This window comes from Bifidobacterium callitrichos, from assembly GCF_008698085.1.
Lineage (GTDB): Bacteria > Actinomycetota > Actinomycetes > Actinomycetales > Bifidobacteriaceae > Bifidobacterium > Bifidobacterium callitrichos.
The window spans coordinates 285372-343042 of the sequence record NZ_RZJP01000001.1 but is presented as its reverse complement, the minus strand read 5'-3'; the positions used below and the strand labels follow the sequence as shown (position 1 = coordinate 343042).

At 64.6% G+C, this 57671-nt stretch carries 55 protein-coding genes and 4 pseudogenes (1 of these 59 only partly in view); 33 read left to right on the top strand and 26 right to left on the bottom strand.

Going from position 1 to position 57671, the window contains the following annotated elements:
* Positions 1-128: 128 nt before the first annotated feature.
* Both EMB92_RS01600 and EMB92_RS01595 read left to right on the top strand, forming a co-directional pair.
* Positions 129-1481: pseudogene (locus EMB92_RS01600) on the top strand (Na+/H+ antiporter NhaA); the annotation flags it as partial.
* Between the two features lie 420 nt (positions 1482-1901).
* Positions 1902-2576 carry an LOG family protein gene (locus EMB92_RS01595; RefSeq protein WP_202961959.1) on the top strand — a complete coding sequence of 225 codons (675 nt, stop codon included), beginning with the start codon at positions 1902-1904 and terminating at the stop codon, positions 2574-2576.
* Between the two features lie 39 nt (positions 2577-2615).
* On the opposite strand, the gene EMB92_RS01590 is transcribed toward EMB92_RS01595, so the two are convergent.
* The 3 genes from EMB92_RS01590 to EMB92_RS01580 all read right to left on the bottom strand — a co-directional run bounded on the left by EMB92_RS01590 (position 2616) and on the right by EMB92_RS01580 (position 6376).
* Positions 2616-3287: an O-methyltransferase gene (locus tag EMB92_RS01590; protein ID WP_043166595.1), complete on the bottom strand. Its 672-nt coding sequence runs from the start codon at positions 3285-3287 to the stop codon at positions 2616-2618.
* Between the two features lie 99 nt (positions 3288-3386).
* Complete coding sequence (locus EMB92_RS01585; protein ID WP_043166592.1) at positions 3387-4352, bottom strand: succinate dehydrogenase/fumarate reductase iron-sulfur subunit; 966 nt, start codon at positions 4350-4352, stop codon at positions 3387-3389.
* Between the two features lie 98 nt (positions 4353-4450).
* Positions 4451-6376 carry an FAD-binding protein gene (locus EMB92_RS01580; protein ID WP_150393560.1) on the bottom strand — a complete coding sequence of 642 codons (1926 nt, stop codon included), beginning with the start codon at positions 6374-6376 and terminating at the stop codon, positions 4451-4453.
* A gap of 75 nt (positions 6377-6451) precedes the next feature.
* Here EMB92_RS01580 and EMB92_RS01575 point away from each other — a divergent pair, with 75 nt between their 5' ends.
* Entirely contained in the window at positions 6452-6835 is a 384-nt protein-coding gene (locus tag EMB92_RS01575) for an MGMT family protein (protein ID WP_052119227.1), read from the top strand.
* Between the two features lie 7 nt (positions 6836-6842).
* Here EMB92_RS01575 and EMB92_RS01570 read toward each other — a convergent pair whose 3' ends face one another.
* The 3 genes from EMB92_RS01570 to EMB92_RS01560 are packed head-to-tail and all read right to left on the bottom strand — an operon-like array spanning position 6843 to position 10047.
* Positions 6843-8075, bottom strand: a complete 1233-nt coding sequence (locus tag EMB92_RS01570) for a DNA-processing protein DprA (protein ID WP_223847507.1) — start codon at positions 8073-8075, stop codon at positions 6843-6845.
* The gene (locus EMB92_RS01565) at positions 8072-9619 is read right to left on the bottom strand and encodes a YifB family Mg chelatase-like AAA ATPase (protein WP_043166590.1); all 1548 of its coding nucleotides are present in this window, start codon (positions 9617-9619) and stop codon (positions 8072-8074) included. The genes EMB92_RS01570 and EMB92_RS01565 overlap by 4 nt, the downstream gene beginning before the upstream one ends.
* Positions 9619-10047 (bottom strand): YraN family protein, encoded by a 429-nt coding sequence (locus tag EMB92_RS01560; protein WP_395951741.1) that lies wholly within the window; start codon positions 10045-10047, stop codon positions 9619-9621. The genes EMB92_RS01565 and EMB92_RS01560 overlap by 1 nt, the downstream gene beginning before the upstream one ends.
* Positions 10048-10337: 290 nt before the next feature.
* Between EMB92_RS01560 and EMB92_RS01555 the strand changes: the two genes are divergently transcribed.
* The 3 genes from EMB92_RS01555 to EMB92_RS01545 all read left to right on the top strand — a co-directional run bounded on the left by EMB92_RS01555 (position 10338) and on the right by EMB92_RS01545 (position 13337).
* Complete coding sequence (locus EMB92_RS01555; RefSeq protein ID WP_150393559.1) at positions 10338-11087, top strand: response regulator transcription factor; 750 nt, start codon at positions 10338-10340, stop codon at positions 11085-11087.
* A complete protein-coding gene (locus EMB92_RS01550; RefSeq protein WP_150393558.1) occupies positions 11084-12484 on the top strand; it encodes a histidine kinase in 1401 nt (466 codons plus the stop codon). The genes EMB92_RS01555 and EMB92_RS01550 overlap by 4 nt, the downstream gene beginning before the upstream one ends.
* A gap of 82 nt (positions 12485-12566) precedes the next feature.
* Complete coding sequence (locus tag EMB92_RS01545) at positions 12567-13337, top strand: hypothetical protein (RefSeq protein WP_150393557.1); 771 nt, start codon at positions 12567-12569, stop codon at positions 13335-13337.
* A gap of 53 nt (positions 13338-13390) precedes the next feature.
* Here EMB92_RS01545 and EMB92_RS01540 read toward each other — a convergent pair whose 3' ends face one another.
* Complete coding sequence (locus EMB92_RS01540) at positions 13391-14263, bottom strand: PfkB family carbohydrate kinase (RefSeq protein ID WP_150393556.1); 873 nt, start codon at positions 14261-14263, stop codon at positions 13391-13393.
* A 357-nt stretch (positions 14264-14620) separates the two neighbouring features.
* Between EMB92_RS01540 and EMB92_RS01535 the strand changes: the two genes are divergently transcribed.
* From EMB92_RS01535 to EMB92_RS01525, 3 genes are all read left to right on the top strand, one after another.
* The gene (locus EMB92_RS01535; protein WP_043166599.1) at positions 14621-15937 is read left to right on the top strand and encodes an O-acetylhomoserine aminocarboxypropyltransferase/cysteine synthase family protein; all 1317 of its coding nucleotides are present in this window, start codon (positions 14621-14623) and stop codon (positions 15935-15937) included.
* 362 nt (positions 15938-16299) lie between these two features.
* Complete coding sequence (locus tag EMB92_RS01530; RefSeq protein WP_150393555.1) at positions 16300-17355, top strand: ABC transporter ATP-binding protein; 1056 nt, start codon at positions 16300-16302, stop codon at positions 17353-17355.
* A 45-nt stretch (positions 17356-17400) separates the two neighbouring features.
* The gene (locus EMB92_RS01525) at positions 17401-20136 is read left to right on the top strand and encodes an ABC transporter permease (protein ID WP_150393554.1); all 2736 of its coding nucleotides are present in this window, start codon (positions 17401-17403) and stop codon (positions 20134-20136) included.
* A gap of 89 nt (positions 20137-20225) precedes the next feature.
* Here the strand turns inward: EMB92_RS01525 and EMB92_RS01520 are convergent, their stop codons facing one another.
* Complete coding sequence (locus EMB92_RS01520; protein ID WP_043166549.1) at positions 20226-21050, bottom strand: response regulator; 825 nt, start codon at positions 21048-21050, stop codon at positions 20226-20228.
* A 117-nt stretch (positions 21051-21167) separates the two neighbouring features.
* Complete coding sequence (locus EMB92_RS01515; protein ID WP_150393553.1) at positions 21168-23645, bottom strand: DUF7134 domain-containing protein; 2478 nt, start codon at positions 23643-23645, stop codon at positions 21168-21170.
* A gap of 160 nt (positions 23646-23805) precedes the next feature.
* On the opposite strand from EMB92_RS01515, the gene EMB92_RS01510 reads away from it, so the two are divergent.
* The 21 genes from EMB92_RS01510 to EMB92_RS01410 all read left to right on the top strand — a co-directional run bounded on the left by EMB92_RS01510 (position 23806) and on the right by EMB92_RS01410 (position 43716).
* A complete protein-coding gene (locus EMB92_RS01510) occupies positions 23806-25305 on the top strand; it encodes an alpha/beta fold hydrolase (protein WP_150393552.1) in 1500 nt (499 codons plus the stop codon).
* 62 nt (positions 25306-25367) lie between these two features.
* Positions 25368-26219: a pyrroline-5-carboxylate reductase gene (proC, locus tag EMB92_RS01505; RefSeq protein ID WP_150393911.1), complete on the top strand. Its 852-nt coding sequence runs from the start codon at positions 25368-25370 to the stop codon at positions 26217-26219.
* A gap of 120 nt (positions 26220-26339) precedes the next feature.
* On the top strand, positions 26340-28427 hold the full coding sequence (locus EMB92_RS01500) for a bifunctional indole-3-glycerol phosphate synthase/tryptophan synthase subunit beta (RefSeq protein WP_150393551.1): 2088 nt from the start codon (positions 26340-26342) through the stop codon (positions 28425-28427).
* A 27-nt stretch (positions 28428-28454) separates the two neighbouring features.
* Positions 28455-29327, top strand: a complete 873-nt coding sequence (trpA, locus tag EMB92_RS01495) for a tryptophan synthase subunit alpha (RefSeq protein ID WP_150393550.1) — start codon at positions 28455-28457, stop codon at positions 29325-29327.
* Positions 29328-29372: 45 nt separating this feature from the next.
* Positions 29373-30302: a prolipoprotein diacylglyceryl transferase gene (gene lgt / locus EMB92_RS01490; protein WP_150393549.1), complete on the top strand. Its 930-nt coding sequence runs from the start codon at positions 29373-29375 to the stop codon at positions 30300-30302.
* 63 nt (positions 30303-30365) lie between these two features.
* Positions 30366-31034, top strand: coding sequence for a ribulose-phosphate 3-epimerase (gene rpe, locus EMB92_RS01485; protein ID WP_150393548.1), 669 nt, complete (start codon positions 30366-30368; stop codon positions 31032-31034).
* Positions 31035-31110: 76 nt separating this feature from the next.
* The gene (locus EMB92_RS01480; RefSeq protein ID WP_043166534.1) at positions 31111-31374 is read left to right on the top strand and encodes a phosphoribosyl-ATP diphosphatase; all 264 of its coding nucleotides are present in this window, start codon (positions 31111-31113) and stop codon (positions 31372-31374) included.
* A gap of 109 nt (positions 31375-31483) precedes the next feature.
* Positions 31484-32335 (top strand): ATP phosphoribosyltransferase, encoded by an 852-nt coding sequence (gene hisG, locus EMB92_RS01475; protein ID WP_043166533.1) that lies wholly within the window; start codon positions 31484-31486, stop codon positions 32333-32335.
* Between the two features lie 34 nt (positions 32336-32369).
* A complete protein-coding gene (locus EMB92_RS01470; RefSeq protein ID WP_150393547.1) occupies positions 32370-32990 on the top strand; it encodes a CDP-alcohol phosphatidyltransferase family protein in 621 nt (206 codons plus the stop codon).
* 28 nt (positions 32991-33018) lie between these two features.
* On the top strand, positions 33019-34002 hold the full coding sequence (locus EMB92_RS01465) for a DUF881 domain-containing protein (protein ID WP_190973516.1): 984 nt from the start codon (positions 33019-33021) through the stop codon (positions 34000-34002).
* The gene (locus EMB92_RS01460; RefSeq protein ID WP_043166530.1) at positions 34003-34335 is read left to right on the top strand and encodes a small basic family protein; all 333 of its coding nucleotides are present in this window, start codon (positions 34003-34005) and stop codon (positions 34333-34335) included.
* Positions 34336-34360: 25 nt separating this feature from the next.
* A complete protein-coding gene (locus EMB92_RS01455; protein ID WP_395951560.1) occupies positions 34361-35218 on the top strand; it encodes a DUF881 domain-containing protein in 858 nt (285 codons plus the stop codon).
* A 90-nt stretch (positions 35219-35308) separates the two neighbouring features.
* Positions 35309-35746, top strand: coding sequence for an FHA domain-containing protein (locus tag EMB92_RS01450; RefSeq protein ID WP_043166528.1), 438 nt, complete (start codon positions 35309-35311; stop codon positions 35744-35746).
* 56 nt (positions 35747-35802) lie between these two features.
* Complete coding sequence (locus tag EMB92_RS01445; protein ID WP_043166575.1) at positions 35803-36441, top strand: MerR family transcriptional regulator; 639 nt, start codon at positions 35803-35805, stop codon at positions 36439-36441.
* A gap of 41 nt (positions 36442-36482) precedes the next feature.
* The gene (locus EMB92_RS01440) at positions 36483-36872 is read left to right on the top strand and encodes a hypothetical protein (RefSeq protein ID WP_150393545.1); all 390 of its coding nucleotides are present in this window, start codon (positions 36483-36485) and stop codon (positions 36870-36872) included.
* Between the two features lie 140 nt (positions 36873-37012).
* Positions 37013-38440 (top strand): ABC transporter permease subunit, encoded by a 1428-nt coding sequence (locus EMB92_RS01435; protein WP_150393544.1) that lies wholly within the window; start codon positions 37013-37015, stop codon positions 38438-38440.
* Positions 38441-38443: 3 nt separating this feature from the next.
* A complete protein-coding gene (locus EMB92_RS01430) occupies positions 38444-39427 on the top strand; it encodes a branched-chain amino acid ABC transporter permease (RefSeq protein ID WP_150393543.1) in 984 nt (327 codons plus the stop codon).
* Positions 39420-40544, top strand: a complete 1125-nt coding sequence (locus EMB92_RS01425; RefSeq protein ID WP_395951557.1) for an ABC transporter ATP-binding protein — start codon at positions 39420-39422, stop codon at positions 40542-40544. The genes EMB92_RS01430 and EMB92_RS01425 overlap by 8 nt, the downstream gene beginning before the upstream one ends.
* A gap of 2 nt (positions 40545-40546) precedes the next feature.
* Positions 40547-41359: an ABC transporter ATP-binding protein gene (locus tag EMB92_RS01420; RefSeq protein WP_395951555.1), complete on the top strand. Its 813-nt coding sequence runs from the start codon at positions 40547-40549 to the stop codon at positions 41357-41359.
* A 298-nt stretch (positions 41360-41657) separates the two neighbouring features.
* Positions 41658-42935: an ABC transporter substrate-binding protein gene (locus EMB92_RS01415; RefSeq protein ID WP_223847505.1), complete on the top strand. Its 1278-nt coding sequence runs from the start codon at positions 41658-41660 to the stop codon at positions 42933-42935.
* Between the two features lie 211 nt (positions 42936-43146).
* The gene (locus EMB92_RS01410; RefSeq protein WP_150393542.1) at positions 43147-43716 is read left to right on the top strand and encodes a hypothetical protein; all 570 of its coding nucleotides are present in this window, start codon (positions 43147-43149) and stop codon (positions 43714-43716) included.
* 112 nt (positions 43717-43828) lie between these two features.
* On the opposite strand, the gene EMB92_RS01405 is transcribed toward EMB92_RS01410, so the two are convergent.
* Positions 43829-44029: a hypothetical protein gene (locus tag EMB92_RS01405; RefSeq protein WP_150393541.1), complete on the bottom strand. Its 201-nt coding sequence runs from the start codon at positions 44027-44029 to the stop codon at positions 43829-43831.
* Between the two features lie 355 nt (positions 44030-44384).
* On the opposite strand from EMB92_RS01405, the gene EMB92_RS01400 reads away from it, so the two are divergent.
* Positions 44385-44804, top strand: coding sequence for a DUF3592 domain-containing protein (locus tag EMB92_RS01400; protein WP_190973515.1), 420 nt, complete (start codon positions 44385-44387; stop codon positions 44802-44804).
* A gap of 51 nt (positions 44805-44855) precedes the next feature.
* A complete protein-coding gene (locus EMB92_RS01395) occupies positions 44856-45095 on the top strand; it encodes a WhiB family transcriptional regulator (RefSeq protein WP_223847503.1) in 240 nt (79 codons plus the stop codon).
* Between the two features lie 84 nt (positions 45096-45179).
* On the opposite strand, the pseudogene EMB92_RS11890 reads toward EMB92_RS01395, so the two are convergent.
* From EMB92_RS11890 to EMB92_RS01355, 8 genes and pseudogenes are all read right to left on the bottom strand, one after another.
* Positions 45180-45314, bottom strand: a pseudogene (locus EMB92_RS11890) (tyrosine-type recombinase/integrase); the annotation flags it as partial.
* 281 nt (positions 45315-45595) lie between these two features.
* The gene (locus tag EMB92_RS01385; RefSeq protein ID WP_150393539.1) at positions 45596-46933 is read right to left on the bottom strand and encodes an ABC transporter substrate-binding protein; all 1338 of its coding nucleotides are present in this window, start codon (positions 46931-46933) and stop codon (positions 45596-45598) included.
* A gap of 185 nt (positions 46934-47118) precedes the next feature.
* On the bottom strand, positions 47119-47457 hold the full coding sequence (locus tag EMB92_RS01380; protein WP_317908853.1) for a type IIL restriction-modification enzyme MmeI: 339 nt from the start codon (positions 47455-47457) through the stop codon (positions 47119-47121).
* Between the two features lie 220 nt (positions 47458-47677).
* Positions 47678-48043, bottom strand: a complete 366-nt coding sequence (locus EMB92_RS01375) for a hypothetical protein (RefSeq protein ID WP_150393537.1) — start codon at positions 48041-48043, stop codon at positions 47678-47680.
* A gap of 20 nt (positions 48044-48063) precedes the next feature.
* Positions 48064-48429, bottom strand: a complete 366-nt coding sequence (locus tag EMB92_RS01370) for a YccF domain-containing protein (RefSeq protein WP_150393536.1) — start codon at positions 48427-48429, stop codon at positions 48064-48066.
* A gap of 19 nt (positions 48430-48448) precedes the next feature.
* On the bottom strand, positions 48449-48703 hold the full coding sequence (locus EMB92_RS01365) for a hypothetical protein (RefSeq protein WP_150393535.1): 255 nt from the start codon (positions 48701-48703) through the stop codon (positions 48449-48451).
* A gap of 284 nt (positions 48704-48987) precedes the next feature.
* Positions 48988-49413 carry a DUF3592 domain-containing protein gene (locus EMB92_RS01360; RefSeq protein ID WP_150393534.1) on the bottom strand — a complete coding sequence of 142 codons (426 nt, stop codon included), beginning with the start codon at positions 49411-49413 and terminating at the stop codon, positions 48988-48990.
* Positions 49394-49810: a DUF3592 domain-containing protein gene (locus EMB92_RS01355; RefSeq protein ID WP_043166487.1), complete on the bottom strand. Its 417-nt coding sequence runs from the start codon at positions 49808-49810 to the stop codon at positions 49394-49396. Before EMB92_RS01355 ends, EMB92_RS01360 begins: the two co-directional genes overlap by 20 nt.
* Before the next feature lie 211 nt (positions 49811-50021).
* Between EMB92_RS01355 and EMB92_RS01350 the strand changes: the two genes are divergently transcribed.
* Positions 50022-50414: a hypothetical protein gene (locus EMB92_RS01350; RefSeq protein ID WP_150393533.1), complete on the top strand. Its 393-nt coding sequence runs from the start codon at positions 50022-50024 to the stop codon at positions 50412-50414.
* A gap of 100 nt (positions 50415-50514) precedes the next feature.
* On the opposite strand, the gene EMB92_RS01345 is transcribed toward EMB92_RS01350, so the two are convergent.
* The 8 genes and pseudogenes from EMB92_RS01345 to EMB92_RS01315 all read right to left on the bottom strand — a co-directional run.
* Complete coding sequence (locus tag EMB92_RS01345; protein ID WP_150393532.1) at positions 50515-50793, bottom strand: hypothetical protein; 279 nt, start codon at positions 50791-50793, stop codon at positions 50515-50517.
* Positions 50794-50950: 157 nt separating this feature from the next.
* Positions 50951-51667 (bottom strand): HAD hydrolase-like protein, encoded by a 717-nt coding sequence (locus EMB92_RS01340; protein ID WP_150393531.1) that lies wholly within the window; start codon positions 51665-51667, stop codon positions 50951-50953.
* Positions 51668-51885: 218 nt separating this feature from the next.
* Positions 51886-52230: an RNA polymerase-binding protein RbpA gene (locus tag EMB92_RS01335; protein WP_043166477.1), complete on the bottom strand. Its 345-nt coding sequence runs from the start codon at positions 52228-52230 to the stop codon at positions 51886-51888.
* Positions 52231-52310: 80 nt separating this feature from the next.
* Positions 52311-54851 carry a DEAD/DEAH box helicase gene (locus EMB92_RS01330; RefSeq protein WP_223847569.1) on the bottom strand — a complete coding sequence of 847 codons (2541 nt, stop codon included), beginning with the start codon at positions 54849-54851 and terminating at the stop codon, positions 52311-52313.
* A 57-nt stretch (positions 54852-54908) separates the two neighbouring features.
* Positions 54909-55229: a hypothetical protein gene (locus EMB92_RS01325; protein ID WP_043166473.1), complete on the bottom strand. Its 321-nt coding sequence runs from the start codon at positions 55227-55229 to the stop codon at positions 54909-54911.
* A gap of 21 nt (positions 55230-55250) precedes the next feature.
* Positions 55251-56333 (bottom strand): annotated as a pseudogene (locus EMB92_RS11885) (helix-turn-helix transcriptional regulator); the annotation flags it as partial.
* Between the two features lie 86 nt (positions 56334-56419).
* A pseudogene (locus EMB92_RS11880) lies at positions 56420-57164 on the bottom strand (helix-turn-helix transcriptional regulator); the annotation flags it as partial.
* A 307-nt stretch (positions 57165-57471) separates the two neighbouring features.
* A protein-coding gene (locus tag EMB92_RS01315; protein ID WP_140444967.1) for a hypothetical protein crosses the window boundary here: on the bottom strand, positions 57472-57671 show its 3' portion. It continues 61 nt past the right edge of the window; the window shows 200 of its 261 coding nt (coding positions 62-261); its start codon lies off the right edge, out of view; it ends in the stop codon at positions 57472-57474.

Here is a 57671-nt window from a genome sequence, read left to right as displayed (position 1 = left end):
GGGCTTTTCGTTTTCTTCATCCCTCTTCTGTCGATCCTACGATCATGTGACCAAGCCCGGGGCGAAACGCCGTTCATGACGTTCTTCCGGTACCCTTGTATGGGTATGGCCTAGGAACGGGAGGGATGATGACGACTGATCGCGATAGCGGACACACTTCGGGATTCTGGGGAACCATCCACCGTATCGCGGCATCCGATCGCGTAGCCGGTCTGGTCATGCTCGGCTTCGCGCTCGTCGGACTGGTGCTCGCGAACCTTCCCGCCACGGCGCACCTGTTCGAGACGATCGCGGAGACGCACATCGCGATCCCGTACACGAATCTCGACCTTCCCCTCGGCCACTGGGCGCAGGACGGCCTGCTGACCATCTTCTTCCTGACCGTCGGACTCGAGCTCAAGCAGGAGCTCACCACCGGATCGCTGGCCAATCCCAAGGCCGCGGCGGTGCCGATGCTGTGCGCCGTGGGCGGCATGCTGACTCCGCCGGTGCTGTTCATCGTGGTCATCGCATTGTTCTCGCAATACGGTCCGGGTCCGGTGGGTGACCTTCTGCTGATCACCACCGGCAACAACATCCCGTTCGGCGAGATGATCCGAGGATGGGCGGTGCCCACCGCCACGGACATCGCGTTCTCCCTGGCGGTCCTCGCCCTGTTCGCCAAGGCGCTGCCCGGATCCATCAGGGCGTTCCTCATGACGCTCGCCACGGTAGACGATCTGCTGGCGATCATCCTGATCGCCGTGTTCTTCTCGTCGCTCAACGCCTGGTACTGGTTCATCGGCATCGCCCTGTGCGCTGCGGCATGGGCGTTCCTCGTTCGTCTCAAGCGCGTGCCTTGGCCGCTGGTGGCCGTCGTGGGACTGCTCGCATGGACCTGCATGTTCGAAGCCGGGGTGCATCCCACGCTGGCGGGCGTGCTGGTCGGACTGCTCACCCCCTCGCGTGAGATGCACGGCGAGGCCTCGCCGCGCGCCTCACGTTACGCGGAGAAGCTCCAGCCGTTCTCCGCGCTGCTGGCGCTGCCGATCTTCGCCCTGTTCGCGACCGGCGTGCACTTCGAATCGCTGACCCCCGAACTGATGCTCTCGCCACTGGTGCTCGCATTGATCGTGGCCCTTGTGGTGGGCAAGCCCCTGGGCATCATGGCGACGGCATGGATCGCCACGCACGTCGCGGGGCTCAGCATGGCCAAGGGGCTGCGCGTGCGCGACATGCTCCCCGCGGCCTGCGCCTGCGGCATCGGCTTCACCGTGTCGTTCCTGATCGCCTCGCTGGCCTACGACAATCCCGAGCTGTCGGCCGAGGCACGATTCGGCGTGCTGGCGGGATCGTTGATCGCCGCCGCCATATCGGGCGTGCTGCTCAACCGCCAGTCTAGGCGGTACGAGCGTGCGAACGCCCGTCGCCGCATCGACGAGGAGATCGAACAGCTGGAGACCGAACACGTCACCATCCTTCCGGACGGCACGGTCAGGGTCGACATCGACGCGTTCACCCCCGAGCAGCTCGCGGAGCTCAAGGCGCGCCGCGAGGAGAGAAGACGTCGTCTGGAGGGTGTGGCGAGGATGACCGCCGACGATGGGGCGAAGCCCGTGCACAAGCGGCTGATCAGGCGTCTGCGCTGGCGGCGTCGTCATCGCTGAAGACGGACGCGAATCCGAACACGGGGCAGGCCGGATGAGGGACGCCCCCGTGGCGGGCGTGGATAAGGATGGATAGGGAGAAGGAGTCTGCCGATGAGCGGGACGAAGACAACAAACCGGACGGATCCAACGGGTGACGCGGACGCGACGGCCGTGCAGGATGGATCGCACACGTCGGGTGCGTCAGGGGCATCGGATGCGTCGGCGCCGTACGACCGGACGTATCAGCGCGGACCGGTGATCCTGCGCGGGGACATGATCCCCGCCGACAGCTCGACCGCCAACCTGCTGCGCTCCGATGAGAGCACCGACTGGCTGCACATGGATCCGTGGCGCGTGCTGCGCATCCAATCCGAATTCGTAGACGGCTTCGGCGCCCTGGCCGAGCTCGGACCCGCCGTGTCGATCTTCGGATCCGCGCGAACCCCGGCCGACTCGCCGGATTACGAGGCGGCCCGCGCCATGGGCGAGCGGCTCGCCGGCAGAGGGGTCGCGGTCATCACCGGGGGAGGCCCCGGCATCATGGAGGCGGCGAACAAGGGGGCGGCGCTGGCCGGCGGCAGGTCGGTGGGGCTCGGCATCGAACTGCCGCACGAGCAGGGCATCAACGACTACGTGAACCTCGGCATGAGCTTCCGGTACTTCTTCGTACGCAAGCTCATGTTCGTGAAGTACTCGTCCGGCATCATCGTATGCCCGGGAGGCTTCGGCACGCTCGACGAGACGTTCGAGGTGCTCACGCTCGTGCAGACGCACAAGGTGGCGCGCATGCCGGTCGTGATGTTCGGAAGATCCTACTGGCAGGGCCTGCTCGACTGGCTGAACGGGCCGGTGAGGGACCGTGGCATGATCTCGGGCGTGGACCCGAAGCTGGTGACGATCACGGACGACGTGGATGAGGCGGTCGAGATCGCAGCCGGCGCCCTGTGACCGACCGGCACCAGCCTCGGCTCGGTTGTCCGTAACCGGTCAGTTCATGACGGCGACGAGCAGTCCCGTGCCGATCGCCGTCAGCGTGGAGGAGAACCGGTCGTCCGATTCGACGGCGTCGATCAGCGCCCTCATCGCGGTGGCCTTCTCGCCGCGGTCGGCGGGATCGGGCACGCCGCCGTGGATCACGGAGTCCTCGAAGGCGAGCACATCGGTGAACACGATGGCGCCATGCCCGCGCAGCAGCCGCGGCGCCTGTTCGAACGTGGTCGCATAGTTGCCCGCGTCTCCGGAGACGACGATCAGATCGTAGTTCGCGCCGTTGAGACGGGGGAGGAACACTCGGGCCGGCGCGTTCACCGCGCGCAGCTTCGTCGAGGTGGTGTCCTGCGCGCGATCGAACGCCCTACGCACCAGGGCGATGCCCTGCGTGGACGAGTCGACCGCGGTCAGCTGGCCTTCGCCGTCCAGTCCGTTGGCGAGCTCGAGCGTGTCGACGACCGAACCGGTGCCCACGGCGATCACCGAACGGGCACGGGTGATGCGCACCAGCATGGACAGGAAGACGGCCTGCGAGGCGCAGGCCTGCGGCAGTCCCGACTCCTCGGCGCTGGAACGTGCGTCACGCATCTCCTGTGACTGCGCGGCGAGCGCGTGGTCCTCCACGTACCGCCATGCCTGGGTCAGATTCGTGTACTGCTTCCTATCCATAACCGTCCATGTTCCTTGAAGATGGGGCCGCCGGAGCCCCGAAAAGAATGGTCCCGTCCGTGGCGCCGGCGACGCTTCGCGCGACGCCGGCACCCGCCGCTAGCGTTCGCGCACCTTGGCGACGATCTGCCACATCTCCTCGCCGACGTCGATGCCGCGCGGGCACTGACGGGTGCATGCGCGCACCGACTGGCAGGCAGCCACGCCGTCGGCGGTGTCGATCGCGTCCATGCGGGCCATCGACTGCGTGTCGCGCGAATCGTTGATGAAGCGGCTGGCCCAGATGAGCGCGGCGGGGCCGATGAACGCGTCGCCGCCGGCGAACACGGGACAGGAGCCCTCGCACACGCCGCAGGCGATGCAGTTGCTCAGCTGCTCGTATCTGGCCAGCTGATCGGGGCGCTGCAGGTATTCGAACACGTCCACCTTGCCGTCCTTAGTGGTGGCGAGCGTGCCGGACGCCTCAAGATACGGCCTGAGCCTTCTGATCTGGTCGAGCATCGGGTCGATGTCGGCGATGAGGTCGCGCTGCACGGGGAAGCCGGGCAGCGGGCCGAGTTCGATGACGCCGAGGCTGCCGTTCCCGGCGCATGCGTCGTCGGCATCATCGGCGGATCCGGGTTCGCAAGCGGGCTCGCCGGTATGGCGGAATCCCTCGTCGTCGGTCATGCCGGCCGCGGGGGAGGCGGGACGTTTCGCCCAGTCCCTGAGCGTGGCGGTGCACAGCAGGTTCGGGGTGCCGTTGATCGACACCGCGTCCGAGCCGCACATGCCGTGGCCGCACGAATAGCGGAAGGCGAGCGTCGGGTCGACGGTGCGCTTGATGGTCATCAGGCAGTCGAGCACGGTGTCCTCGGGGCGTGCCGGAATCGTGTACTCCTGCACCCACTGCTTGCCGCGGGGCCGGCGGCGCGACGCGGCCGCGGGGCCGGCCGATCCGCCGAACGGCGAGCTCCTGCGGGCGAAGGGGCTGCCCGAGCGCGTCCTGTCGCGTTCACGCTCGGGGCGTGGCGCGAACCGGTTCACCTTCAAAGTCACCGTGGTCACGTTCGTGCTGGTCGTCATGCGCGCGCCTCCTGCCAAAAACACTGCCAAAACAACTCTCCATTGTGACACACCGCATGGTCGGGACGTCTCCGTGTCGGCCGCGTGCCGACACGCGGTCAGTATTCGCGGCGCTTCGGCGGGATGTCGACGATATGCACCGGCTGCCAGAGCAGCTCGTACCCCGGAGCGTCGGCCCCGTGCGAGGAATCCTCCACGGGGGTCGAACGGATCATGGAATGCGCGAGGAAGCGTTCGTCGTCGCGTTCGGGGAAGTCGAGGCGCCTGAGGGATCCGCGCGATTCACGGCGGCCCGCGCTGGCCGAGAGCATGGCTCCCGCCAGCGTGGTCAGGTGGCGCACCTCCCAGATGGCGGTGATTTCCTGGTTGAATGCCGCCGTGGCGTCATGCGCATGCAGGGAGTCCGCCTCGGGAGCGACACGGGAGTCCAGTTCCTCCAGGGCGGCTTCGATGGACTGCGCGCTGCAACGGACCGCCAGAGCGCGTTCCATGAGCGAGCCGAGCCGGGCCATGAGCCGATACGGGTTGTTGTCCTCAGGGTCGTGGGACGCGGACGCGTCGAGCAGCGAGGCCAGCTCCTGCCTGCGATGATCCGCGCTGCGGTCCACCGCATCGGACAGCATCCCGTCCAGCGCCAGCAGCTCGGGATCGTCCGCAGCCGTCGGATCGCCGGCCGGCTCGTCAGCGATCCGCTCGGCCATCGCCTCCCCCGCGCGCGTGCCGAACAGGCAGGCGTCGAGCAGCGAATTGCCTCCCAGACGGTTGGCGCCATGCACCGAGACGCAGGAGCATTCGCCTGCCGCGAACAGTCCGGCGACCTTCGTGCGCGTTGCCTCGCCGTCGGTATCCGCCGACCAGCGGTACACCTCGCCCCGTGTCGTCACGGGGATGCCACCCATCGTGTAATGCGCGGTCGGCTTGACCGGCACGTAGTCCCTGACGGGATCGATGTGCGCGTACTGCTCGATCGTCTCGACGACCTGCGGCAGCACGGCGTGCATACGATCCGGGTCGATGCCCGTCATATCGAGCCACACGCAGTCCCTCGGCCCGTCCGGATCCTTCGGATCGGCGACGCCGCGGCCCGCGTCGATCTCCGCCATGATGGAACGTGACACCACGTCGCGGGCCGCCAGATCGGCGTGCCCCGGAGCGTAGCGCTCCATGAACGCCTCACCGTCGGCGTTCCTGAGCACGCCGCCCTCGGCGCGCGCCGCCTCGGACAGCAGAATGCCCGTATGGGCCAGGCCGGTGGGATGGAACTGCACGAACTCGACGTCCTCCAGCTGCAGCCCGGCATCCAGCGCCAGCGCCATGCCGTCGCCGGTCAGATCCCACGAGTTCGACGTGGTGTGGAACAGTCGGCCCGCGCCTCCCGTGGCGATGAGCACGTTGCGCGCATGCACGGCCTTGACGGCGCCCGCATGCGTGTCGAACGCGACCACGCCGGCCGCACGCCCCCCGTCCTCGGCGAGCACCAGATCGGTCACATACCATTCCTCGGCGAACGCGACGCCCTCGGCCACGCACTGCTGCCACAGCGTATGCAGTATCTGATGGCCGATGCGGTCGGCCGCATACGCCGCGCGCCTGACCGGCTCGCCGCCGAACTCGCGCGTATGCCCGCCGAAGCGACGCTGCGCGATACGCCCCTCGTCGGTGCGGGAGAACGCCACCCCCTGACGTTCCAGGTTGATCACGGTCTGCGGCGCGTATTCGGCCAGCAGCCGCGCCGCATCCTGGTCGACGAGCCAGTCGCCGCCCTTGACCGTGTCGTAGTAGTGCCAGTGCCAGTCATCGGATTCGACGTTGCCCAGCGACGCCGCGATGCCGCCTTCGGCCGAACCGGTGTGCGAACGCAGCGGCTGCAGCTTCGAGACCACCAGGATCCTCGGCTCCACGCCCTCCCGTCTCATCCGCGCGACCGCCGGGGAGCGCAGCAGCCCCAGCGCCGCCGACAGGCCGGCGGCGCCCGCGCCCACGATCACCGCATCATACATTTCTTCCAACTGCTTCGGACTCATACCCCTCATTGTCACATAAGGGCGGACCGACCGCGAACGCCCGCGCACCGACCGGTGCGCAGTAGACTGGAGCCCATGCAGACGCACGACGACGACCATGACACCCGCACTTCCACGTTCGGCGAACCGACGTTCAGCGAACGCGTCTACCGGGTCGTGCGGCGCATCCCCCGGGGCAGGGTCGCCACCTACGGGCAGGTCGCCGCGCTCGCCGGATCCCCCCGCGCCGCCCGGTTCGTCGGGTTCGCGCTGCACGCCAATCCCGAACCGGGGGTGATCCCGTGCCATCGGGTCGTGTTCCGTGACGGGTCGCTCGCCCCGGGGTTCGCGTTCGGCGGCCCCGACCGTCAGCGGGCCCTGCTCGAGGCGGAGGGCGTCGTCTTCACGCCGGGGGACGGGGAGCCGGCCGGCGCGGACGGTTGGCGTGTGGATCTCGACCGCTGCCAATGGCGGGCGTAGCGGCGGTTCAGTCCTCGTCGTGTGTGTCCGCGGCTGCGACGTGTGGCGGATGCGGCGGGTGGACGAGATCGGTGATCTCCTCGGCGCTCGTCAGCAGGATCGCCTTCGCGTCGGCGATGAGCTGGTTGCATCCGGCGTTGTGCGGCGTGGTGATGGGGCCGGGGACGGCGATCACCAGACGGTTCAGATCGCACCCCCATCCCGCCGTGTTGAGCGCTCCGGAGCGCAGTCGCGCCTGGGCGACCACCACCTGCGCGCCCAACGCGGCGATGATCCTGTTGCGCAGCAGGAACCGGCGTCCCTCGGGGATGGTGCCCGGACACAGTTCGCTGACCAGTGCGCCTCCCCGTTGCGTGATCGTGTCGAACAGGCGCATGTTCGACAGGGGGCCGATGTGGTTGAGCCCGCCGGCGAACACCGCCACCGTGCGTCCGGTTCGTTTCGGATCCCCCACCCCCGAGGCGCTCAGCGCGCCCCAGTGCGCGGCCGCGTCGGCTCCCATCGCGCCTCCGGAGACGATCAGATGCCCGTCCGAGGCGGCGCGGAAGGCGACCTCCCTGGCCACCTCGCGTCCGTAGTCGGTGACGCCCCGCGAACCGACGACCGCCAGCGGCTGCTCGCAGCTGGTCAAAGCGGTCGCGTCCCCGATGCCCCACAGGCACAAGGGAGCCGCCCAGTCCCTGCGCGTGGACAGGTCCTGCAGCTGCATCGGCCAGTAGGGGGTGTGCGGGGCGATGATCCACTGGCGCCCGTCCATCGTGAACCATTCGGTCAGGGTCCTCCAGTCGGATGAGGGCAGCGCCTCGAGACGCGCACGCCATCCGGCGAGCGCACGGTGGAACGCGTCCATGCCCCGCGCGCTCACCCTGCGGCCCCACCGGGCCAGCCCCAGTGCGAACAGCTGGTCCAGACGGTTGTCCGAGGCGTTCGCCTGCGGGGAGCCGGTACGGGAGGCGAGGATGAGATCCAGTGCGACGCTGGGCGCTCCGGCTCCCTTGATGAGCGCGTACATCAGCGCGTCGGCGCCGTCCAGACAGAACGTGAGCGTGGCCCGGGCGAGCGTCTCCACGTCGGGCGGCGGCGGGGTCGGGCCCGGCGTCGGACGCACCTCGTCGGATCGCGTCACCGTGATCCCGTCCATGCTCGCATCGTTCGTGCCGTTCGTGCCACCCGTGCCGTCCGCCGTCTCGTCAATGTCGCAGACGCCGTCCGCGGGAATCATGGTGTCGACGCCGCTCATAGCCGTGTCCTCAACGCGATGCCCTGACTGGTCTCCTCGCGCCCCGGCGACGGGATGCCCTTGAGATCGGCGAGCGTCCAGGCCAGACGCATCGCCCGGTCCGCGCCTCGCAGACTGAGCCGCTGGGATTCCAGCGCCCGGTTGATCGGGTCCAGCGCGTAGCGGGACATGTGGTCGCGCATCCACCGGCCCGACGCCTGCGCGTTGCAGACCCACCCGTACTGCTCGTAGCGTTCCGCGGCCCTGGAGCGCGCCTCGATCACACGTGCGCGGATCTCCGCGCTGGTCTCGCGCGGCTCGTCCACTTCCTCGTCGAGGATGATGCGCGACACGGGCGGCACCTCCACCTGGATGTCCACACGGTCGAGGATCGGCCCGGACAGGCGGGCGAAGTAGCGTCGCCGCTCCTGCGGCGTGCACGTGCAGCGCTCCCCGGTGCCGTAGCTCATCCCGCACGGGCACGCGTTGGCGGCCATCACCAGCTGGAACGCCGCCGGATAGTACGTCGTGCCCTTGGCGCGCGAGAGCGCCACGTACCCGGATTCGAGCGGCTCGCGCAGCGTCTGCAACGCGCGCGACGAGAACTCCGGCGCCTCGTCCATGAACAGCACGCCCCGGTGCGCCCGGGTGATCGCGCCGGGGGCCGCGAGCCCCGATCCGCCTCCCGCCAGCGCGGCGGTGGACGACGTGTGATGCGGCGCCTCGAACGGCGGCACGTCGCAGATGCCGTAGGCGGGCAGCGTGCCGCACAGGGAGCGGATCGAGGCGACCTCCAGCTGTTCGGGCACGCCCAACGGGCACATGATCGACGGCATCCGGGAGGCGAGCATCGTCTTGCCGGAGCCCGGAGGCCCCACCATGATGACGTGATGGCCTCCGGCGGCCGCCACCTCCAGCGCCCATTTGGCGTAGGGCTGGCCGACCACGTCGCACATATCCCCGGACGGGGGAGGCGTGAACGCGCCGGGCTCGGCCCCCGCCCCCTCGCACTCGCCCGCGGGACGTTCGACGTCAGGCAGACTGTAGCGGGCCATGCCCCCCATCAGCTCGACGAGCTCACCCACATGACGCACGCAGCTGACCTCGACGCCCGAGATCAGATCAGCCTCGTCCATGTTTCCGGCCGGCAGGATCGCCCGTCTGATGCCGCGCTCGCGGGCGTGCAGGAGGATCGGCAGCACGCCGTTGATCGGCAGCACGGTGCCGTCGAGGTTCACCTCGCCCATCGTGATCGTCTCGATCAGACAGTCGTGGGGGATCGCGCCGGCGGCGCTCAGCACGCTCGCCGCGATGGCCAGATCGTGCGAGGAGCCGCGTTTCGGCATGGACGCGGGCGACATGTTCACCGTCACCCGGGTCTCGGGCCAGTGGAATCCGGTCGCCTGGCAGGCGGACTTCACCCGTTCGCGCGCCTCGGACAGCGAGGCGTCGGGCAGTCCGATGATCGAGAAGTAGGGCAGCCCCGGACTGACGAACGCCTGAATGGACACGGTGAAGGCCTTCAGACCGATCAGTCCGACGGAGAGCGCGTTGCCGATCACCATCAGAACGCCCCCTTAATGAGATGGACGTCCGGCCGCCCGTCGCGCACCATGACGGTGAACACGTCGAAACGCACCCCGGTGTGCGCGATCCGATGGGCGGGGTCGACGAGCCACTGCACGCCCGCGCGGCGCAGGTTCGCCTGCTTCGCGGCCGTCACCGCCTCCTGGGGCAGGCCATGGCGCATGGTGCGCCGGGTCTTCACCTCGACAAACGCGAGACGGCGTTCGGGGCAGACGGCGACGATGTCGATCTCGCCGTAGCGGGAACGCCAGTTGCGATCCAGCACTCTCCAGCCGCGCGAGACGAGCCAGGCGGCCGCATACCGTTCGCCGAGCTCGCCGAGCTCGCGCGAGGAGAGCAGCGGATCATCGAACAGGGAGCCGATCTCGGCGAGCTCGTCGACCGCATCGGAGGCGTCGTTGCACATGCCGGACATGAGGGGCTCCGGCGGACCCATGATCGTGGTGGTATCCATGGGAACCGACTATGCGGCACCGGTCATGCTCCGGGCAACGCCCATGGGGATTGTGGACCGGAACCCATACCCCGGGCGTGTTGTGGACGGGATGTGGACGACGGGAAGGTTATCCACCGTCCCCGTCATCCACCCGTCATCCATGGGACTACAACACCGTTCGACGCGGCGACCCCAGCGGTGCTACGGTGAAGATACGAGGCCGCACGTGACGTTGCGCGCGGCGAGGGGAGAGCCAAGCCATGACGGGCGACACGAACACCGCAGCCGCATACAGCGACGCCACAAGCGCTAAGGACACCAAGAACACCGAGACCGCGGACGCAATCCGCCCGATCGTCACCATCGGACTGCTCGACAACGACCGGTTCGCGCTCGCCTTCCTCGAACGGTCCCTGGCCGAGCTCATGCCCGAGGCGCGCATACTGTGGTCGACCACATCCGGACGCGCGGCCGTGCGCATGTGCACGACGCCGGACACCATGCCGAACGTACTGCTGACCGACATGTCGATGGACGAGCTGTCCGGCCCGGCCGTGATCCGCGCCATCAGGATCAGGACCGCCCGGGTCGCGATCCTCGCCGTCACCTCGTTCTCCCTGGCCGTGTACGCCTCCAAGGCCGCCGAATCCGGCGCGCAGGGCATCGTCCCCAAATCCGTCGAGGCGCCCATCATCGACGCCGTGCGCATGCTCGCCGCCGGAGGCACATGGAACCGGACGAACGACGACGTGTCCTTCCGGACCGCGGCAGACGCGCATGCGCTCCTCTCCGGCGGACATGCGCCCCGCCAGTTCCTGCTCTCCGACCGGGAGGCCGAGGCGATGAACCTGTGCTCTCGCGGCCTGACCAGCGAACAGGTCGCCGCGGACATGCACGTGGGCGTCTCCACCGCCAAGACCTATCTCGCGCGCGCCATCCGCAAGCTCGGCGCCTCCTCGCGCGGACAGGCCGTCGCCCTGTGGACCGGAGCGTCGGAAGGCGAGCGATGAGCCTCGAAGATGCGACCAACGCGGGGACACGCATCCTTAAGGCGCTGCACGCCAGGGCGTTCCGCATCCTCATCGCCCTGTTCGTGCTCGCCGCCACCCTGATCGAATGGGCGGCGATCCCGCCCATCTACCCGCTCAACCGGCTCCTGTGCACCATCGCGGTCATCGCCGTCATCCTCTCGCCGTTCCTGCCCCGCACCGCGAGTTGGCTCATCATCGCGGGCGTCATCGCCCGCCTGTTCGTCCTCGACCTGTCCGGACCGAACCCGCTGTGGGCCGCCTACCTCGCGCTCGCCCTCATCGGCTACGACAGCTCCATCCCCGTCGCGATCGGCGCACTGACGGCCATCTCGCTCGCCGAATGCGTGCCGGTCGCGCTCAACCGATTCAACGCCCTGTCCGCAACATGGGTGGGCATGGTCAACTACGTAGGTATGTTCGTGTTCGCCACCATGATCGGCATGGCCCTGCGCTGGCGGCGCCAACGCGACGAAAGCCGCGAACGGGCCATGAACCTCGAACGCCGCCAATGGCGGCTCGACACGCTGCAGCGCAACACGCGCCTCGCCTCGCGCATCCACGACTCGGCCTCCGGCGGACTGTCCTACATCGCCCTGACCGCCCAACGCCAGCTGCGGCGCATCCCCGACGACGACACGCACGCCGGCGAGCGCGCCGACTGGCGGTTCGTCGACGAACAGGCACGCCACGTCCTCGACGAGATCCACCACGTCATCGACCTGCTCGAACGCTCCGAAGACGCCACGCGACGCACACCTGTGACGGACGCCGGAACGGACGACGACCGGACGGGCGCCGGAACGGACGCGACGCCGGACGAATCCCCACGGCCGGACGGCGACGTGATCGGCGACGCCGTCCGCGAAGCTCGCCGACGACTGGACCATCTCGGCTTCACCGGAACCATGGAACTGCGCGGCGTCCCGGATCACGCGCCGGCGGACATCCCACCGTCCGTGCGTCCGAACCGACGGCACGCGACGGACGAACCGGCCGCGCAGGCCGCGAACCTCATCGGCGAGATCGCCTCGAACATCATCCGCCACCTCGATCCGGCCGCGGGCACCTACCACGCCGTCGTCACGCTGGGAGAGCACGCCATCGAGATCATGGAGACCAACCCGCTGCCCGCCACGTCCAAACCGGCAGGCGTCGCGCCGCACGGCAGCGGACTCGCACTGCACCGGCGCATCATCACCCGACTCGGCGGCGAACTCAACACCAGCGCCGAGGACGGCGACTGGATCATCTACGCGCGCATCCCACTGGACGGGGACGACGAGCACCCCGTCACCACACCGCACACGCCATCCGATCGACGTCGTCCCGCGGACGACGGGGCCACTGGCCCCGCATACGGCGACGACATACCGTAGAAGCACACGGAAACAACGAACACGGGCTCCACGAGACGCGCCCGCACAGGTGCGACGAAACCCGCACGGCAAGGAGGCCGCCATGAACACGACAACGACATCCACCACACACCCGCTCCACGGATGGCGCCGACGCATCACGGCCATCGGCGCGGCGCTGGCCATATGCGCCGCGCTCGCCGGCTGCGCCGCCGGTGGAACGTCGACGGGCGCCGACTCCGGAAAGGACGCGTCCGCAGACGGCGGCACGCCGACGTTCACCGGACCATACGCCGACGAATTCAAGCGGGAATACGACAAGGCGCCCACCGATCTGGCGCGGGGCATCCTCAGGGACGGCAGGATCACCGACGCCGAGATCCAGGAGGTCTACGACGACTACAACACCTGTCTCGAACCCTACGGACTGCAGGCCACGTACTCCGCGGACGAGGGCGAGACCGTCGCGCAGTACCGCGGATCCCTCTCCGACGACGAGCAGCTCGACATCATGAAGCAATGCCACGCGAAGACCGATGCCGGCATCATCTCCAGCCTGTACGTCAGCATGCGGAACAACCCCGAACGGCTCGACGTCGAGGCCATGTACCGGGCAACCTACCGGTGCCTCGTCAAGCACGATCTGCTGCCCGCGCCGATCAGCGAGGACGACTACATCAGCACGATGACCGCCGTCGGTGCCAAGGGCGACAACGCCGGCTTCGAGGCCAATATCAAACGCGAGATGGAGTTCTTCAGCGCCTACTACCAGACCGACTTCGACGGCAACCCCAACCCCAATTTCAAATACGGGCAGAACACCGACAAGGGGCGCCTGTTCTACGAGTGCACGAGCGACCCGCTGCACCAGTGACTGCCGAGCGAGCCGTGCGCCGTCGGACTCGGCTCGGCCGCCCCGCCACCGGTTCAGCCGACCAGAGAGGTCAGGTCGGCCAGATCGAGTTCGAAGCTGACGCCGCGATCCTCGTAGTGCGGCTGGTTGCGGGTGTGCGCCATCGCGTGACGGACGAACTCGCCGGCGATGCGCGCCGATTCGGCGAGCCCGCGGCCGGCCATCAGCGCGCCGCACAGGGCCGAGGCGAACGCGTCGCCGGTGCCGTGGATCATGTACGGCAGCCTTTCGTGCGCGATCTCCCGCCTCGCGCCGACGCCGACCGAGGCGGACGCAACGTAGTTGCGGATCATCCCGTCGCCGCGGTCGATGCCCTTCAACACCACGTTCCTGGCGCCGAGGGAGAGCAGCGCCTCCAGCAGGTCGTCGACCGCCGCATCGTCCAGATCGCGGCCCGGATAGTCCCGGCCCGTGAGGATCGCCGCCTCGGTCAGGTTCGGCATGAGCACGTCCGCACCGTCGGCGAGCGCGCCCATCGCCTCGCACAGCCGCGTCGTGTACGTGGGGTACATCTCGCCGCCGTCGCCCATCACCGGGTCGACCAGGCGCAGCGCGTCCGGATACTCGTCGTACAGGCGGCGGATGATCGCCACCTGATCGGGGGAGCCGAGGAACCCGGAGTACACGGCGTCGAGCTCGACGTCCTCGGACCGCCACGCGTCGAGATAGCCGGAGAGCATGTCGGTCGTGTCGTGGAACGTGAACACCCGGTACCTCGTGTGCGCGGAGAACAGGGCGGTGGGCACCGGGCACACGTCGCATCCGGCGGCGGACAGGATCGGGATAGCCGCGGTCAGCGAGCACTTGCCGTAGCCGCACATGTCGTGCACGGCGGCCACGCGCGGAATGTAGTCGGGGTCGCGCTCGTATAGGATCACATCGCTCATCGGCGAATCCTCCAGTCTCAAGTCTCACGGTGTTCCGCAGTGTTCTGCGATGGCCGGGCGTCGTGCGCGCCGGCCCGTGTATCGCGCACGACTGTAGTCGGCGTGAACACGAACATCCGATGGCGTCCGATCGGCGTGTCGCGCCCGTCGCGGGCGGTTTCCGACCGGTTTGCGCATGCCGGGATCCCAATGATCCCAACGTGTTTGAAGGGGCTATAGGCAACCCCGATAGCGTTCGGCTTGCGCCGTGCGGCACCCGGGTCGTACCTTCATAACCAACACCTCGCCAACCGCCGAACACGGCAGGCGGGTGGCAAGGAAACCAGCACGTCGACCAACCCGAGAATGGAGCACATCATGGCCGAGAAGAACAAGAACTACCGTTTCGAAACCCTGCAGCTGCACGTCGGACAGGAGCAGGCCGACCCGGCCACCGACTCCCGCGCGGTGCCGATCTACGCGACCACCTCCTACGTCTTCCACAACTTCGACCACGCCGAGGCCCGCTTCGGTCTGGCCGACCCGGGCAACATCTACGGCCGTCTGACCAACTCCACCCAGGGCGTGTTCGAGGACCGCATCGCCGCCCTCGAGGGCGGCACCGCGGGCATCGCGGTCGCCTCCGGCGCCGCGGCCGTCGAATACGCGGTGCGCAACATCACCCAGTCCGGCGACCACATCGTCTCCTCCAAGAACATCTACGGCGGCACCTTCAACCTGCTCAAGCACACGCTGCCGCGCGACGGCATCACCACCACCTTCGTCGACCCGGAGGTCCCGCAGAACTTCGAGGACGCCATCCAGGAGAACACCAAGCTCGTCTACTTCGAGACCTTCGGCAACCCGAACGCCGACCTGCCGGACTTCGAGGCCATCTCCGCGATCGCCCACAAGCACCATCTGCCGGTGATCGTCGACAACACGTTCGCCACCCCGTACCTGTTCCGTCCGCTCGAGCACGGCGCCGACGTCGTCGTCGAGTCCGCCACGAAGTTCATCGGCGGCCACGGCACCACGCTGGGCGGCGTCGTCGTCGAGGGCGGCAACTTCAACTGGGCCGAGGTGCCGGGCAAGTTCCCGACCCTCACCGAGCCGGATCCGTCCTACCACGGCCTCAACTTCTACGAGGCGCTCGGCGGCGCCGCGTTCGTGACCCGCATCCGCGCGATCCTGCTGCGCGACACCGGCGCCACCCTGAGCCCGTTCGCCGCGTTCCTGCTGCTGCAGGGCACCGAGACCCTGTCCCTGCGCGTCGAGCGCCACGTCGAGAACGCGCTCAAGGTCGTCGAGTACCTGCAGACCGTGCCCGAGGTCGAGTCCGTCTCCCACCCGTCCATCGAGGGCCGTCGCGACCACGCGCTGTACGAGAAGTACTTCCCGAACGGCGCCGGCTCCATCTTCACCTTCGACATCAAGGGCGGTAAGGACGCGGCCCGCGTCTTCATCGACAACCTGCACCTGTTCAGCCTGCTGGCCAACGTCGCCGACGTGAAGTCCCTGGTCATCCACCCGGCCTCCACCACGCACTCCCAGGAGACCCTGGAGGAGCTCGAGGACCAGGGCATCCACCAGGGCACCATCCGCCTGTCCATCGGCACCGAGAACATCGAGGACATCCTCGACGACCTCAAGGGCGGCTTCGAGGCCGTCCGTGCCTCCGGTCTGGCCAAGTGAGCCCGGCGGACAGGATCCGATAGGGTCCGTCGTACCGGTGGAAGGGGCGTCGCCCGCGTTTCGAGGACGGGCGGCGACATCGGACGATGGGAGGGGAAGGCTCCCCAGGCCTGCCTGATCAAGCGGCGGCCGACACCGAACGTCATGCGGTGTCGGCCGCCGCTTCGCGTCGTGCGCCCGCACACCGCGTAGGCGGATGCACGACGGCGGGAGGGACACGCTCATCCGAAAGGATGAGACCCGCGTATGCGGCCTTCCGTAATTCAACCCTGCGCACGATGGGGTGCGCCGGGCGATGCGCATAGCGTGGAATCCAGGAGCGGACGGACCACGTCCGCGGCAAACATGTATGGAGCAACGCCATGAGCATCATGAACGAAACCAACACAGTCAGCGCAGCCTCCCGGCCCGATCCCGCCATCCAGGCGATCGACCTCGTCAAGGACTACGGCGAGGGGGAGGGCGTCGTGCACGCGTTGCGCGACGTCAACGTGACCTTCGAACGCGGCAGGTTCACCGCGATCATGGGACCGTCCGGATCCGGCAAGTCCACGCTGATGCACACGCTCGCCGGCCTCGACTCGGCCACATCGGGACGCATCATGTTCGAGGGGCGCGACCTGACCCGTCTCAACGACAGGCAGCTGACCCTGCTGCGCCGCAACCGGATCGGATTCATCTTCCAGAGCTTCAACCTGCTGCCGATGTTCACCGCCGAGCAGAACATCCTCATGCCGTTGACGCTCGCCGGAGCCAGACCGGACCGACGCTGGTTCGCGACCCTCGTCACCACGCTCGGCCTCGAACGCCGCCTCGACCACCGGCCGACCGAACTGTCCGGCGGCCAGCAGCAGCGCGTCGCCATCGCCCGCGCGCTGATCACCAAGCCGAAGCTCGTGTTCGCCGACGAACCGACCGGCAACCTCGACTCCGTGTCCAGCGCCGAGGTGCTCGGCTTCCTGCGCCGGTCGGTCGACGAACTCGGACAGACGATCATCATGGTCACGCACGACGCGGTCGCCGCCTCCTACGCGGATCGGGCCATCGTGTTCGCCGACGGGCGGATCGTGGCCGACGAGCCGCATCCAACCGCCGAACGCATGAACCGGCTGCTCATGGCCGAACGCGAGAGGGCCACGCGCGCCGCCGTCACCGGCACGTCCGCGGACCGGCTCGCGCGCCTGGCCGGCACGCGCAACACGACCGCACTGCCGGTCACCGATGACGTGCTGCCGCCGACGCCGCCGGCGTCGACCGCGGCCACTGCGGCCGTCCCGGACCAGTCCGCGCTGCCAGGAGGCACGGCGGCGAACGGTTGGATGGGCGGGAGCGAGGATGCCGTCGACCGTACGGGCCGCGCCGGTCGGGGGACGCGAGGCCGTCGCCGTTCCTCGTCCGGCGCACGCCATGCACGCTGAACGTTGATCCGTCAAGACACGTCGATCCGATCCGAAAGGCCCATCATGCTTTCACTGACCATCAGACTCATGAGGAAGAGCGCGCGGATGCTCATCCCCGCGGGCATCGCCATCCTCATCGGCACCGCGTTCATCGCCTCCACGTTCCTGTTCTCCAACGCGATGACCGCATCCCTGACCAGACAGACCACCGCCCAGTTCGGCGACGCCGACTATATGATCGCGCCCAAGCCGTTCGGCGAACTCGACGACAAGGCGCTCGAATACGCATACACGCGCTCTGTCGGCGACTTCCACATCGACAGGATGCGCGCCACCGAGGGAGTGGACGGCGTGCGCGTCGACGCGTCCGCCACCGTGACCGTCACCAACGGCGACCGGAACGTGAACGTGCAGGCCATCGCCGCATCGGACGGCGCGAAACTGCTGCCGGTCAAGGTCACGCACGGCGACCAGCCGGCCGACAACCACGAAATCGCCCTGCCACAGTCGGCGGCCAACCAGCTCGGCGTGAAGGTCGGCGACACCGTGACGATCGACTCGCAGGCGGCACACGCCATGCGACAGGCCGCGGCACTGTCCGCCGGCACGCGGGCGGACAGTGCCGCAACGGCGGACGCCTCGACCCCGACGCCGACGGACGTGCCCCGATCCGCATCGGCCGGCGACACCGTGCACGTGGTGGGAATCACCACGGACCCGGATGGCGCCTACCCGCTCTACGGCGGCGCCGCCGTGCTCTCCGACGCGGACCTGGCCGCGATGGCCGGTGTCGACGACTTCAGTTCGATGAGCGTGCTCAACATCTACCTCGACGTCGCCGACACGTCATCCGACGCCGCGAAGGCCACGATCGCGCGCGTCGAGAAGCTCCTGCCCAGGCATTACACGATCCAGTCGCGCGCCGACGCGGCCGACGCGTCGGTCAGGAGCATGAGCGGCGGCGGCACCGACATCACCACCACGTTCCTGCTGAGCTTCGGCGTGCTCGCGATGCTCGTCGCGGCGCTCGTCATCGCCAACACGTTCCAGGTGCTCGTCGCCCAACGCCGACGCACCCTCGCCCTGCTGCGCACCATCGGCGCACGCAAGGGGCAGCTGTACGCCTCCGTCCTGCTCGAAGCCGGCATACTTGGACTCATCGCCTCGGCGCTGGGCGTGCTGCTCGGCATCGGCCTGATGGCCGGGGTCGGAGCCTCGGGCCTGATGAGCAAGGCCGGCCTGGAGAAAGGCGTGATCCTCAGCTGGCAGGTGTTCGTCGTACCGATCCTCTTCGGCATCATAATGACCATCATCGCCTCGCTCGGCTCCGCACGCTCCGCCACGGCCGTCACCCCGTTGGAGGCGCTGCGCCCGATCGAACTGACCGCCACCCGCCGCGCCGGCATCCTACGCGCCGTACTATCCACGCTGATGCTCATCGCCGGACTGGCCGGCTGCTGGTTCGGCGCATGGCAGATACATGAGCTCAACGTCGGACGCGACTCGCTGGCGAAGGACAACTACGGACCGGTGCTGCTGATCGCGATCGCGGGATGCGCGTTCGTGTTCCTCGCACTCGTCCTGTCCGCCACGTTCTGGCTGCCCGTGCTCATGCGAGGATTCGGCGCGCTCGTCTCGCTGACCGGTCCGAGCGCGAAGGTCGCGCACGCCAACATCCAGAAGAACCCGCGCCGCGTCGCCGCCACCGGCGTGGCGCTGCTCATCGGCGTCACCCTCGTCTCCACCATCGCCACCGGCGCCGCCAGCGGCAAGCAGACCATGGCCGAGGCGATCTCCACACGCTACAGCGTCGACATGATCGCCACCGGAAGCGACATGACCGACGCGCAGATCCGCAAGGCCTCCACCGTCAAGGGCGTGACCGCATCCCTTACGGCGCCCACCGCCGCGGCGAGCGTGAAGACCGCCGACGGCAAGGACCTCACCGTGCTGCTCGTCGGAGTCAAGGACATCGACTCGCTGCGCAAGGTGATGCACGCCGACCTGAACGGCGTGGGTCTCGGCGTGGATGACGTGCTGCTGCCCGCCTACTCGGCCTCGGACGGCAGGAAACTCACCTTCCCGGCGAACAGGGGAACCACGTTCACGATCGCCTCCGCCGACGGCTCCACGACTCCGATCACGCTCACACCGAAACAGGCCGACTACCGCAGGGTCAGCTCCGACTACGGGGCCGTCGCGTTCATCGACGCCGACCGGTTCGGCAACGGGGGAATCCAGGCCAGCGGACGCATGCTCATGATGGCCGTCGACAACCGGAACGACACGCCGCTGATCACTGTCCTCACCGACGTGCAGGCCGCGTTCTCCGCCAACCCCGGCATCACCGTCACCGGCCCCGTCGCCGAACGCGCCATGTGGGAGACCATCATCGACGTACTCATGTCCATGCTCGTCGGACTCATCGCCGTGGCCGTGCTCATCGCACTCGTCGGCGTGGCGAACACCCTATCGCTCTCCGTCATCGAACGCACCCGCGAATCCGCGACCCTGCGCGCCATCGGCATGACCCGCGGCCAGCTCAAACGTTCGCTCGCCGTCGAATCACTCCTGCTCTCCCTCGTCTCCGGCATCGTCGGCGTGATACTCGGCACCGGATTCGGCTGGCTCGGATCATACATGGTGTTCAGCCTCTACGGGAAGGTCGCCCTACCCTTCGAATGGACGATGAACGGCACCGTACTCGCCGTGGCCGCCCTGGCCGCGCTGCTCGCCAGCATCGCACCCGCACGCCGGGCCGTCAGAACCCCACCGGTCGAGGCGCTCGCCGAAGCCTAGACGAACAACCCAATGACACGACAAGGGGGTGTCGCCCGTGGCAGGCGGCACCCCCTAGCCATCTATCCATGATCCACCGGAATGCCGGCTCACACCAGCCTGTTGTCATAGGCGAAAACCACGGCCTGCACGCGATCACGCGCATGGATCTTCGACAGGATATGCGCCACATGCGTCTTCACCGTCGGCAGACTGATGAACAGCTTATCGGCAATCTCCTGATTGCTCAGACCATGCGCGATCTCCACCAGCACCTCACGCTCGCGATCGGTCAACAACTCCAGCTCCGGATCCGTATACGACACCGGATCAGACGGGTCGACCATACGACCGCCGGCAAGCGGAGCATTCGCCGGAGCCGGCGAACCCGCGGAGAAACCGGAACGGACCGACGCCGACACCGCCGTCCGACGCGCCGCGCTCGCCGGCCCCTCCACGGGGGCGCCGATGGGGAGCGTCCCGTTCTGCGCGTAACCGTCCCGCATCATCTTCTCGATGAGCCGTTTCGTGGCGGAGGGGGCGATGATCGCATTGCCCTGGAACACGGTGCGGATCGAGGCGAGCAGCGTCTCCGGCTCCGTGTCCTTGAGCAGAAAGCCGGAGGCGCCGGCGTCGATCGCCGCCATCACGTACTCGTCCAGATCGAACGTGGTGAGGATGATCACGCGCGGCCCATGAGCGTCGATATCGACGATCCTGCGCGTCGCCTCGATGCCATCCATGCCTGGCATGCGCACATCCATCAGTACGACATCCGGATGGAGACGCTCGGCCAGTTCGACGGCATGCCCGCCGTCCCCGGCCTGCCCGACCACGTCCATATCCGGCTGGGAGCCGATGACCATGGCGAATCCGGCCCTCACCAGCTCCTGATCGTCGGCGATGACCACTCGAATCCTGTTGCTCTCACTCATACCGTCCACCCTACCCGGTGGCGGCGCGCACGCATGGAGCAGATACCCTGATTCTTCCCTGAATCAATCCCGCATTCCCGGCCGTTCCCGCCACATGACAACGAGTGGTGATGATGATCAGCCGGCCGAACGACTCCTCATCTGTTCGTCCAACGGCGCCGCGGGGGACAACGGCGCGGCATGACGGTCCTGCCGTCGGGATGCGGGCGTTCCATCGCTGAATCCGGTCTCGCGCAGCACCGTCAGCAAGCGACGCATATGCGCCAACGCCTCCCTGCCCTGCGCGCCGATGCCCGCGAACGATTCGGCGATCCGATCCGCGGACGGCTGCGGCGACTCGTCCAGCATGACCAGCCCCTCGTCCGCCTTGGCGGTCACCGCATCCAACGTGGACGCAACCTCCGAACGCATCGCCGCGCCGATACGCTCACGCTCCATGTTCGCGGCCAATACCCGCTGACGCTCCTCCTCGGCCCGCAACGCCTCCTCACGCTGACGCAGCACCAGCATGTCCGACCCGCTCGAACGCCGCCATGCGGCCATCGCCATCGAAACAAGACACAACAACAGCATCAGCATCCCGATCGGCATCGAGCCGACCAACAGAACCCACATCGAACCATCATCCGGCAGATCGGAGCGAACCAGCCCCACAAGCGGTCCGATACCCTCCCGTCCGGCCACCATCCGCACGCCGAACAGCCACGAATCCACGGCGGTCGCGATCAGCACCCAACGCCAGGCACCATCACGACCGTACAGCACCGCCGCATGGACGGACGACAACGCGAACACGCCGACCACGGGAATCGACGGCAGACACAACAGCGCCAACGCGCACAGCACCGCCATGGCCAGCGCGCTCCGCTCGGGGAACCGACGACGCAACGCGAACGGCGTAAGCATGACCGCCGTCAACACCACCGCAACCGCACTCCACACCGGTTGCGCAACGGACGAGACATCGGCCAGACCCGACTCGTCGAACATCGCCGGATAAAGCAGCCACGTCAGAATCGCCGCGGACAACACATCCATGAACAGATAATGCCTACCGGTCCACCACGCCATATAGCCGATCCAATTCGAACGGGACACGCCGCCGTCCGGAACATCGTCGGCATCGGAATCCACGATCGATCGACCTGCACGCCACGACCGCCACCGGACGGACAAACCGGACAAGACGGACGCCACCCATCCGAACGAACCAGACAGAGAGGCAACGGAACCGACCGATCCAACGGGCAACGACGATTCATCCGAACGCGCAGACGACTCCCCACGCGCCGCGGCAACAGACGACAACGGGATACGAGCCGAAACCGTGAACCCGCCCGATTCCGCCGGGCCGGATTCCACATCGCCGCCCACCGCGGTGACGCGTTCACGCATGCCCAACAGGCCATAACCGGCACGATGCCCATCCAAAGCCGCCCTCGCACCAAGACCATCATCATGAATCACAATACGAAACTCATCCGGACCCCACGTCTCAACGATCGTCACCCGAGCATCCGGGCCGGCATGCTTGCGCACATTCGACAACGACTCCTGCACCAGACGAAACACAGCCACATCCGCATCAGGAGAGAATCGATCGGGACGGGCATCACCCTCCACACGGCGATCAACCGGCGGCACGCCATCACACAGATCCCCAATACGCGCATACCCCTCATCCGCAGGACCACCGAACACCTCGAACAGGCGATGCATATCCCGCTGGGCAATCAACGCCTCATGACGGATCGTCGCCATCGTACGCTTCGCCACAGCGATGTCACGGGCACCCGCATACCGACCACCATCCGACTGGACGATGATCGTCGACAACGTATGCGCCACAACATCATGCATATCACGAGCGATACGCGCCCGCTCCGCCAACGCCGCGATACGACGCTCCTCGTCCTCGCGCGCGGCGATCGACTCGTTGCGCTCTCGCATGGCGCGCAGGGTCGCCAGACGCGACCGGCGCCAGAAGGCCATGATGATCGCGCTGACGAGGCACACCGACATGGCGATCATCAGCAGGCCCGCGTCCATGCCGATATCTCCGACGCAACCACCGGAGTCGCCGCCGAACACGCCGCTGGTCGACGACCGGCATGACGGCGGCCACACAGGCGTCAGATCCAGCCCCAGAGCGTCCGTGAGCGTCGCACCACCGAACAACGGACCAAGATTGAACGCCAACGACCAGACGACGGACGCCACCACACCCATGATGAACGCGGTGACGATGAAACGCGGCGCATGACCGGGTGAACCGTGCACCAGCACCGAATACAGCATCAGCAGCGCGTAGAAATCGCCGTAGGAAGTCGCCGGTCCCAACACGAGATGGGCCGCGCACAACGCGACGAACAGCCACGCGGCCGCCTCCGGCCGCCAGCGTCGCATCGCCAGGGGAATCACGGTAAGGGACGCCCACAGGTACAGGGCATCGGCGTTGGTGGTGAACAGCAGACCGGGCGCGGTCGACGTGTCCGTACTGCCGGACAAGGGAAAACACAACCCGGTCAACAACGCCGCCAGCAGAATATCCACCGCCAGCACATGCCCGCGGTTCCATTCGGCGAGCCGCTCCATCCATCCATTCATGACATCCAAGGCTAGTGCGTGCGACGGTCGCCGCCCATCATGCCATGGGATGAGATGCCCGCGAACCATGAAGAGACGGGTAGAGTTGACCTGTACGCGAACGCACGCGCCCGACTCAGGCGCGGTCGGCCGAACGAAGGGAAGACGCATGACGCTGCTCAACGAATACTATGTTCCAGGACTGCACATCGAGGACCGCTCCATCGACGTGCCGCTCGACTGGACAGGACACGAGCCAGGACACGGCTTCGACGGCGAGCCGATCAAACTCTTCTACCGCGTGGTCACCACACCCGAACACGTGCACGACGACCTGCCCCTACTGATCTTCCTACAGGGAGGCCCCGGCGGCGCCGGCCCCCGACTGCTCAGCCCGCAATCCGACGGATGGATCGAAGAGGCAACGAAACACTTCCGCGTAATCCTGCCCGACCAACGAGGCACCGGACGATCCAACCGCGTCGACACCCACACAATGACGCGCATCGCCGCCGCCCACACCGGCACGACCGACGCAGCACGCGCACAGGCCGACTACCTCAAACTATTCCTCGCCGACTCGATCGTACGCGACTTCGAACACCTGCGCCGCACCGAATTCGGCGGCCGCAAATGGGTGACGATGGGACAGAGCTACGGCGGCTTCCTCACACTCACCTACCTGTCACTATTCCCCGAAGGCATCAACGCCAGCTTCACCACCGGAGGCATCCCACACGTGCCCGCCGACGCCACCGAAGTGTACGAGCACACGTTCCCACGCATGGCGAGAAAGACCCAACAGTTCTACGAACGCTACCCCCAGGACGCCGCACGCGTGGCCGCGCTCGCCGACACGCTGCCGACCGCCGCGGAGGTGAACGAGTTCGTCGCCACGCTGACCGATACGGTGCTCGGCCAGCTGGGAGGAACCGCCATCGAGCATCGCCTCGGCGTGATCGCCGGCATGGCCGCGCACGGTTTCCCGCTACTGCCCAACGGGGATCCACTCACCGTCGAACGGCTGCAGTGCCTCGGCTCCGATTTCGGCATGAAGCCCAGCTTCGAACGCGTCCATTGGATCCTCGACGACGCCTTCACATCCGGTGACGGTTCGGTGTCGGCCGAGACCGAACCGGGGGATGCGCCGCTGTCCGACCTGAGCGACGAGTTCCTCGCTAAGGTCATGAACGCCACCTCGTCGCGGCCGCTGTACTGGCCGCTGCAGGAGTTCATCTACGCCAACGGCGAGCTCGACGAGCCGATCCGCTGGGCGGCGCAGCGCGTGCGCGATCGACACCCCGAGTTCGACACGGGGGAGCGCCCCCTCAACTTCACCGGTGAGGCGATGTTCCCGTGGATGTTCGAACAGGAGGCCGCGCTCCGACCGTTCAGGGCGGCGATGGACGTGCTCATGGAGGACACGCACTTCGGCGTGATCTACGACGAGGAACGTCTCGCGGGCAACGAGGTGCCGCTGCAGGCGGGTGTCTACTTCGACGACATGTACGTCGACTCGGGCATGCAACTCGACACGCTGAGCCGCATCGGCAACAGCCACTACTGGGTGACCAACGAGTTTGAGCACGACGGCCTGCACGGGTCGGTCGTGTTCCGTCACCTGTGGCAGGAGGCGCTGGACCGCGGCGATCTGGAGACGCTGTTCTAGAGGAATACGGGTCATAGGAACACAGACAGAACACAGGTAGAAAGGGAACCATCATGGATGATATGGATGATCTGACCATCGGATTCATCGGCTACGGCAACATGGCGCAGGCCATCGCGCAGGGACTCGTCGACGCGGGCGTGGTGCGCGGCAGGCAGATCGTCGCCTGCGCCGCCCACTACGACAAGCTGGAGCGCAACGCCGCCAAACTCGGCGTCAGGGCGCTGCGAAGCCCGATCGAGGTGGTTGCCGCCGCCGATGTGGTCGTCGTCGCGATCAAGCCCTATCAGATCGAAACGGTGATCGGACCGCTGACGCAGGAGCTTGCCAAGCCCGGAAGGTTCGTCGTGTCGATCGCGGCCGGCTGGGATCTGGAGAGGTACCGCACGCTGTTCGACGCCCGGACGCAGCAGTCGCAGCCCGCCGCCGGTGCGGACGGCGTGGATGGCGGGGAAGCACCAGTCGTGCATATCCAGTGCACGATCCCCAACACCCCGATGGCCGTCGGCAAGGGCGTGCTCGTCACCGAATCCGCGAACACGCTCACCGCCGATCAGACCGCCGTCTTCGAGAGGCTGTTCGCGCCGATCAGCCTCATCGAACGTGTCGATTCCGCGCACATGAACATCGCGATGGTCGTGGCCGGATGCGCCCCCGCCTTCACCGACATGTACATCGAGGCACTGGGTGACGCCGGCGTCAAGTACGGCCTGCAACGAGATGCCGCATATCGTCTCGCCGCGAAGATGGTCGAGGGCGTCGGCGCCCTGTACATGTCCACCGGCGCGCATCCGGGAGCCATGAAGGATGCCGTCTGCTCGCCTGGAGGCACCACCATCCGCGGCGTCGGACAGCTCGAGAAGGACGGGTTCCGTGGAGTCGTCATCGACGGCGTCGACGCGATCATGGAATGATCATGGAAGATGCGGGCACCGGAACGCCCGGAATCGCTCAGAATGTAGGACACGACGGCACTGTGAGACGGACCGTGGCCTAGAGTGACGCATGATTGACCACCACGACAAGGGAGGATCATGTCAGTATTGGACGAACTGGTGGCGGGTGCGCTGGAGGACCAGCGTACCCGCGAGCGCAGCGTATCGCTTGAGGATGTGAAGCGTGCCGCACTGGCGGCACCGGCCCCGATCGATGCGATGCGATGGCTCAAGCGCGCCGACGGCATCCCCGTGATCGCCGAGATCAAGCGCGCATCCCCGTCCAAGGGACACCTCTCCGACATCCCCGATCCGGCCGCACTGGCATTGGAGTATGAGAAGGGCGGCGCCAGCGCGATCTCCGTGCTGACCGAAGGCCGCCGGTTCCTCGGCTCCCTCGACGATTTCGACAAGGTGCGCGCCGCGGTGCATATCCCCGTGCTGCGCAAGGACTTCATCGTTACCGACTATCAGATCTACGAGGCGCGTGCGCACGGCGCCGATCTGGTGCTGCTCATCGTCGCCGCGCTGGACGACGCGACGCTGAGGCATCTGCTCGAGCTGTCGCACGAGCTTGGCATGACCGTGCTCGTCGAGACCCATACGCGCGAGGAGATCGATCGCGCGATCGCCGTCGGCGCCAGGGTCATCGGCATCAACGCCCGCAACCTCAAGGATCTGAAGGTGGACGTCAACAAGTACAACGAATTGGCCGCGAATCTGCCGGACGACGTCATCAGAGTGGCGGAATCCGGTGTGTTCGGCGCCGTGGAGGTCGAGGACTACGGCCGTGCCGGCGCGGACGCCGTCCTCGTCGGAGAAGGCGTGGCCACCGCCGACGACCATGAGCTGGCGGTCGAACGACTAGTAAAGGCAGGAGCAAGAGTGAAAGCATCCGAAACCACCCCGTTGAGCGAACATCACGGACCGTATTGGGGGCAGTTCGGCGGCCGCTACGTGCCCGAGGCGCTGATCACCGCCTTGGATGAGCTGGAGCGCGTCTACGATGAGGCCAAGGCCGATCCCGAGTTCCACAAGGAGTTCATGACCCTCCAGCAGCGCTATGTGGGTCGTCCCTCGCCGCTGACCGAGGCGCCGCGCTTCTCCGCGCTCGTCAGGGAGAAGACCGGTCTTGATGCGCGCATCTTCCTCAAGCGTGAGGATCTGAACCACACCGGCGCCCACAAGATCAACAATGCGCTCGGTCAGGCGCTGCTCGTCAAGCGCATGGGCAAGACCCGCGTGATCGCCGAGACCGGAGCCGGTCAGCATGGCGTGGCCACCGCCACCGTCTGCGCGATGTTGGGCCTCAAGTGCCGCATCTACATGGGCCAGATCGACGCGCGACGTCAGGCCCTCAACGTGGCCCGCATGCGCATGCTCGGCGCCGAGGTGGTCGAGGTCACGCTCGGCGACCGCATCCTCAAGGACGCCATCAACGAGGCGCTGCGCGACTGGGTCACCAACGTCAAGGATACCCATTACCTGCTCGGCACCGTCGCGGGTCCGCACCCGTTCCCCGAGATGGTGCGCGACTTCCAGAAGATCATCGGTGAGGAGGCCAAGCAGCAGCTTCAGGACTGGTACGGCATCGACCATCCCGACGCGGTGTGCGCGTGCGTGGGCGGCGGTTCCAACGCCATCGGCGTGATGAACGCCTTCCTCGACGACGAACGCGTCAACCTGTACGGCTACGAGGCCGGCGGCAACGGCCCCGAATCCGGCAGGCACGCCATCCGCTTCGCCCCCGGCACTGGTCAGCTCGGCATGTTCCAGGGAGCCAAGAGCTATCTGCTGGAGACCGATGAGGGACAGACCCTCGACACCTACTCGATCTCCGCCGGACTCGACTACGCATCCGTCGGCCCCGAACATTCGTGGCTCAAGGACATCGGTCGCGTCAACTACTCGTGGGCCACCGACGAGGAGGCCATGAACGCCTTCCGCGACCTGAGCCAGACCGAGGGCATCATCCCCGCCATCGAAAGCTCGCACGCGGTCGCAGGCGCCTACAAGGCCGCCGCCGACCTCAAGGCCAAGGGATACGACAAGGCCGTGATGATCGTCAACATCTCCGGACGCGGCGACAAGGACATGGCCACCGCCGGCAAGTGGTTCGGATACCTGACCGATGATCAGGCCAAGGCGCTCGAGGTCACCGGAGCGCACGGCAACACCGTGGCCTGAGACAAGAGGAAGAGGAGATTTCCCATTATGACGAACGCAGCAACCACGCCATCCGGACAGCCGCTTGGCATCAGCCACAAGCCCAGCCAGACCGAGGCGCTGTTCACCCGGTTCAAGGCCGAGAACAAGCCCGCCTTCATCGGATACCTGCCGTACGGGTTCCCTGATCCGGACACCTCGCTCGAGGCGTTGCGGACCATGGTCGAACACGGGGTGGATGCCGTCGAGATCGGTCTGCCGTACTCCGACCCGGTGATGGACGGACCGGTCATCCAGGCCGCATCCTCCATCGCCCTCAACAACGGCGAGACCATCAGGCGCGTCTTCGAGGCCGTCGAGACCGTGGCCAACGCCGGCGGAGTCCCGCTGGTCATGAGCTACTGGAATCTGATCTACCATTACGGCGTCGAACGGTTCGCCGCCGACTTCGAGAACGCCGGCGGCGCCGGTCTGATCACCCCCGACCTCATCCCCGACGAGGCCGGCGAATGGATCGAGGCGTCCGACAGGCACGGTCTCGATCGCATCTTCCTGGTGTCCCCGGATTCGTCCACCGAACGTCTTGAGATCGTCTCCCGCAATGCCCGAGGCTTCGTCTACGCCGCCGCGCGCATGGGCGTCACCGGAGAGCGCGCGCAGCTCGACGCCTCCCCGGAACTGCTCGTCGAACGCACCCGCAAGGCCGGTGCGACGAACGTGTGCGTCGGCATCGGCGTGTCCACCGCCGAGCAGGGCGCGAAGGTCGGATCCTATGCCGACGGCGTCATCGTCGGTTCCGCACTCGTCCACACGCTGCTTGCCGACGACAACAGGACCGCGCGCGACAAGGCCGAGGGGCTGAGGCTCCTCGCCGCCAAGAGCGAGGAACTCGCCGAAGGCATCCACGGCGCGCGCAGCTGACAACGGTTCCGGCGCGGATTCGCATGCCGCGCGTAGGATGAAACCATGAATCTCGCGTATATTCCCTCGCCGACGTTCTCGAAGTTCCAGATCGGCCCGGTGACCATCCGCATGTACGCGGTGTGCATCCTCATCGGCGTATGCTTCGCCGTCTGGATCCTCACTCGCAGGTGGAAGCGTGTGGGTGGCACCTTCGATCAGGTGCTCGACACCACGTTGGTCACCGTGCCGTGCGCGTTGGTCGGAGCCCGTCTGTACCACGTGTTCACGACCCCCGACATGTACTTCCCCCCAAACGGAGACCCCGCCGACATCATCAAGGTGTGGGAGGGGGGAATGGCCATCTTCGGAGGCATCGGCGTGGGCGCTCTGGTCGCGTTCCTGTGGTGCCGGCATCGGCACTATCCGTTCGCGATGTTCGCCGACTGTCTCGCTCCGGGACTGCTCGTCGCACAGGCCATCGGCCGACTCGGCAACTGGTTCAACCAGGAGCTGTTCGGCTGGCCGACCACCCTGCCGTGGGGCCTCAAGCTCAACGACTCCTCCGACGCGATCGGCCGCACCGAGGTGTGCTATCAGGGGACGGCATGCCCCACCGGCACGCTCTTCCACCCGACGTTCCTCTATGAGATGATCTGGAACCTCATCGGCGCGGCCCTCATCGTCTGGATCGGCCGTCGGTGCGCAGACCGGCTCAAGGCGGGGCAACAGTTCGCCATGTACATGATCTGGTACGGTCTCGGCCGCAGTTGGATCGAGAACGTCCGCATCAACTACTCCACGGTGATCCTCGGCCTGAGGACCAACGTGTGGACCGCGATCCTCGTGTTCCTTGCCGGATGCATCCTCTTCGTCGTGCTGCATCGCGTCGGCCAGGACACCTCGACGCTGAGCGAACGACTCGTCGCGGTCACGGCGGACGAGCTTGAACGCCAGCGCCTCGAAGAGGAACAACGCGGGAAGAACAGGCGTTGAACTTCCGGCGACATCCTCGCCAATGCACGACATCGTCCGAATTGATAGATAAGGTATGAAATCATGAAGAAGATTGAAATCGCACCCAGCATCCTGTCCGCCGACTTCTGCAACCTCGAGCGTGACCTCAAGGCCATCGCCAACGCCGATCTGGTCCACGTCGACGTGATGGACCATCACTTCGTGCCGAACCTGACGCTCGGCGAGCCGATCGTCAAGCGCATCTGCGAGGTCACCGACCTGCCCGTCGACGTCCACCTGATGATCGAGGATCCGGACCGCTGGGCCCCGGAGTACGCCAGGCTCGGCGCCTCCTCCGTGTCCTTCCACATGGGGGCCACCCATGCTCCGGTCCGTCTGGCGCGCCAGCTGCGTGACATGGGCTGCAAGGCCTGCTTCGCCGTGCGTCCCGCCGAACCGGTCGAGCCCATCTTCGACATCCTCGACGAGTTCGACATGATCCTCATCATGACCGTCGAGCCCGGCTTCGGCGGTCAGAAGTTCCTCGACAACCAGATGGCCAAGGTGCGTCGTCTGCGCGACGAGATCACCCGCCGTGGCCTGTCGACCAAGATCCAGGTCGACGGCGGCGTCAGCCCGAAGACCGCGCACATCGTGGCCGAGGCCGGTGCCGACGTGCTCGTGGCCGGTTCCGCCGTGTACGGGGCCGACGACCGTGCGGCAGCCATCGACTCCATCCGTGACAAGGCGGCCGCCGCCTACCGCGACTGAGCGCGACGCATCGAACGAGCCGCGTCACATACCGCGTATAACGCCACACAACAACAGAAAGCATCAATCACACATCATGAAGACGTTTGAATCCCTGTTCGCCGAGCTGAGCGAGAAGGCCAAGACCCGTCCCGAAGGATCCCTGACCGTCGAGGAGCTCGACAAGGGCACCCATTTCATCGGCAAGAAGATCGTCGAGGAGGCCGGAGAGACTTGGATCGCCGCCGAATACGAGGGCGCCGACCGCACGGCCGAGGAAATGAGCCAGCTGCTGTACCACGTGCAGGTCATGATGATCAAGCACGGCCTCACGCTCGAGGACGTCTACAAGCACCTGTGAACCTCGTGCTCCGCGCAACATGACGAACGGTCATGGCACGACGCAAGTGGAGCACCTCCCATGACATTCATCAAGCCGCGTGAACCATGGCGGCACTAAGGGGAAAACCATGCTGAGAATCGCCGTACCCAACAAGGGCATGCTGTCCGAGCCCGCTTGGAACATGCTGTCCGAGGCGGGATACCGCCTGCGTTCCAATCCGCGACAGCTCGTCGTCGAGGATCCCGATAACGACATCGAACTGTTCTATCTGCGTCCTCTGGACATCGCCGTGTACGTCGGCAGCGGCACCATCGACTGCGGCATCACCGGCGAGGACCTGCTGAAGAACTCCGGCACCGAGGCGCTCGAGCACATGCCTCTCGGATTCGGAGCCTCCACGTTCCGCTTCGCCGCGCCCAACGAATCCTCCTTCTCCAAACTGGAGGACATCGAGGGCAAGCGGGTCGCCACCTCCTTCGACAAGCTGGTGCACGATTATCTGGTCGAACACGGCATCAACGCGCAGACCATCCATCTGGACGGCGCCGTCGAATCCTCCGTGCAGCTCGGCGTCGCCGATCTCATCGCCGACGTGGTGTCCACCGGAACGACGCTGCGCAACGCCGGTCTGCGGATCTTCGCCGATCCGATCATGCATTCCGAGGCCTGCCTGATCCGTTCCCCGCGCCTCGATCCGAAGGACGAGCGCCTCACCGTGCTCAGCCGCCGTCTCGAAGGCGTGCTCACGGCGCAGCGCTACGTGCTCATGGACTATGACATTCCGATCTCCAAGGTCTCCGCAGCCGTGGCCGCGGCCCCCGGTTTCGAAAGCCCGACGATCTCCCCGCTGCACGACAAGCAGTGGAACGCGGTGCGCGTCATGGTTCCGAAGGCCAAGGTCAATCAGATCATGGACAAGCTCTACGAGGTGGGCGCCCGCGGCATCATCGTGACCGCGTTGCAGGCGTCCCGCATGTAGCCGTACGGCCCATGCGTGTACAGTGAATCGAAGCATGACCGAGCACAACGTCACATCACGGTACAGTCCGGAGGCGAAGGACATCTATCTGACCGTCCCGAACCTCATCAGTCTGCTGCGCATCATCTCCATCCCGTTCATCGCCTGGCTGATGGCACGGCATGAGATGGTGCCGGCACTGATCGTACTTGCGATATCGTCCGCATCGGACGGCATCGACGGCATTCTGGCGCGCAAGCTCGACCAGGTCAGCAAGATCGGGCAGATCCTCGACCCGCTGGCCGATCGTCTGCTCATCTTCTGCTCCATTCTGGCACTCGGGGTGGCGGGCATCATCCCCTGGTGGATGCTCATCGTTGTTGGTCTGCGTGATCTCGTCATGGCGGTGCAGGTGCTGTGGATCGCGCAGTACGGGTACGGCCCCCTGCCCGTGCATTTCGTGGGCAAGGCCGGTACCGCGTTGCTCATGATGGCGATCGTCGCCCTGACCGTGGCCGACCTCGGAACCGGATCGCTGTTCCGACTGCTGCATCTGGCAGCACTGGCGGCCGGCATCTGGGGCGTTGCCATGTACTGGCTTGCCGGATACATCTATTTCCGTCAGGGCATCACCGTGCTGCGCCAGGAACTGCCGCGCCAGCATGGCAAGGCCTGAGTCGTGGACGTAAGCAGGGCGTAGCGTGATGAACGATCTCGAGCCGATGCCGGCATCCTATCCGGTGGATCGCGCACAGTCCGTGCCCCGGCGCCGCTCGACGTTCTCGCGCACCTACCGGGGGCTGATCACCCATCATCTCGCCCCCGGCCCCGATGTCAACGAGAGGGAGCGGGAACGTCGTCGCCGTGTCCGGCAGGACGAATCGCTGCGTCTCATCGACGATCTGACGAACCGTCCCCTCGACCCCATCTATCTGGATTCGAATCTGGCCACGCATCGGGATACCGCATTGTCGAAATGGTCGATGCGCATCCTGTGCTTCCTCGTATGCATCGGCGTGGGGTTTCTCGGCAGCCTGTTCGTCCAGCAGCTTCATTCCGATCCGCGTCGGGAGGTGCGCGCGTCCCTCGCCTCGCAGCTGGAGACGTCCCAATCCAACGTGGATACGCTCTCCGGGCAGATCAACGACCTGCGATCCAAGGTCGAGGATCAGTCCGATCGACTGGACGTCACCGGTTCGAGCGAGACCGTGCTCAATGACGAGATGGCCAGCGGTCTGGTCAAGGTGACGGGGGAGGGGATCACCCTGACGGCCTCCAACCCGATCGCCGCCGCCAATGACGGTGCGAACGGCGCATTGCCCAGAGAGAGTGCGGGCAGTCATCTGCGCGTCATCACGGACGGGGATCTTCAGCTGCTGGTCTCGCTGCTGTGGCAATCAGGGGCGGAGGCCATCTCCATCAACGGCCATAGGCTCGGGGCCCAGACCTCGATCCGCACCGCGGGAGGCGCCATTCTCGTCGGTCTCGACGCGGTATCCAGCCCGTACCGGATAGAGGCGATCGGCAACAGCGGCGATCTGTCCGCATCCGTCGGACGTAAGCGACTCGGCGCGCTCTATGACGCCTATCAGGACGCCGGCATCACCCTGCAGGTCAAGGAGTCGAAAGGGCTTACACTGGAAGCGGCCGTAGTGGGCGATCTCAACTACGCAAGGAGGGCGGAATAGATGGCGGCGGTTCTGGGTCTGATCATCGGCGTGGTGATCGGTGTGTTCGTGCAGCCCGACATCCCCGTGTGGGTGCAGCCGTACCTGCCGATCATGGTCGTCGCTGCGCTCGATGCGCTGCTGGGTGCCGCCCGCGCCTATTTCGAACGCCGCTTCTCCGATCGCGTGTTCATCATCTCGTTCTTCGCCAACGTGATCACCGCCACCCTGCTGGTGCTGCTCGGCAACCAGCTCGGTGTCGGCTCGCAGCTGCAGACCGCGGTCATCGTCGTGCTCGGCATCCGCATCTTCTCCAATGTGTCGGCCATCCGCCGGTTCATCTTCCGAAGCTGACAGGGGCGATATGCGTATGGCGGGTATGAGACGGGACGGACGCGACGGGCGCCGTAACGGCGGGGAGACGCGTGACGACACCGTCACGCGGATGAAGGCGCATGTCGAGGCGGAGGAGCGCAATGACGACCTGGCCACCGGATCCTTCCCCCAGGTGGGACGTGCGGGGAACGGCAAGCGTTCGCTGGGAGGCTCCGGCCTGCGGGCCAAGCTGCTGTCCTCGACGCTGGTGCTCCTCATGTGCGCGTTGCTGGGATTCGGCTACATGACGCAGATCAACAACACGCAGTCCACATACGAGACGCTCAGCGAGGATGAACTCGTCAGACTGATCAACGAGACCAGCAATCAGGCGCAGCTGCTGGAACAGCGCAAGAACGAGCTGTCCAGCCAGCTGTCCAGTCTCAAGGCGGCGGCCGACCAGCGCGAGCAGGCCGAGAAGATCGCCAAGCAGAACGAGGAGACCAGCGGCATCATCTCCGGTAGACTCCCGGCGCAGGGCGAGGGAGTGGTCATCACGATCACGCGCGGCACGAAGCAGAACATCGACGCCGCAAGCCTGTTCACCCTCATCGAGGAGCTGCGCAACGCCGGAGCCGAGGTCATCTCCGTGGGCGACGTCCGCGTCGTCACCTCCACGTCGATCACCGCCGACGCCGACGGCAACCTGATATGCGACGGAGTCACTCTGGACACCCCGTACGTGATCCGTGCGATCGGCAACCCCGCGGACCTGCAGAACGCCGTCAATATCGCCGGAGGCATTGGCTCCAGACTCAAGGTGATGTACGGCTCGCGGGTCACCGTCACGCAATCCGATGACGTGACCATTGATGCGGTGCGCGACCCCGCGACGTACAAGTATGCGAAAGCCGCGCAGTGAACGGGATTCTCGGCGTTTCCCACGACTTCAGCGCGCCTCGCGCGAGTTGGTCGATGCGGAATGGAAATCATTGGCTTAGAATGATGAATTATGACTGAACCGATTCCTAGCGCAGGCGAAACGACCATCATCGGTCTTCCCGCCATTACCATTCCCGTGACCGCCACCGGCGACCGTCCTCTCACTCAGGAGGATCTGGACACCATCTCCCGTCTTTCCCCGGGTACGGCGCTGCTCATCTCCACGCGAGGGGCGGTCTCCGGATCGCGATATCTCCTCGACGAGGACGAGGTGAGCGTCGGGCGTGATCCGAAGTCCGATATCCTGCTCGACGATTCCACCGTCTCCCGTGCGCATGCGGTGTTCCGTCGTGTCAATGGAGTGTTCTCCGTCATCGATGCGGGATCGCTCAACGGCACGTACGTGAACCGTCAGCGTGTCGATCAGGCGACGTTGAAGAACGGCGACGAGATCATGATCGGCAAGTTCCGTCTCGTATTCTTCACCCAGTCGGCGATCGTCGCCTGAACACCGGTTCGGGTGAATCCATCAGAAGGACCACATGGGGAGCGGCGATGACCGACATGGACGAGATCAGACCGCGATTGCGCATATGGTCCGATGATCCGGCGGTCGGCGATGACGATGCCGTGCAGGGGGAGCTGTTCGCCACTCCGGAGGACAGTGAGCCCAAACGTGGCTATCGCGGCACCGTCGCATCCAAGGTCGCCGGCATCACCTACCGGCAACTGGATTACTGGGCGCGCAAGCAGATAGTGGAGCCGTCGATCACCCCGTCGCACGGTTCCGGCTCGCGCCGTCTCTACTCGTTCAAGGACGTCGTCATCCTCGCCGTATCCAAGCGTCTGCTCGATGCCGGAGTGAACCTGCAGAACGTCACTGCGGCCATCGGATTCCTCACGCAGCGTAGCACCAGACAGCTGGAGAACATCACCATCATGTGTGACGGCCAGCACGTGCACGAATGCACCACCAACGAGCAGATGCTCGATCTGCTGCAGAGCGGCAAGGCGGTGTTCGCGGTGTCCGTGGGATCATTGTGGCATCAGATCCAACAGGCGCTGGAGGGGGAGGACTATGTCGATCTCCAGACCCATCCGGCCGTCCGATCGACCGGCCGTCCTATCGATGATCTGACCGCGGCGCGCATGCGCCGGAAGCTCGAGGCGCAGCGGCTGGCCCGACACAGCGCGGTCGCATGAGGGCTAGACCGACGGACTGTGATACTGATGAGGGGGCTGACATGCTGGATCTGATGCCCGCCATGCTGTGGTGCCTGGCACTGCTGATATCGGTGGCCGTCATCATCATATGCGTCATACGAGGCCGTCTGCTGCATCGGTATTCCGGTGCAGTCCCCATCGTCTCATGGAATGTGGTCTACGCGCATGTGGTCTGCGTCGTTCTTGGTTCCTCCCCATACATGGTGTACGTGTGGTACGCCGATGGGAACGCATTCGACCCCGATGTACGTGACTTCTACGCATCATTGGGTTGGCCCAGCGCCGTCACCTTCATCCTGCTGCTGATCGTCCAGTGGGTCTGCATGTATGCGCAGGCGCGTCGCGCCGCGCGCAGTCAGATGGATGCCGTCCTCGGATCGGCGCACGCGGCAGACCGGTCCGATCTCTGATCGCTTCGATTGCTCTGATTGCGGACATTATCCGCACGTAACGAATCGGCATCTACGGAAACGAGGGAGAAACAGAAGCGCAACGGCGCGCGTAACTTGCCTCTCTAGATTGTGGAAGCAAATCCAGAGAGGACATTCACATGGCAGCCGTAACCATACAACGGCGTCATCGAATGGGATTGCTACTGTTCGCATGTACAGCGGTTTCGACCCTACTGATGGCGTTTCTCATTATCATTCCGCCAGTCCCCGCGCAAGCGGCCGAGGCGGTTCCCACCTGCAACCCCTCCGCGACGAACGGATGCGTCAACGGCATCCTGCAGGACGCGGGCAAGACCCCGATCGCCGGAGTGGAGATCACACTGAGCGGGGCCGAGACCGCGACCACCACCACCGATGCCAATGGCAATTGGGCGTTCAGCGTGTCCAAGGACGGTACATACACCGTCACCATGGACAAGTCGGTCGCCGAGAAGCATAGGCTCAAGGCCGCAAGCGCCACCGTCGACGTCAAGATGAACAGCTTCGACAAGGCGCGGCAGGTGGTCCGCTTCGACAAGCCCGCATCGAACGCTTCGACGAACTCGAACGGCGGATCCTCGTCCGATGCCTCCGGATCGTCCGGTTCGACATCGGCGAATACGGGATCGGCCTCAGGTGATGGGGGTTCGTCGATCGGAGCCAACATCGGCGCCAGATTCTGGCAGCAGCTGTTCTCCGGCGTGATCTTCGGCCTCATGCTCGGCCTCATGTCCGTGGGCATGAACTTGGTCTACGGCACCACCGGCCTGAGCTCCTTCTCCCACGGCGAGCAGGTCAGCCTCGGTGGTCTGATGGCGTATGTGGGTACGCAGGTGCTGCACTGGCCCCTCATCCCTTCGGCGATCTTCGCGGTCGCGGTGGGCGCGCTCACCGGATGGATTCAGAACGAGATCGTCTGGGCTCCGCTTCGGCGCAAGCGCGTCGGCACCATGCAGCAGATGATCGTCACGATCGGCCTGTCCATGGCGCTGCAGTATCTCTTCCAGTTCTTCTTCGGCGGCGACATCAAGGGCATCGTCAGGTCGGTGCCGTCGAGCTTCAATCTCGGTCCGATCACCACTGACGCGCCGACGCTCATCTCGGCAGGCATCGCGATCGTCGTCATCGTCGGCGTCAGCCTGTTCCTGTACAGGACGCGCCTCGGACGCGCCACCCGCGCAGTGTCCGACAATGCGGCGCTGGCCGCCGCGTCCGGCATCAACGTCGAACAGGTGGTGCGGATCGTGTGGATCATCTCCTGCGCGATGGCCGCCCTGTCCGGAGTGCTGTTGGGCGTATACCTCAACGGCATCTCATGGAACACCGGCGCGACGCTGCTGCTGCTGATGTTCGCGGCCGTCACCCTTGGCGGCCTCGGCACCGCGAACGGTGCGCTCGTCGGATCCCTGATCATCGGCATCGTGGCGGACATGAGCTCGCTCATCATCCCCAACGACATGCGTTACGCCAGCGCGCTGGCGATTCTCATCATCGTCCTGCTGGTACGTCCGCAGGGCATCTTCGGCAAGCAGCAAAGGGTGGGCTGAGACATGGACCTCATGACCGTCATCACCAATACGCTGGGCGAGCTCATCGCCCCGACCACGGCGGCATATGCGTTGGCCGCCATCGGATTGAACATCCACTTCGGCATGACCGGACTGATGAACATGGGCCAGGCGGGATTCATGCTGCTCGGCGCATACGGATTCGCGATCGTGCAGATGATGGGAGGCAACCTGTTCGCCTCGCTATGCGCCGCGATCGCACTTGCCGTGATCTACGCGCTTCTGCTGGGCATCCCGACCCTCAAGCTCGGACCCGACTACCTCGCCATGGTCACGCTCGCGGCCGCTGAGATCATTCGCATCATCGGCAGATCCACCGCAATGACGAAGCTCACGGGCGGTTCGGCCGGCATCTCGCCGCAGGACTTCACCACGCAGTTCGAGGGCATCTCGCCCCTGCCGCAGGGATCGACCACGTTCCTGCTATGGACGTATTCGAACAACATCGCCGATTCATGGTGGCTGCGCATCGTGGCCTGGGTCCTCGTGGCGGTCGCCGCCCTCCTATGCTGGCGCTGGTTCCACTCGCCGTGGGGGCGCGTGCTCAAGGGCATCCGCGAGGATGAGAACGCGGTCCGCTCTCTCGGCAAGAACGTGACCGTCTACAAGATGCAGGCGCTGATCCTCGGCGGCATCTTCGGCGCTCTCGGCGGCGTTATCTTCGTGCTGCCGCGCTCGGTCCAACCCGATTCGCTGGGACGAGCGGTCACCTTCTACGCGTGGACGATCCTGCTACTGGGCGGTGCAGCCACGATCTTCGGACCGATCGTCGGTTCGTGCCTGCTGTGGGTGCTGCTCACGTTCGTCAAGGAGCTGATGCGCGGCGCGATCCCGGACACGGTGATCTCATCGAACCAGGTCGAATCGCTCGGCTGGGTGATCGTAGGCGTCGCGCTGATGTGCCTCGTGATCTTCAGACCGCAGGGTCTCTTGGGAGACAGAAAGGAACTGGCCTTCAATGTCTGACAACGCATTGCACAAGACGACTGGTGCGGGTTCCGACGACGGGAACGAGGAGACCATCGCCGGCGTGACCGCCGCCAACCTCTCCGAACGGGACATGAACCCCACCGAACCCGGCAAGCCGTTCCATGACCTCGCCCAATGGGCCACCAAAGCCCCCGAAGGTGAGCATCTGATCTCCACCGCGTACGGCGACAAGGTCCGCGAGGATCTGGAGTTCGTCGAGAACAAGCCCGGAGTGCACAAGCCCGACCCGATTCTCGTGGCCGACAAGGTGACCCGTCGATTCGGCGGCATGACCGCCGTCGACGTCGACCATTTCGAGATCGAACGCCACGGCATCACGGCGCTCATCGGACCGAACGGCGCCGGCAAGACCACGTTCTTCAACCTGATGACTGGCTTCGACACCCCCAACACGGGCTCATGGCAGTTCGACGGCAAGGATCTGGCCCACGTGCACCCCGAACAGGTGTCCCGTATGGGCATGGTCCGCACCTTCCAGCTGACCAAGGTCATGAGCCGTCTGACGGTCCTCGACAACATGCTGCTCGGCGCACCGGTCCAACCCGGTGAGGGTATGTTCCGCGCACTCATCCCCGGATTATGGCGCAGGCAGGAGAAGGCCAACATCGACAAGGCCGAGGCGCTGCTGGAGCGTTTCCTGCTGATCAAGAAGAGGAACGACTTCGCCGGATCGCTTTCCGGAGGCCAGAGGAAGCTGCTGGAGATGGCCCGCGCGCTGATGTCCGACCCGCAGCTCGTCATGCTCGACGAGCCGATGGCCGGCGTCAACCCGGCGCTGAAGCAGTCCCTGCTGGACCACATCATGGCTCTGCGAGAGGAGGGAACGACCGTGCTGTTCGTCGAGCACGACATCAACATGGTCCGTCACATCGCCGACTGGGTGACCGTCATGGCTGAAGGCAGGATCGTCGCCGAGGGACAGCCGAAGACCGTGATGAACGATCCCGCCGTCATCGACGCCTACCTCGGATCCCACGCGAACATCGACCTGGGAGACGATTCCGTCGTAGCCGATCTGGAGGCGGGAGACGCGAACGGACCCGGATCCGCGGGATCCGTCGGATCCGCCGACGAACAGAAGGGGGAGCACTGATCATGAGCGACACAGATGTCATGCCGACCGCAGACACCCGTCCGCGCGCCGAAATCCACGTGGGGGAGCCGGAGGGCGAGCCTCTGCTCGACGCCGTCGACCTCGTCGCCGGATACATTCCCGGCGTCAACATCCTCAACGGAGCGTCCCTGACCCTGCACCAGGGCGAGATCGTCGGCATCATCGGCCCGAACGGCGCCGGAAAGTCGACGCTGCTCAAATCCCTGTTCGGTCTCGTCCACATCCATTCCGGACACCTGATCCTCAAGGGGAGGGACATCACGAACCTGCGGGCGGACAAGCTCGTCTCCCTTGGTGTCGGCTTCGTGCCGCAGACCGAGAACGTGTTCCCCAGCCTCACCATCGCCGAGAACATGCACATGGGCGCCTATCAGGCGCCGAAGAAGTTCAATGAGCGCTTCGACTACGTGTGCTCGATCTTCCCCAGACTGGGGGAGCGCAAGGACCAGCTCGCAGGATCGCTGTCCGGCGGCGAACGGCAGATGGTAGCCATGGCCCGTGCACTGATGATGAACCCCTCCGTACTGCTGCTTGACGAGCCGTCCGCAGGTCTGTCCCCGATGCTGCAGGACGAGACGTTCATCCGCGTCCGTCAGGTCAACAAGGCGGGAGTCTCGGTCATCATCGTCGAACAGAACGCCCGACGCTGCCTGCAGATCTGCGATAGGGGATATGTGCTCGATCAGGGGCGTAACGCCTACTCCGGTCGAGGCCGCGACCTGCTTGAGGATCCGAAGGTGATCTCCCTGTACTTGGGCAATCTCGAGGAGGAGGTCAAGGAGGAGGGCCGATGACGGTGCGTATACGTCCTTTCGGAGCCACTCGACGTGCCTGAGTACGCCTTCGAGCTGCCGAAAGGACGTCTCCGTACACGTCATCGACCCTCCTTCCCGTTTTGGTCGATGATTCATGTTTCCGTAGGTTTTCGGACTTCATGCGACGGTTACATGGCAACAATCTGGGCGAATCACGCGGAGTCTAAGGTGAATCCCAAGATTCGAGAGGGAAACGGGGAAACGAAGACTCGCGTCGATAATCACTGACATCGAACACCATTGCCCGTTAAGGGCTTGAGAGGAAGTGGTGATTCATATGTTGAATTCCAGGAAGATGATGATTACGGTTACGGCGGCCGTCGCGGCTGCGGTGATGGCACTCGCCGGATGCGGTTCATCCAGTTCCGGTTCGAGCGGCGCAAGCGGCGGCGATTCCGGCTCCGGCAAGGTCGACACCTTCACGCTTGGCGGCCTGTGGCCGGAGACCGGTTCGCTCGCTTATCTGGCGCCTCCTGAACTGGCCGCGGAGAAGCTCGCCGTCAAGGACATCAACGCCGCCGGCGGCGTGCTCGGCAAGGATGTGACCACCGTCGACGCCGATACCTCCGATGCGGATCATGCCGATCAGAACACGTCCGCCACCCAGTCGGTGCTTTCGAAGAAGCCGTCGTTCATCATCGGCCCCGCCTCCAGCTCCGTGGTCAAGAACGTGTACAAGTCCATCACCGAGCAGAAGATCCCGATGCTTTCCATGGGCGCTACCAGCTCGGACTTCTCGGGTCTGAGCCCCTACTTCTTCCGCACCGTTCCGCCGGACACCGTGCAGGGCACCGTGCTCGGCCAGGTCATCGCTCAGGACGGCGTCAAGAACCTCGCGGTCGCGGTGTTCAACGACGAGTACGGCACCGGTCTGCGTGATACGGTCGTCAAGACCGTCAAGGACGCCGGCGTCAACATCGTCTACGGTGAGAAGGACGCCTTCGACCCGACCGAAACGAACTTCTCCTCGATCGTGACCGCCATCAAGGCCTCCAAGCCCGATGCGGTCGCCGTGATCGCCTTCGACCAGACCAAGCCGCTCATCAAGGAGATGGCGTCGCAGGGCATCGACACCCACAAACTGTACTTCGTCGATGGCAACACGGCCGACTACTCGAAGGATCTCGACGCCGGACTGCTGGAAGGGGCCAAGGGCACCATTCCGGGCGTCATGGCATCCGACGAGTTCCAGAAGAAACTCGTGGCGGCCTACGGCAAGGATATCAGCACCTTCACATACGGTGCCGAAACATATGACGGCATCATCCTCGCTGCGCTTGCGGCGCAGAAGGGCGGATCCGCCGATGGTGAAACCATCCAGAAGAACATGGCTGCGGTCTCCGGTGCGAACGGCGGCACCGAATGCTCGACATACAGCGATTGCCTCGCCGCGCTGAAGTCCGGCAAGGACATCCACTACAAGGGCGTCACCGGCATCGGCCCGTTCAACAAGAGCAACGATCCGAGCTCCGCCAACATCGGCGTATACAAGTTCGACGCGAAGAACGTCCCGAACTTCGATCACGCTCAGGAAGGCGAGGTCCCGTCCAACTGATTGACGGCGTCTGCTGATTCCCGGTTGACGGCGTCTGTTCGGACGGACCGTTGCCGGATGCGCCTCGGGGAGGGTGTCCCCTCACATGGCTTGCTTCGAACGCCATGTGAGGGAACACCCTCCCTTGTTTGGACGTTCATCCGCGTGTACGTGTCCGCGACGTCGTATGATCAAGCCATCCCAACGAAACCCAGTCGAAAGCGTCACATCCATGCCTCCCGTCGACCAGTCCATGCTTGCCGTTCTCATGTCGTCCGCGGCGTTGCTTATCATCGCCGGCCTCACACCCCTGCCCGTGCTTGTCGCCACCCGCACTCCGTTGGCGGCTGTTCTCCGGCGGATCAGGCTGTTCTCCGGCCGTCGTGCACTGCACGTGTCCGTGACCGGTGCTGACGGGCGATGCGCAACCGGTACGCTCCAGCCCGCGGCCGACTGGACGGGGATGCTGGATGCGACCGTGAGCGCGCGCGATGTCCGCGGCATGGTCGAAGGACTGTCATGCGGGGAGGCGCTCATGCAGTGGATGCTGGCCATCGTGCGTGACGGGCGCATCCGGATTCGTGCCGCCGCCCTCGCATTCGCCGCGAATCTTCCCGAGGGTCGGAGGTTGCGTCGTCGTGCGGCGACGCTCGTACGTACCGGCAGGCTGAAGGATATCGTGACCGCCGTATTCGGACCCGACGGTGCATGGGCCGCCGACAAGACGATGCTTGGCGCCGGTCCGTCGTCAGGGATGACCGTGCGTTGCGGGAACCGTGCGGTGACTGTGGAAAGGGCGTGATGCGACTGGCGTCCTTGCCGGTAATGACGGCAATCGCCGTATAGCATTGGATGGATTTCCCTATCTCGTCGCGGACGATTTGGATTCCTTTTTCTCGATGGATAATCCGGTATCAGTCGTCATTGGAATCGTCGATGTCGTCATCATCCGATTGATCATCGTTCGTGTCAGCAGGTGTCTGCTTCACCGACGCCGGATCGGCGGGCGCGACCTGCTCGCCACATGCGGTCATCGAGAACAGCAGCGCCGGACAGGCGAGCAACAGCAGTGCGGTTCGCAACGTCTTGGCTTTTGAATCGGTGGTCATCGTCATTAATCCCCTTTGATGAATGATTCAGCTCCCCATTGGGCCGCTGTCCTTCAATTCTCTCATGCGCGGTGAAGCTACGCGTGGTCGACATGCGTGAGAGTGGTCACACGCCACTGGTGTGTGATGGATCTGGCGAGACGGGGCGGGTTCACAGGGCCGTGACGGTCATTACGTCGGTTTTCGCCTATGACCGCCCTTCGGGATGCCTCGGGGTCGGCTTGGCTGGTTCGGGTTGGACATGATCGGGCCTCCTTCGACGTGGACTGATGGGGGATGGGGGCTATGTGGGTGTGGCCGCGAGGGTGGGCGTGGGATAATAGGAGCGTTGGGTTTCACATGGGCGACAAGGGGATGCGTCATGTTCGAAGGGATCATCACGTTGGCGCTCGGCTTGTTCTTCCTCAGCCTGACGGTGTTCGCCGCGTTCGACGAGCACCGGTTGAACAGGCGGGCTACCCCCACGACCACCGGCACCGTGCTGCGCGAGGAGATCATTAAAGGCGACAACGGCATCATCGAAGACAGCCATTACGTCATCGAATACGAGGTGGACGGCGACACGTTCGAAGTGACCACACAGAAGGGGGACCACAAGCCCGGCGATCGGATGGACGTCGACTACGACCCGGCTCATCCGAAGACCGCGCGAGTCACCGCCGACCGGAAAGACCACGTCGATGGGTTCATCTTCCTTCTCATCGCGGTCTTCGCCATTCCGACCGGCATCGGGGGTGTGGCTTATCGTGTCGAATCTCGGGTGAGGCGAGCCGGTCGTTGAGTGCGCATCGTCACAACCTTCCGGTTGCACCGATGCGCGCCGTACCCGCCTTTGGCGGGGCGTGGCATCCCCGACGCATGGCGGGACGGATCCGCCGGCTTCTTCTACGACACCCTGCCGATGAGCGTCGAATGGGCGAAGAGCCGATGCCGGGACTGCCCGGTCATCGACCAGTGTCTCAGGTACGCGCTGGATCACAACGAGATCTACGGGGTGTGGGGCGGGATGGCCGCCGCATGGGGGAGCGGCGGCGACCCGTTCGACTCGACGACGTTCAGACGGACCGCGTGAGCGGGGTCCGCGTCTTGCCGCCGTCATTGATGAGCTTCTCCATGCCGTCGACCGCCTTGGCGAGCATGGCGCGTCGGTATGGGTGTAGATCATGTCGGTGGTGTCGATGTCGGCATGGCCGATGAGCTTCTTGCGCACAAGGTCGGGAACGCCGTTGCGGGCCATCATGGTGGCGGCGGTGTGACGCATCGAATGGATGTTCGTGTAGGGGAGTTTCACCCGGTCGAGCGCCCTGCGCCCATGCCTCGCGCGCCGTCTCGCGGCTCAGAGGGTTGCCGCGCGATGATGTGAACACGAGCGCGTCCGGGCGCATGCCGCGGGTCCAGATGATGACGCGGACGACCGGGGCGACGACGCGGACGATGATCAGAATGACTCGAGCGACGACGATTCCACTGACGATAACGACGACTGAAAAGTCGCATGAAAGACGTGAAGGCCGTCCCCGAACCACCGGTCCGGGAGCGGCCTTCACGTCATATCGGAATGACCGGCGTCGATCACTCTTTCACGGTGAACCCCTGCTGCTTGCCGTAGTCGTCGAGCTTGGACTGCCATTTGGCGACCGCGTCATCCAATTTGCCACCGCCTTGGAACACGGGGCCGAACTCGTCGCCGAACGCGGTCATCGCGTAACCCCAGAACGGCGGGAATGCGAAGGATTCCTTGACGTCGAGCGCGGACTGGGCGAGCACCTTGTTGTACTCCTGCCCACCGAAATACTTGGACAGCTCGTCGCTGCCCTTGAGGAAGTCCTCATCCTCGAGGCGCGCCTTGTTGGACGGGAAGCCGCCGGCATCCGTGTATGCGGCGATACCCTCCTCGTCATGGGAGACGAACTCCAGCCACTTCCATGCCGCCTTCTTGTTCTTCGACGATGCGGCAAGCGCCAGCGTCGAACCGCCATTCGACGAGTTGATCGTCTCCGCCCCCGGCCAGACGGGCGTGGGCGTGACCCTCCAGTCGCCCGCCGCGGCGGCTGAGCTGCCGGCCAGATTCGCGGGCATCCATGCGCCGGTGATGACGGCGGCGTTCGTGCCATCGGCGAAGCTGCGGAACCATTCGTCGGACCAGCTAGGGATGTTCGTGGCGATCAGCCCCTCGTCGATCATGCGCTGCCAATAGTCGTTGACCTTTTTGATCGTCTCGTCGTTCTTCAGACTGATGGTGAGGTTTTCGCCGTCCATGGCGAACGGCTTGGCGCCCGCCTGCGCCCAGAACGCGACGATGCTGTTCGAATCGTTCGTATCACCGCCGTACGAGCTGATGTAGTAATTGTCGCCGAGCGCGTGGATCTTCTTCGCGGCCTCGTAGAACTCGTCCCACGTCTTCGGCGGTTCGCTGATGCCCGCCTTGTCGAACGTGGCCTTGTTGTAGAACATGGCCATGGGGCCGGAGTCCATGGGCACTCCATAGATGCCGTCACTCACGTTCACCGAACTCCACGGGCCGGACGTGTAGTCGTCCTCCCAGCCGCTGATCGGATAGGATGACAGATTCTCCAACGCTCCTTGGTATCCGTAGACGATCTGGGGGAGTGTCGAATACTCGAACTGGACGACGTCGGGCATGCCCGATCCGGCCTCGAACGCGTTGGTGAACGACGAGGTCGTCTTCGGCGCCGTACCCACGTTCGTGAGCTTGATCGTGATGTTCGGATACTTCTTCTCGAACTTCGCGACCAGCGGCTTCAGCGCGGGTTCCCATGCCCACACGGTCACCGTGCCGCTCGCCTCGCCCTCCGTATCCGCCGACTGCTGCTGGGATGTGCCACACCCTGACAGCGCGATCATCGCCGTCGCCGCCAGCAAGGCGGTCACTCGGGTTCTCGTATTCATCGCCGATCCTCCCTGATCGAATCTCATACTTCGGCGATCGCCCGGAATGGCGGACGCCGTGTCGTCAGCCGCATCATCGCATTGACGACTGCATACAAGTCTATCGACCCGACCGCGAAACGGCTTGAACGATACGCCGTCCTTCCGCTTAAACGGCAGAGTTTTCTCCCCGGTGCCTATGCGGCCTACGCCGTCATCCGCGCATATCCGGCGAACAACACGCGCAGCCGCGCCTCATCGTCATCTTTAAGCCACTTGTCGTCCCCAAACGCCGGATCCACGACCTTGTCCAGCCTCTCATGCGCCCGGCGCAGGTCGGGCGGCATGGTCAGCGGGTCATACAGGTCCGCCAACGACTGGCCTGGATGATTCGCACGGGCGGCGAGCACGGTGCGGCCCGCGGCGATGATGGACTTTCGTATTGAGGGGGATTGCTTCAGCTCCGATGGTTCGATGTCCACCAGCCATAGACACCACCGGTCGGTCCTGCGCACAAGTTCGCGACCCGTGCGGTAGGGGTGCACATATTTAAGAAAAAGGTGTTAAAAGGTGGTTACGCTAGCCGAAATTAGCCGTGATTGGCTATTCACCCGATAACCGTCCAACCGGTCGCGAGACGGCGAAACCCCTTGGAAGCATTGAGTTTCCAAGGGGCTTCCAACGGTAGGGGGCGTGGGACATGAATCCTTTCTGACATAACGTACATTATCGGCTAATTTGGTATTATGCCACGTCGTCTTCCGTCTACCCCGGTATCACCGGCGCCGGATCGATCATATCCGCCACGGCGATGAATCCGATGAATGCAACCGGCAATGCGACTATCGTCAGAATCCACTCGGCGAGCACACGCGCTATCCCGACGATCATGTGCCGACGCAATTCGGCTGGGTCGGCTGGTGCGTCATCCAGAAACGACATGAAGAATGAGATGAGCCAGCAGAGCAAACCCAGTGCATAGCATATGAACGCCATGACCGCGGCCGTTTGCCCCAGCTGCGCCACCATGTCGAAGAATGGTGGGATCCAGAACGCCGCGACCGGCACAATCAGCGTGAAACCTGTGATGCGAAGTGCGCGGACGATAAGAGGCTTGTCGATGTACAGCATCTTTTAAGAAACGATACGGCTCACGCGTCCACGATCTCCGCGCCGAACGGCCACAGGGCGAGCTTGGCCATTTTGAACGATTGGATACCGAACGGGATGCCGATGATCGTGATGCAGTTGAGTACTCCGGCGATCGCATACCCGATCGCCATCCAGATGCCGACGAGCACAATCCAGATGATGTTCGCAAACGTCGATCCCGCTCCCCCGCCGTACTGCACGGTCTTGCCGAACGGCGTCAGGGTCAGTCCCGCCATCTTGAACGCCTGCAGCCCGAGCGGGATGCCGATGATCGTGATGCACAGCACGAACCCGATGACGGCCCAGCCGATGGCGATCTCGATGCCGCCGAGCACGATCCACAGAATATTGCCGATCAGTCGCATACATGAACTCCTCTTGCCGTCACCGGTTCGCCCATGCGGCGGTCCAGTCCTCGGCGTCGGACAGACGCTCGAAGCTCTGGTGCAGGATCCCGTCCACGCCGAACGGCTGGACCGGCATGTCAGCCGGGATCAGCCGGCGTGGTACCTTGACCGACGCATCATACGGCAGGTTTGGCGCAAGCTTCGCGATACGTGCGGTCACACCGTTCCTCGCCCCCGTCAGATGGGCGGCGAACGTGAACGGACGCGATTCGTCGATGATGAAATTCAACATGATGAAACCCCTTTCAAGAACAGGGTGTGACAGTCAAACGTAAACGACGGATATTCCAGCGGTGTCCAGCGGAAAAGCCGAAAGCATTGTAGAAGTAAGAAACACCACGGACCCGTGCATATTCATGAATCACCCGCATGAGCGGAACACACTGTATGTATGTTTGATCTCACCATAATCCTGACCTGGGACGGCCGGAATGGACTGGAACCGCGAACAGAACGCGTGTCGAATGCATGCCAGCCGTCCTCCTGTCCGGATGCCACGCCACCCAGCGCCTGCGGCTACAGCAACGCGACCGCCGACAATTCGACGCCGATCGCCAGCAGCGGAGCGCCGGCCCCTATCTTCAGCATCGGACCGACATATGACGGCCGATCGGCATCCAATCGCGCCGTATGCGGACGGGACGGGTCGCACACGACGGTGACGGTCTGGCCAGGGCTGAACCGCACGTCCTGATCCCACCCCTTCGAGATGATCGTATACGGCACGCCTCGGATCAGATATCGGACCACGAGATTCCATGTGCCGTCACGTGTATTGCGCAGACGACGGACGATCACGCCGGTCATGGCCAGCCGGCATCCCGACCGCAGTCGACGCACACGGGCAAGCCCAATGGCGCCGGCTGTGACGGGCATGGTGCCGATGAGCATGAGGGCCACGCCCAAGGCGAACATCGGGATCTCACGCACTGGCGGCGGCAAGCGCCGCACCAGCCACCAGACAGACGGCGCCCGCGGCCGTCAGGGTACATGCCATGGAACCGACGTGCCGGTCGGCAGGCAGGTAGGCGACATCCGGGTGAGTGGGATCATAGGCGACGTCGGTCCGCTCGTCCAGATGCATGTCAGGCAACCCGGCCGTGGCCGCGGCCAGCACCGTGCGTTCACGACCGTCGGCGTCATATCGGATTTCCGGCGTCAACGTGAGATTCCAGTCATTCTCATGCTCGACGAAGCGAATGACCGTGCCGCGCGTACGGGCGGTGCAACGGGAATGCAGCATGCGGATACGCTGCAAGACGACAAGTGCGATGAGTAGGACAATAAGACCGGCTGCGAACAGCACGCCACCGACGATGGCCGACGACGAACCGAACATGGTGAATCACTCCTTTGTGGGTTTTCATGGACTATTCTTCCACATGATCTTGACCATGATCTTTCGGAAGATCAGCGTCCGACGTGATGCATCATGCGTGACGTACGCCACAGTCGATCCGGGTGCGCGGAATAGGCGGATATGGGATGATTGAGGGACGACGGTCGTGGTGGGAGCCGTCGATACGGCACGATCGATAAAGGAATCGACCATGACCAGTTCAATCAAACGTAAGTTCACCATTCTCGTCGGAGCGGCCGCGGCATTGCTGCTGGTGCTGGGCGTATCCGCATGCGGGACGGCGTCCTCGCCCCAACCGGCGTCCGGAGGCACGCAGAACGAACAATCCACGTCGAACGGCGACGATCAGGATGACGTCGGCGATGAGTCGGATGACGATGCAGATGACTCCGACGATGCGTCGGACGATACGGGAGACGACACCAATGACGGTTCCGACGATCGGGATGATGACCAGGATGACGGCGATGACTCAGATGATTCGTCGGACGACGATGCCAACGATGATAGCGACGACGATCAGAATGACACCGACGACGATAACGACGATAACGATGGAGACGATGCGGACGACGATAACTGACCTTTCTCATAGTCGTCGACCGTTCCATGCGATCGATCTCGATCCGACGAGACGCAGCAGATGCATGCCCCCATCGGATCGAAACCGGTCAGGCTGCAGATCAGGCCGCGACGGTCTGATGCAGCGATCCGGCGAGCCGATCCACCCAAGCGCAAGCCTCGTGCAATCCGGCGAAGGAGCCGTGCACGATGACGCGTTTCTTGTCCACAGTGGACGCGTCGCGTGTGACCATCTCCGGCAGCTCATAGAACCCCGGGATGACCACCGTCACGTCATAGGCGAGACTGGGCGCCAGGCGGGTGATCTTCGCGGTGACCCCGGCAGGGCCGCCGACAAGCGTGGCCGCATAATCAAGATTCGATGCTTGCTTGACGAACATGATGTGAACGGTAACACCAAACTGTTGCACAAACGGCACAAATGACTGAAATGTATCAAAGATCACATTTCGATTTCAGTGAACATTTTCGATCACTTGTGCAGATCTTCCGTCGGAGTTGCAATGATAGTCGACTGTTGTCGCGGTATATCGGAAGCTAATTCGCGAAGTATTCCTCGACCGCGGCGCTCAGATCGGCGATGTCGTCGATGATGCGGTAGCAGCCGTGCTCCTTGAGCTCACCGGGTTCGGCGTACCCCCAACCGCAGCCGAGGCAGTCGAGCCCGCAGGCGACCGCGCCGTCGGCGTCGGTCCAACGGTCCCCGACCATGAGCGCCTTGTCGCCGGCGGCCGCGTCGAAGTCGATGTGCTCGAAGCAGTAGCGGATGACCTGCTCCTTGGTCAGACGTGAGTTGTCCTTGCTGGCGCCGTAGATGCCGGAGACCATCGGGGTCACGCCGAAGCGGTCGCAGATCGGCTTGGCCTGGTATTCGGGCTTGCACGTGGCCACGGCGAGGTAATAGCCGTCGGCGCGCAGGATGTCGAGCTGCTCGGCGATACCGTCGAACACCTTGTTGACGTACCGGCCGGCAACCTTCTGACCGGGGTTGTTCGGGTCATCGAACACGTTCTGGTTGGCGTAGTAGTCGCGGTAGATGTCGACGGCCTCGTCGAGCTTGTCCTCCGGCACATGGTTGCGACGTAGCGAGGTGATGATGGCGGGGCCCACGAAGCGGTGCAGTTCCTCGTCGTCCGGCACCGTCATGCCGATCTTCCTGAAGGTCTCGGTCACGGCCGCGATGATGCCGGGCGCGGAATCGGTGAGCGTGCCGTCCAGATCAAGCAGGACCACGTTCCTCGGATGTTCAGCCATCGGTGTCACTCCCCTGATTATCTCGTCATTTCCTTGTCGGTCACGGGATCATGTTCTTGTACCCCGGGCCGCTTGCCTAGAATAGATTACGTTGTAGCACGGAAGAAAAGTGCCCGGTCCATCGGGCCGGGCACAACGTTCATGCACTGTTCACTCATGGCACTCGTCCACGGTATTCGTATCGCTGATACGTTGCCATTCGTGAATTGCCTAGGGAATCACTCGTAATCTGGGATCCAGCCGTCACGATGCATCTGCAGGCGCTTCTCGAGCAGCTCCTTGAGCTCCTCCTCGCTACGACGTTCAAGCAGCATGTCCCAGTGGGTACGCGTTGGCTTGGCGATCTCGTTGGCCTCGGCGTCCTCTCCCTCGCGATGCGCGGTCGAACCGCAACGGCATTCCCATTCGTCCGGGATCTCGGCTCCCTCGGCGAACGGCAGGATGGTGCGATGCCCGTTCGGGCACACGTAGGCGACCTCTTCGCGCGCGGCGAAGTCGACGTTGGAATCGGATTCCAACGACTTCGCACCGATGCTCATGCCACGCAGACTGCGTTCTGCCATAGTTCACGTCCTCCTTATACGACCTATCAACATTACGAAACAGCTCGGACGAGCGTTTTATTCCGGTTTGGAAGGGAGACTCAGTCGACGCCGGAATAGGATACGACGCCTCGATTGACCATTTCGACCGCTCTGCGCGCCCGTTTTGCAAGAGATTCGCCATTAGGACCGAGATAGGCCTCGGCCGTCGCGATCTGCTGCAGCACGTCGGCAAGCCGCTTGGCGTTGCGCACGAAGTCGCCGCCGGTCAGTTCGACGCCGTGCAAAACGTCCGCCAGATCCCTTCCATCGGCCCATTCGTACATGATGTCGAGAATGCCGGCATCAAGATCGGGAAGCGGATCGAGTCCGTGATCCTCACACAGTGCGTTGACCTGGTTGCGGATCGCCTTGAGCTCTCCGGCGGCCACGGCGATCGGACCATGCACCGATCCGGGATAGTAACGCGGCTCGCCACCGAGCCCGCGACGCGCCTCATACACCAGCAGCGACAGCACCGCAGCAAGACCCGCCGGTGGCAGTAGATCGAGAGCACCGGTGAGGATCGCCTGTGCAAGCACCACATCCTGTTCGCTGTACAGGCGGCGCAGCAGCTGTCCGTGCTCGGTGAGCACAAGATCATGCTCACCCGATTGCTCCAGATACCCGAGTTCGGTAAGCACGTCGCAGATGCGATCGAACTGACGCGCCACGGAACCGGTGCGTGAATCGTAGCGCTCCTGCGTACGCATCAGTTCGCGCATCTCGCGAGTCCACCGGTGACCCCATTTGAGGTGCTGCTGCAGATCGGGGCATTCGCGACACGGATGCTGCTGCTCCTGTCTGCGCAGATCGCCGATGCGCCGATCCAGATCGCGGAACGCGTCGGAACGCGCCTGGTCGGAGGAGAAGGCCGTGTGTTTGAGTCGATTGCGTTCGGTTTTCTCAAGATCGCTCAGCTGCATGCGAAGGGTCATGAACTGTCTGAAATCACCGTGATCGCATGCAAAGGCACGCTCGTAGCCGTCGATAGCCTCACGGAGCGTGGCCATGCGCGATTCCAGCTGCCATGCGGAGGCGTTCGCCTCCCATTGCGCGAAGGAATGATCGAGCGTGATGCGGCTGGTCTCATAATCACTGGCGTTGAGCAGGTTCACCGCCATGTTGAACGTGGCCTTGAAGCTCGAGTGCAGCGGATAGACGCGCTTGCTGGAGAGCGCCGCCGCCGTGGCCGGGACGAATCCTCGATGATCGACGACGATCGCGTGTCCGATGGTGTCTATGCCGCGGCGTCCGGCGCGGCCGGTCAGCTGGGTGAACTCCCCCGGCGTCAGCGCCACGTGTCCAGTGCCGTCGAACTTCTCCAGCTTCTCGACCACGACGCATCGTGCGGGCATGTTGATGCCGAGGGCCAGCGTCTCGGTGGCGAAGACCATCTTGACGAGCCCCTCCTCGAACAGTCGTTCGACGATCTGTCGGAACAGGGCCACCATGCCGGCATGGTGGGAGGCGAACCCCTCCTCGAGTGCGAATCGGAAGCGGGAGAAGCCCAACGCCTTGAGATCATCCTGCGAGAGCTGCCCTTCGACCATCTCGTCGACGATGGCGCGGATACGCTTCGCCTCCTGTTCGCTAGTGAGCTCGAGCCCGGCGTTGATGCACTGCTCGACGGCCTGATCGCATCCGTTGCGGGAGAAGATGAAGTAGATTCCGGGCAGCATATCGAGGAAGTTGAGTTCGTCGACGACGGCCCACCGACGCGGCGTATGTCGTTCCGGCTTGCGAGCCGGCGCCCCCGCTCGCCCCCGGCCCTTGCCGCCGTGGCCATGATCATGGCCCTTGTGAGGACGTTCCGCGCCGGCACGTCTTGCAGCACGCCGGTCGAGCTGGTCGAGGCGATTGGCGAGTTCGGGATTGACCTTGGTGGTCTGCTCACCTGAGTCGTCACGCTGATACAGGTCGATGATCTCCGGCTCGGTGCGGTCGTCCTGTTGAACGATGACATGTTGTTCGAGGGGAACCGGACGGCGCTCGGAGACGACCAGTTCGGTGTCTCCCCTGACCGATGAGATCCATTTGCCGAAATCCTCGACATTGGAGACCGTTGCGGACAGTGCCACGATGCGTACGCGCTCGGGCAGATGGATGATGACCTCCTCCCACACCGGTCCGCGGAACCGGTCGGCGAGGTAGTGCACTTCGTCGAGGATCACGTAATGAAGTGCATCGAGTGTGGTGGAGTGCTCGTAGAGCATATTGCGCAGCACCTCGGTGGTCATCACGACGATGTCCGCCTCGGAGTTGATCGAGGTGTCGCCGGTGAGCAGACCCACCTTGTCCTGACCGTACACGTCGACGAGATCGTGGTATTTCTGGTTGCTCAGCGCCTTGATCGGCGTGGTGTAGAACGCCTTGACGTTGCGCTCCTGCGCAAGATAGACGGCGAAGTCGGCCACGACCGTCTTGCCAGCTCCGGTGGGTGCCGCGACGAGGACGTTTTTGCCGGCCTCAAGCGCCTCGTCGGCCTGCGTCTGGAAGTCGTCGAGCTCGAAGGGCAGGGTACGTGCGAAGCGTGACGCCACACTCGAGGTGCGGATCTGACGCTTCCTGAACGCGGCGTACCGTGCGGCGGGCGAGGACATGACCGCATCGTAATCGCCGTTGCGGTGTTTCTTTGTGGTATTGCTCTTTGTGCTCATTTATCCAAGAATGCCGTGACGCCAACGCCGCCATGCCTGGACATGGCGGTCTCGTCTGGCTTCCTTCCTAAGGATCACACCGACATGCGCCTCTTCGTAGCGCTCGGCGGCGACCTTCAACGGTTGCGTGAATATCGGTGCCTCGTCAGGATTCTCCTGATCGACCGGCTCGCTCATACGTGTGAGCCGGTCTCCGATTCGTGCACCGGTTTCGGAGATCACCGACAATGCGGCGAGGGCACGCCGGAATACGTAGATGCCACCGATGACGAGCATGGCGATCATGAACAGCGCCAGCAGCAGCCAGATCCACCAAGGCATGACTCTTCCCCCTAATCCGCGTTAATCCGCGTCGCGTGCGGCGACACTCAGCTCTCGCTGTGCACGGGCCACGATCATCGTGCGCAGCGTCTCGGGCGCAACGGCGACGATATGACGTGCATGTGCGATGCAGAACGCCACGAACCACGAATCGGATGAGACGATGAGCTTCACCTTCTCGCCGTCGCCACACGGCGTCACGGTGGCGCCGGGCAGGTTCTTGACGAAGGACGTATCCTTCGTGTCGGTGATGAACGCCGCAGCGGTCCCGTTGTCGAAGCTCCACTTGCGCAGCTCACTCAACGGCATGTCCGGAATATCCAGACGCGTGGTCGGCTCGACGAGCTTCGCCTGCTCGATGCGGGCGATGCGAAGCACCTGCCAGGTGCGCGGCTTGCCGTTGGCCTTGTTGATGGCGGGGTTCTTCAGGATGATGTCCTGCTTGTCCGCCGGAGCCGCCTTGGCCACATCGGTCCATACGGCCACGTAGTACACGCCTTCATCCACATAGATCTTGACCGGCGCCACGAGACGGCGACGATTGTTGCCGGCACCGTCCGTGTAGGTCATGTCGAGCAGGGACTGCGACGTGATGGCGCGCTTGACCATGCCGAAGTTGTGTGGTTCGAGTTCGTAACCGGTCAGGCTCAGCCACGGGGTCTGACCGGGCTTGACATGCTGATGCAGACGATGATAGAGGCTTTCGGCCTGGGCCCGCTGATCATCCGGGAGCAGCGGTGAATGGGCCAGATAGCTGACGGATGCGGTGAGCATGCTCAGATACTGGGGCGAGATGCCGGCAAGCCGTTCCAGACCGAGCGAATTCGTGGCCGATACGATGCCCTCGGCATCCAGCAGCGACCAGTCGATGTCGAAGAACTGGCTTCCGGCCATCTCGCCGTCATCGGAAACGGTGGTGAGCGTGTTGATGTCCTTGTGGATCACATTGACGGACTTCTTGAGCTCCTCCGGGGTACGGGGGCGGCCGATGAACCGTTCGGCGAGTTCCTCGAGCGAGAACTCCTCGCCCAGGTGCGCGGAGAGGAACAGCATCAGCCGGAGACGACGATCCACCTCGCTGCCGGTCTGGAACGACGACTTCTTGGAACGCTGCTTGGAACCGTCGTCCTCATCCATCTCCCGGTCGTTGTCGGTTCGTGTGGCGTCGGCGGTACCGACGGCCTTCTTCTCGGCGTCGGCGTCGGCCAGAGCCAGTGCCTCGGCGGCGACGAGACGGCGGTGGAACGCGTCGGCCGCCTCCTGGGGGCTGACGATCGAAGCGCCCGGATGCTCGAGCACGTACATGGCCAGATCATCCGAATCGGTATATGCCACGTTGATGTGCTCGCCGTCCACATCGATGGTGGCGGCGAAACGGCGCGAGTCGATGACCTTGACGAGCGCGTCCGGAATGGTCTGTGTGCCCAGCCCCGGGGCGATCGAATCGAGGCCGAGACCTGGAATCGGGGTCTGGGGAACCCTCGGCGCCGTGCGGGAGGTGTGGCTGCTCGCCGTCGACTGGTCGGATTCGCTGGACATCGACATGGACCGTGCCAGATAGTTCGCTGCGGCCAGCACCGGCATGTCCTCCGGGTCGAAGCGCAGCCGTACGCGCGGTTCGTCTCCCAGCTGAAGACGATAGGAGGCGAAGTCCTGTCCCTCGGATTTGGACGAATATTCGGGCTGACGTGACTCGATGGCGATTCCCATGGCCGCCAGTTTGGCGCGATCGCGCTGGAACTGCTTGGCGAAAGCGGCCTTGGCTGCCTGATCGGCCAGCTCCCCGTAGGAGTCGGCGTACGCCTTGACTCGTTGCGCGATCTGACGTGAGGTGAGCCACTGCGGGAATGCGGATGACAACACGGCCAGCACATCGAGCTCGTGCTTACCCCACTTGTCCGAAAACCGCCGCCTTCCGGTACTACCTTCTGCCATTAGTCCTCACGTATCGTTAATCTTAAATTTCAACTGCGTGTATAACGCAACTTCCATCTATATTAACTGTGTTTTCAGGCCATGAGGTGCCTTTCGCTAAATTTCGGTCTCAAATTTTTTTGCCTGACACCGGTTCGGTGCCGGTTCGATGGGCCGGATCCCGCTGTTCGGGCCCTGACAATATCCGCTTCACACGGTATATGGCCAATGGGCGGACGCGTATCCGCCTACACGCGTCCGAGACATGCCGAACGGCGTGTCGCAACGGGGCGAGTGCAGTTTTCGAGAGAGGCGCGATGACGGGGATTCAGGCGGTCGTGACCAGATCGTTCACCCATGTGCGGGCGTCGTGCAACGCGTCGAACGACCGGTGGACGACTTTGCGGTCCATCGACGTGACTACCACCTTATCCTCGACGGATGCGGGGAGGCCATACGATTCGGGAACGATCACCGTGGCGTCGTAGGTGAGATTGGGGGTCAGTCGCGTGATTCGCGCCTCGATGC

Bases quoted from the DNA above. Each gene is read 5' to 3' on its own strand.
- EMB92_RS01595 (WP_202961959.1), top strand. From the start codon at position 1,902: ATGATCCCCGCCGACAGCTCGACCGCCAACCTGCTGCGCTCCGATGAG.
- EMB92_RS01590 (WP_043166595.1), bottom strand. From the start codon at position 3,287: ATGGATAGGAAGCAGTACACGAATCTGACCCAGGCATGGCGGTACGTG.
- EMB92_RS01585 (WP_043166592.1), bottom strand. From the start codon at position 4,352: ATGACGACCAGCACGAACGTGACCACGGTGACTTTGAAGGTGAACCGG.
- EMB92_RS01580 (WP_150393560.1), bottom strand. From the start codon at position 6,376: ATGAGTCCGAAGCAGTTGGAAGAAATGTATGATGCGGTGATCGTGGGC.
- EMB92_RS01575 (WP_052119227.1), top strand. From the start codon at position 6,452: ATGCAGACGCACGACGACGACCATGACACCCGCACTTCCACGTTCGGC.
- EMB92_RS01570 (WP_223847507.1), bottom strand. From the start codon at position 8,075: ATGAGCGGCGTCGACACCATGATTCCCGCGGACGGCGTCTGCGACATT.
- EMB92_RS01565 (WP_043166590.1), bottom strand. From the start codon at position 9,619: ATGGTGATCGGCAACGCGCTCTCCGTCGGACTGATCGGTCTGAAGGCC.
- EMB92_RS01560 (WP_395951741.1), bottom strand. From the start codon at position 10,047: ATGTGCAACGACGCCTCCGATGCGGTCGACGAGCTCGCCGAGATCGGC.
- EMB92_RS01555 (WP_150393559.1), top strand. From the start codon at position 10,338: ATGACGGGCGACACGAACACCGCAGCCGCATACAGCGACGCCACAAGC.
- EMB92_RS01550 (WP_150393558.1), top strand. From the start codon at position 11,084: ATGAGCCTCGAAGATGCGACCAACGCGGGGACACGCATCCTTAAGGCG.
- EMB92_RS01545 (WP_150393557.1), top strand. From the start codon at position 12,567: ATGAACACGACAACGACATCCACCACACACCCGCTCCACGGATGGCGC.
- EMB92_RS01540 (WP_150393556.1), bottom strand. From the start codon at position 14,263: ATGAGCGATGTGATCCTATACGAGCGCGACCCCGACTACATTCCGCGC.
- EMB92_RS01535 (WP_043166599.1), top strand. From the start codon at position 14,621: ATGGCCGAGAAGAACAAGAACTACCGTTTCGAAACCCTGCAGCTGCAC.
- EMB92_RS01530 (WP_150393555.1), top strand. From the start codon at position 16,300: ATGAGCATCATGAACGAAACCAACACAGTCAGCGCAGCCTCCCGGCCC.
- EMB92_RS01525 (WP_150393554.1), top strand. From the start codon at position 17,401: ATGCTTTCACTGACCATCAGACTCATGAGGAAGAGCGCGCGGATGCTC.
- EMB92_RS01520 (WP_043166549.1), bottom strand. From the start codon at position 21,050: ATGAGTGAGAGCAACAGGATTCGAGTGGTCATCGCCGACGATCAGGAG.
- EMB92_RS01515 (WP_150393553.1), bottom strand. From the start codon at position 23,645: ATGGAGCGGCTCGCCGAATGGAACCGCGGGCATGTGCTGGCGGTGGAT.
- EMB92_RS01510 (WP_150393552.1), top strand. From the start codon at position 23,806: ATGACGCTGCTCAACGAATACTATGTTCCAGGACTGCACATCGAGGAC.
- proC (WP_150393911.1), top strand. From the start codon at position 25,368: ATGGATGATCTGACCATCGGATTCATCGGCTACGGCAACATGGCGCAG.
- EMB92_RS01500 (WP_150393551.1), top strand. From the start codon at position 26,340: ATGTCAGTATTGGACGAACTGGTGGCGGGTGCGCTGGAGGACCAGCGT.
- trpA (WP_150393550.1), top strand. From the start codon at position 28,455: ATGACGAACGCAGCAACCACGCCATCCGGACAGCCGCTTGGCATCAGC.
- lgt (WP_150393549.1), top strand. From the start codon at position 29,373: ATGAATCTCGCGTATATTCCCTCGCCGACGTTCTCGAAGTTCCAGATC.
- rpe (WP_150393548.1), top strand. From the start codon at position 30,366: ATGAAGAAGATTGAAATCGCACCCAGCATCCTGTCCGCCGACTTCTGC.
- EMB92_RS01480 (WP_043166534.1), top strand. From the start codon at position 31,111: ATGAAGACGTTTGAATCCCTGTTCGCCGAGCTGAGCGAGAAGGCCAAG.
- hisG (WP_043166533.1), top strand. From the start codon at position 31,484: ATGCTGAGAATCGCCGTACCCAACAAGGGCATGCTGTCCGAGCCCGCT.
- EMB92_RS01470 (WP_150393547.1), top strand. From the start codon at position 32,370: ATGACCGAGCACAACGTCACATCACGGTACAGTCCGGAGGCGAAGGAC.
- EMB92_RS01465 (WP_190973516.1), top strand. From the start codon at position 33,019: ATGAACGATCTCGAGCCGATGCCGGCATCCTATCCGGTGGATCGCGCA.
- EMB92_RS01460 (WP_043166530.1), top strand. From the start codon at position 34,003: ATGGCGGCGGTTCTGGGTCTGATCATCGGCGTGGTGATCGGTGTGTTC.
- EMB92_RS01455 (WP_395951560.1), top strand. From the start codon at position 34,361: ATGAGACGGGACGGACGCGACGGGCGCCGTAACGGCGGGGAGACGCGT.
- EMB92_RS01450 (WP_043166528.1), top strand. From the start codon at position 35,309: ATGACTGAACCGATTCCTAGCGCAGGCGAAACGACCATCATCGGTCTT.
- EMB92_RS01445 (WP_043166575.1), top strand. From the start codon at position 35,803: ATGGACGAGATCAGACCGCGATTGCGCATATGGTCCGATGATCCGGCG.
- EMB92_RS01440 (WP_150393545.1), top strand. From the start codon at position 36,483: ATGCTGGATCTGATGCCCGCCATGCTGTGGTGCCTGGCACTGCTGATA.
- EMB92_RS01435 (WP_150393544.1), top strand. From the start codon at position 37,013: ATGGCAGCCGTAACCATACAACGGCGTCATCGAATGGGATTGCTACTG.
- EMB92_RS01430 (WP_150393543.1), top strand. From the start codon at position 38,444: ATGGACCTCATGACCGTCATCACCAATACGCTGGGCGAGCTCATCGCC.
- EMB92_RS01425 (WP_395951557.1), top strand. From the start codon at position 39,420: ATGTCTGACAACGCATTGCACAAGACGACTGGTGCGGGTTCCGACGAC.
- EMB92_RS01420 (WP_395951555.1), top strand. From the start codon at position 40,547: ATGAGCGACACAGATGTCATGCCGACCGCAGACACCCGTCCGCGCGCC.
- EMB92_RS01415 (WP_223847505.1), top strand. From the start codon at position 41,658: ATGTTGAATTCCAGGAAGATGATGATTACGGTTACGGCGGCCGTCGCG.
- EMB92_RS01410 (WP_150393542.1), top strand. From the start codon at position 43,147: ATGCCTCCCGTCGACCAGTCCATGCTTGCCGTTCTCATGTCGTCCGCG.
- EMB92_RS01405 (WP_150393541.1), bottom strand. From the start codon at position 44,029: ATGACGATGACCACCGATTCAAAAGCCAAGACGTTGCGAACCGCACTG.
- EMB92_RS01400 (WP_190973515.1), top strand. From the start codon at position 44,385: ATGTTCGAAGGGATCATCACGTTGGCGCTCGGCTTGTTCTTCCTCAGC.
- EMB92_RS01385 (WP_150393539.1), bottom strand. From the start codon at position 46,933: ATGAATACGAGAACCCGAGTGACCGCCTTGCTGGCGGCGACGGCGATG.
- EMB92_RS01375 (WP_150393537.1), bottom strand. From the start codon at position 48,043: ATGCTGTACATCGACAAGCCTCTTATCGTCCGCGCACTTCGCATCACA.
- EMB92_RS01370 (WP_150393536.1), bottom strand. From the start codon at position 48,429: ATGCGACTGATCGGCAATATTCTGTGGATCGTGCTCGGCGGCATCGAG.
- EMB92_RS01365 (WP_150393535.1), bottom strand. From the start codon at position 48,703: ATGTTGAATTTCATCATCGACGAATCGCGTCCGTTCACGTTCGCCGCC.
- EMB92_RS01355 (WP_043166487.1), bottom strand. From the start codon at position 49,810: ATGTTCGGTTCGTCGTCGGCCATCGTCGGTGGCGTGCTGTTCGCAGCC.
- EMB92_RS01350 (WP_150393533.1), top strand. From the start codon at position 50,022: ATGACCAGTTCAATCAAACGTAAGTTCACCATTCTCGTCGGAGCGGCC.
- EMB92_RS01345 (WP_150393532.1), bottom strand. From the start codon at position 50,793: ATGTTCGTCAAGCAAGCATCGAATCTTGATTATGCGGCCACGCTTGTC.
- EMB92_RS01340 (WP_150393531.1), bottom strand. From the start codon at position 51,667: ATGGCTGAACATCCGAGGAACGTGGTCCTGCTTGATCTGGACGGCACG.
- EMB92_RS01335 (WP_043166477.1), bottom strand. From the start codon at position 52,230: ATGGCAGAACGCAGTCTGCGTGGCATGAGCATCGGTGCGAAGTCGTTG.
- EMB92_RS01330 (WP_223847569.1), bottom strand. From the start codon at position 54,851: ATGTCCTCGCCCGCCGCACGGTACGCCGCGTTCAGGAAGCGTCAGATC.
- EMB92_RS01325 (WP_043166473.1), bottom strand. From the start codon at position 55,229: ATGCCTTGGTGGATCTGGCTGCTGCTGGCGCTGTTCATGATCGCCATG.